This window comes from Pueribacillus sp. YX66 (assembly GCF_041725775.1).
GTDB lineage: Bacteria > Bacillota > Bacilli > Bacillales > UBA6769 > Pueribacillus.
Genome location: NZ_JBEUEL010000002.1, coordinates 115148 through 172818 on the forward strand (window position 1 = coordinate 115148; position 57671 = coordinate 172818).

Genomic DNA, 57671 nt, shown 5'->3' on the forward strand with positions numbered 1-57671 from the left:
CAAACTATTTTTCATAATTCCTTTAAAAAGCATTGCAGTCGCTTGCGCTCCTGTCTGAAATTCTTCTAAATTCGGACGATCAACCGCCGTATAGACGATTAACTCTGGATCATCTTTTGGAGCAAATCCGATGAAAGAATAGATGTTTTTCCCCCAGCCTTTCATATAACCTCCGTTAGGCGAAGGAATTTGGGCCGTTCCAGTTTTGCCCGCAATTTGATACCCTTCTATCGCAAATGGTTGTCCCGTCCCATCTTCAACAACGGTTTCTAGTAAATCTAACACTTTTTTTGCAGTTTCTTGAGAGATCGGTGTACCCGCTGTTTTTGGTTTTACTTCTTTCACTGTTTCATTAGTTTCAGAGTCAACAATTTTTTGAGTAATATGAGGCTGCATCATTACTCCATTATTAGCAATTGCAGTTGCAGCTTGAATTTGCTGGATAGGCGTGACAGCTGTTCCTTGCCCAAATGATGTCGTTACCTTTTCTATTTCTGCTTCGTATTGAATGGCACTATTCACTTCGTCTGGTAAGTCAATACCTGTTTTTTTATCAAACCCAAATTTTACTAAATATTGATATAAACGATCTAGTCCGATTTTATCTCGTGCTAAAATCGAAAATCCAACGTTTGACGAACGACGCACCCCTTCATCGAACGTTATACTTCCCCAACCTTGACCATTGTTATGATCTGAAATCGTATCACTATATACTTTATAACGTCCCGATTTAAATTGTTCATTTCCATTATAGACACCTTCTTCTATTGCGGCCGCTAATGTGAAAATCTTCATCGTTGAGCCGGGTTCATATCGAGATGAGATCGCATCGTTCGAAAAATTAGTTACATCTCGTTTATTCGGGTTAAAACCAGGTCTGTTACCCATCGCTAAAACTTCGCCAGTTTTTGGATCAACAACGATTGCAATCGCCCGTTCAGGCTTATATTTTTTAACAACTTTATCTAACGACTGCTCAACAAAAAGCTGGATATTTTCATCAATCGTTAAATAAACATCTTTTCCATGTTGTGGCTTTTCAACTTTTTCATCCGGAATTGGCAATTTAACACCCGTACGATCACGTTTAAATGTTACTTCACCGTTTCTTTCCGTTAATTCGTCATTTAATTTTTGTTCTAAACCCATTATCCCAACTTGGGATTTATCATCGACATTTTCATTTGTAAATCCAATCACATGTGATGCAAATGCTTGATTAGGATAGTAACGTTTTGATTGACGGACAAATCCAATCCCATCAAGTCCTAACTCTTCAATCTTATTTTTCTTCGCTTGAGTAAGTTTGCGTCCATGTGAACCAAACTCAACTTGAAAGCGTCCTTCCTGATTTAATTTATTTTCAATTTCTTCTTTTTGCAGTCCAAGAATTGGCGCAAGCAGTTCAGCCGTTTTTTCTGGATCTTTTACATGATTTGGATAGGATTCATCGACAATGGCATATATCGTGTATGACGGTATGTCTTGAGCAAGCACATTCCCTTTTCGATCATAAATGGAACCTCGTTTAGCTTCAATAATTTTTGTATCTGTCCATACTTTCTCAGCTAAAACATTTATTTCAGTTCCGTTAACTTTTTTCGACACTTCAATATATAAAAATCGAGAGAATAATAAAATAAAGAGCAGCAAAAACAGGAATAGTATCGTCGCTGCTCCACGGTTTATATTCGGGTTTTTCAATCGCTTCATTGCCATTCACACTCGCGTATCAAGTTACTCTGTAATGACTTTCACATTCTTTTCATCTAATGACAAACCTAACTTTTCTTTAGCGATAGTCATAATTCGATCGGGATCACTCAATTCTGTCACTTGGAGTTGAAGGTCTTCATTTATACGGACTCTGTTTTCAACTTCAGCTTGCAATACATGTACATCACGGTTTAATGATTGAATTGTTGCATAATTTGAGATGACAAAAATGGAAGCAAGGAAAAATACGATAGCTAATACAGTTAGCAATACGACTTCCCCTTTCGTTATTCTACCTTTTTCCACAATCACTGTCGACGATCGGTTTATTCGCTGTTGTGCTTGTTCTTGTTTTTCACGTAATTGATATGCAACATTTCCCATTTTAACTCCTCCTATCTATCTACTATATTGACGTTTCTACGAGCGAAATGAATGTAACATATTCAATTTATTTTTTCTGCCACTCTCAATTTTGCAGAACGAGATCTTCGATTGTTTTCAATCTCTTCTTCTGACGGTTCAATTGGCTTTCTCGTAATGATTTTCAAAGCAGGGGTTGCAAATTTTGGAACAACAGGTAATCCGCGTGGCAATTCCGGTCCTTCACTCGCTTCTTTAAATACTGTTTTACAAATTCGATCTTCCAACGAGTGAAAAGTAATGACCGCTACCCTTCCAGAAATAACTAACAACTCTATGCTAGCTTTTAAAGCTGTCTCAAATGCGGTTAATTCATCATTGACTGCAATTCGTATCGCTTGAAACACTCTTTTCGCTGGATGTCCACCTTTCCTTCTTGCTGGAGCGGGAATGGCATCTTTTATAATGTCGACTAACTCCCCAGTCGTTTCAAGTTTTTTTCGCTGTCGAGTTTGTTCAATTTTCCTTGCAATTTGCTTTGAAAATCTTTCTTCACCGTATTGAAAAAAGATTGAAACAAGTTTTTCATACGACCATTCATTTACCACCTCATATGCTGTTAATGACGAGCGCCTGTCCATCCTCATATCAAGCGGGGCGTCTTGCTGATAACTAAATCCCCGTTCAACTTCATCTAATTGCGGAGAAGAAACTCCTAAATCAAATAAAATACCATTCACTTTATTTACTTGTCGACTAGACAATTGTTTAGTTAAATTTATAAAATTTTCATGGATAAACGTAAAATTAGTAAAGTTAGAAAAATGCTCTTGTGCAAAGCGGGCTGCTTCCGTATCTTGATCGAAAGCGTATAAATGTCCTTCAGGAGATAATTTTTCCAAAATTTTCAAGCTGTGACCGCCTCTTCCAAACGTACAGTCAACGTAAATCCCTTCAGGATGAATATTTAGTTTTTCAACGGCTTCATTTGCTAATACGGTCTCATGCTTCTTTCCCATGTCTACTCCCACTTTTAGAAGTTAATCTCAAGTTTTTTGTACGATCACATTTCAAAATCAATTAGGCTTTCAGCAATTTCTCCAAATGAATCTTCTGAATCAGAATAATACTTTTCCCATAAAGCCGTACTCCATATTTCGATACGGTTTGAAACCCCGATTATCGTACATTCTTTTTCTAACTGTGCGTACTTTCGTAGTGTTGGAGCAATATTGACACGACCTTGCTTATCTAACTGGCATTCAGTCGCTCCAGAGAAAAAAAATCTAGTAAACGCTCTTGCATCTTTTTTCGTAAACGGTAATGATTTCAATTTGTTTTCTAACACTTTCCATTCTTCAAGAGGGTATCCAAATATGCACTGATCTAATCCGCGAGTCAGCACAAACGTAGAACCAAGTTCATCACGAAACTTTGCTGGAACGATCATTCTGCCCTTTTCGTCAATGTTATGTTCATATTCCCCCATGAACATGGCTCATTTCCCCCACTTTCTAAATCTAATCTACCACATCCCTCCACAATGTACCACCTTTTTTTAGAAATTCCGTAACAAAATAAAAAATCCTGCCAAAAAGGCAAGATTTTTTTCATTTTATTTTAGATGCGTAGTCAAAAAAAGAAGCGAGCGAAGCGTTCGAATAAAAACATTACTTCTCTGAGCTTCTAAACTCCTATAAAAACAAGATGTAATGCTTTGACTCATTAACTTGATGTTCAATTATCAACTGATCGATAAACTCAATTCCATACCGATTGATATAATAAAAAACATTCCACATTCTTTCTTGTAAACCTCCGTTAGGAACTAAGGTCGCCTCAATTTTCTTAAAAAGACCTATCTCATATGAATGGCGATGCTCATACATCTGCTCGATTCTTCGTTCCATATAATCGAGTTGTTCCATAATCAGTAGCCGATTTTTTTCTGATATTTGACCTAAATTATGATCCAATGACCAAGCAAATTTTCGAAGATTTGCATGTGCTAAATCAATCAAATGTTTCGTTTCTTGTACGATCGATTCAGCATGGTCTCCCTTTTGCTTTTCGAACCATTCATTCCGATACTTACTCACACCAGATGAAAGAATTGTTTGAAGTGGAAGCTGTAAATTTTGCATCCATTTATTCACATTTCTCTCGACAATTGTAACGTGCATCCGCGGCACGATCGGAGGCATTTTTTTATTAAAAAGTGTAAATAGCGGTTTTAGCTGTGCCCAATATGTAATTTCACCCGGTCCCGCAACAAAAGCTAACGTCGGAAATAAAAATTCTTGCATTAATGGCCGTGTGACAACATTGTTACTCAATTGTTCAGGATGTTGCTCACAAATTATTTCTAATTCTTCTTTCGTCAATTTGACGTCGATGTCTTTCAATGTATAAACATCATCATTTACATGATAGAGTAGTTGTCTTTCATCATTAACGTGATAAAATAAATGCGCGCACCTAGGCTCCGACTCCACTCCAGCAGGGTATCCATCTTTTACGATGTTGTTTCGTTGCTCTTGAAATGCATGCCGCAATTTTTCGTTCTGTTGGATAAGTTCCTTAAAAAAAGGTGATTCAATTTTCCTAATGTTTTCGTTAGCGGAATCGACGAAAACAAGACCATATTTTTCAAAAAATGCTGCCATAATACGAATGAAGAACTCTGTTACATTGTTCGAACCTTCTAATTTTTCAGCAATAAATTGAAGAACTGCTTCGGAATGTTCCGTCTCTCCAAACAAAGCAAATACATTCTCAATCCACGCTTTCATTTCACGATGATTGATTTCAATGTTTGTAACTGGTCGTTTACTATTATTCGGTCCAGAATACTTTTCTTTTACAAGTTGATGATCTTTTAAAAGCCATATATGATTAATTTCTTCGTAATCGTGATCTTCACCAGCAACCCAAAACACAGGAACAATCGGTGATTGTAACTTTTTTTCAAGCTGTTTTGCATGCACAATTGTTGAAATCGCTTTATAAATCGTATACAAAGGACCTGTTAAAAATCCTGCTTGTTGTCCTGTTATTACAACTGTACTATCTTTTTCTCGTAGCTTTTTAATGTTTTCAAACACTTTCGGATGCGTTGAAAACAGCTCATTAAACTGAAGCAAATGTTCGACGAGCGCTTCACGCGGAAAGTGCCGATCACTAAGCTCGTGTTTCCGATTTATGTAAGTTTGTAAATCTTTATAATCGTATTCAAAATAAGCTTGTGCTTTTTTCTCTCCTAATAAATAATCAGTGACAAGTTTATTTGATTTTGGAAGAGTACATTCGTCAATTACCATTTTGTCGTCCTTCCTTTTTGTCTAATTGTTCATAGGCTTTAATACTGTTAAATATAAATATTGTATAAGGTACATTGATACCTTGCTCTTTTGCACGTTCAATAATATAGCCACTTATGGCATCAATTTCAGTTCTCCGTTTCGCTTGAATATCCCGTAACATAGATGATTGATTTTTAGCTGTTTGTTTACAAATTGTTACGACATAATCCCATAACTTTTGTTCTTCTAATTCTAAAACTCGTACCGTCTCATGAAACAAGTTCCGCATAAGCTTAAAAAGATAATCGTTTGTTAATAGTGTACCATTCGTGACTTGAAATATTGCAGTTAAAGGGTTTATGACTGCATTTGCGACTAATTTATAAGCGAGCATCTCATACCAATCCGTTTGAAACTCGATTGGAAAATATGGTGTACCCCATGATTGTATAAACGCGCATAAAGAATGATTTCCTTTTTCAGTATAGTAAGCAATTTTTGTTTTCCCTAATCCTGTATGAATCACTTTATTTTCATTTATTTTCGTAGCTCCGTGCTCAACGATTCCGAGTATGATTTGACAATGATGTAATTCTTTCAAATGTGAAAGGTGTCCCATTCCATTTTGAATGAATATAAAAGTTTTTCCATCACTATTCTGTTTTAAAAACGGTAAAACGGTTGCAAGTTGATATTGTTTTACAGTGACTATAATGATAGGATCTATTATCTTTTCCTCTAACGTCAACTTATTTGCTCGAACACGGACATGTCTATCGTTTCCATCATACGTTAAATAGACCCCTTCTTCTTCTAGTTTTTTTGCTTGCGTTTTCGTCCGTGTATATAATGTTACTTCGACTCCGGCATGTTTTAAATGTGCTGCAATTAACAATCCAATTGCGCCCGCTCCGATGATAGAAACTGCCACAATACTATCCCTCATTTATTATTATCAAAAAGGAGAAACACTTTTGTCATCCTTCATTAACTAAGATCAATATCAATCCTATAACTGCATAGATTTCAACAACGTTCATTATATTGTAACATACAAAATTATTTTTGCTTAAAAATGTGCACAAACAAAAAGCCCCTAACCTTGACGACAGTTAAGAGCTCCACTAGCAACTAAATATTTTCTTTCTTTTCATCTTTCTGAAACGAAACAACTTTACTAGCTCTTTCAATAATTTCAAACATCGTTGTATAGTCTTTCTTTAACATTTCATTTTCTTGTTGTAATTCCGTCAATTGTTTTTCATACTCTTTTTTTAACTGGTCCAATTGTTTCTGCAAATTTTCATTTTGGGCTTTCAGTTGTGCAATCGTCTGATCGCTACCTGACAACGTTTTCAAAAACTGGATTACATCATTGATTGTCATGTTCTCTTGTTCATTGTTATCCTTTTTTGTTTCACTCGTATGTCGCAATCTCCGTTCTTGCTTCGCTAATGTAATTGCTTTCTCATATCTTTTACGAATTAATGAATTCCAGCGAAAGCCACAAGCAGCTGGTGTTCTCGACAGTTTTACACCGACATCCTTAAATGCCGCTAATTGTGTACTACCTTGACGTATATGCTTTAAAACTGTTTCAGCTAAAAATAAATCTTCTTCTTCTGACCATGCATCTTGGCGCTGTCCAGCCATTCTATCTACTCCTTTCACAAACTTTGCATTCTAATGAAATCATATGCACATACTAGAGAAGATAGAATACAAAAACTATTTATTCAAAAATTTTTGAACAGCGTCATGATGTTCATCTGACTCCCATAGTTTTGCACAAGTCTTGATTTCCTTTTCGATGTTGCCAAGTACTTTTGATCTGTGAAGTCGCTGAAGCCACATTTGTTTATAAGCTGAAAGAACGTCGTTACTTTGATTTAAGTAAGGTGTCAATATTTTCTCACATTGTTCTTTCAAATCACCTTCTTCGATAAGGAAATGAATAAATCCTTCTTCAAATCCTTTTTCACTCGAAATAAGTTGTGAAGATAGTAAATAATGTAATGCGAGAGTAGGTGTAATTCGTTCATACAACATCGTTCCCCCGCCCCATCCTGTTGTAATTCCAAGCGTACCTTGAACAAATCCAAATTTTACGCCTCGTTTAGCTATGCGAAAATCACAAGCAGTGGCTAACTCACAACCGCCACCGACTGCTGCACCGTTCAAAAGAGCAACTGTCGGTTTTTTAAATAAAAACAGTTGCTTTAAGACACTTCCCATTTTAGAAAGCATCGCATACGCTTCTTGTTCGGAATGCAATGAATGGAATAACGTTAAATCTCCCCCAGAACAAAATGCCCTTTCACCGCTACCAGTAATCACTAACAATTGGTCATTCGTATTTTCGATTTCTGTTAAAACCGTACTGAGTTCATCCATCATGTCATAGTTGACAGCATTTCTTATTTCGGGACGGTTCAATGTAATCCATGAAATTCCTTTCCGTCGTTCCCAAACTAATGTTTTCAAACCTTTATCCCTCCAAATTTCTTACACACAAAAAAACATCCCCTTACTTGTCTGACGTTATGAACGAAACAATCTTTTATGAACGTAAGCACGACGTATCAAACGCCACTATCTCTCACTTGTCGATTTCATTCCGCTACATCGCTAATGTTGTTTAGGTGAAACACACAACGTTTGTACATTGTTCGATATGTTCCTAAGCGTTGAAATGATGCCTTATAACTAATTGTGACAAATAAAGAAAAAGCAGAGAGCAAAAAACTCTCTACTTTTAGTCAGACATAATCTCTTCACCTTTATAAGTGCCGCATGATTTACAAACACGATGAGACAATTTATATTCACCACAATTTGGGCATGTTACCATACCAGGAACTTTAAGCTTTATGTGTGAACGTCGCATATTTCTTTTCTTTTTTGATGTACGTCGTTTAGGTACCGCCATGCTTCCCACCTCCTTTAAAACAATGCTAACGGTCGTCTTTGTCTTTCTTAAAAAATTCGGCTAACTTTTCCATCCTCGGATCTATTTTATCCTTTTTCTCTTGACCAGTTACAATACCCCAACCTTCACCAGACGATTTTACTTTTGCTTCTGGATGTACGACTTTCATCGGTATCGAAAGTAAAATCGCTTCTTTTATCATTGGCATGAGATCAATCAGTTGACCTTCAATTTCATGAATTATTTCATTTTCTTCTTCATCAATTCGTACATCTTGATTAATTTGAAAAGATTCAATCGTATCGATTGAAAAGGGATAATCAACATCTTCTAACGTTAACGAACATGGAAGTACCATTTGACCTGAAATATTTAAATGAAATGAAATAAGCGAGTCAGACACAAATACATCACCTTTAACTCGTACAGGTGAAATATTTCGAATTTGGCGATCTCTTTGCTTTAAATCATCGACTCGCACAGATTCATCAAATGAGAGCGTTTCATTTCCAAGTCGCTTTAGTTCTTCTACTGCCCATTTCATGACGATCACCTCGAAACAACAAGTGTAATTATAACGATCATTTAAATCCTTGTCAATCTATTTTCTTTACAGTCTTTCCGACGAATTTAACTTCTAGTATAATTTAATGAAAAGTGATGGTCTCTAATGAGAGAGGAATTGATAAACATGAAATCAGTCGGAATTATCGTAGAATATAACCCCTTTCACAACGGACATGCTTATCATGTCCAACAAGCAAAAACAATAAGCAATGCCGATATTGTCATTGCAGTTATGAGTGGGTATTTCCTTCAACGTGGTGAACCAGCACTTGTAAGTAAGTGGGCAAGAACAAACATGGCACTTAGAGCAGGTGTTGATATTGTTATTGAACTTCCATATGCATTCGCAACGCAAAAAGCCGAAGTATTTGCGAATGGCGCCATTTCACTACTTCATGCGCTCGGTGTCGACTCCCTCTGTTTCGGAAGCGAGGAAGGCAATATTACTCCTTTCCATGAACTTGTAAATTTTTACAAAAAAAATGAAGGTGTCCTCGATGTTGCGATAAAAAAAGAAATAAAAAAAGGAGTGAGCTATCCAAAAGCAGCAGCAAGTGCATTTCATGTTTTAAAAGAAGAAGGCTTACTCGACTTAAGCTTACCAAACAACATATTAGGCTTCCATTATGTGAAAGCGATTAAAGAGAAGCAAGCCGAGATTGAAGCTTTTACAGTCGCCCGTACAAAATCTGGTTATCATGATCCAGCACCGAAAGATCGTTCAATTGCTAGTGCAACGAGTATTCGCAATGAACTGAAAAGCACGAATCATTTAAAGGCCATTCAATCATTTGTGCCTAACACAACCCTAGCGATTTTAGAAAAAGAATATGCAAGCCATGGCCAATTTGTTAGTTGGGAAAAACTCTTTCCTTTTTTAAAGTACCGACTTCTTACCGCGCCATTAGACGAGTTGCAAATGATTTATGAAATCGAAGAGGGAATTGAGTCTAGGCTCGTGTCACGAGTAAAGGATGCGCAGTCATTTCAAAAATTTATAGAAAGCGTTAAAACGAAACGGTTTACTTGGACTCGGCTCCAACGAATGTGTACTCACATTTTAACTAATGCGAAAAAATGTGAAATGGCTGAAGCACTTGAAACGAAAGAAGCCGACTATATCCGCCTACTTGGAATGTCGCTGAACGGACAATTGTATTTGAATCAAATGAAAAAAAACATCTCGCTACCATTCATATCGAAGTATTCAAAGCATCATCAAGATTTATTAAAACTTGATGTCGTTGCTGCGCACACTTATGGACTCGCGTTTCCACCCCCGGTTCGAGAGCAATTTATAAAAGCTGAATATACGATGCATCCTATCATTCAATCACCTTTTCGGTTGTAACGATTGTAAGTAGTCAATCGCTTCATGAACTGTATTCACTGGAATTACTTCCATCTTTGTATTAATATCAGCTGCAGCATGTTTCGCATCTTCATAGTTTCCGCCCGCGACTGGAGCGAAAAAGACTTCAGCACCCGCATTGTCTGCAGCTACGAGTTTTTGTTCAATTCCTCCGATAGCTCCAACCGTTCCATCTTCAAAAATTTCTCCTGTTCCTGCGATTTTATAGCCTTTTGTTAAATCCTCTGTCGTTAGTTGATTATAAATTTCAAGCGTAAACATTAACCCTGCGGAAGGACCTCCAATATTGTGCGTATCAAAGTGAACGTCTCGCTTTGTTGCGACAGATTTTTTTGTAACCGGACCGACAATTCCGATCCCATATTGCTTTTCTCCTTTTTCAGAATACGTGTCTGGAAATTGTTGAACACTCACATCTATTGATAATGATTTTCCATCTCTTTCAATTTCGAAACGAACAGTGTCACCCTCCTTTTTTTCTTTTAAATAATCTACTAACTGTTCAGCTTCAGTTATGATGTTTCCGTCAGCTTGTGTAATCACATCGCCAACTTTCATCTGTTTAGCTGCAGGCATATTTTCAATGAATCCCGCTACTATAACCCCTTCATTTTTAACCTCGACCTGTTCATTCGCCAACTGAAAAGCGACGAGCGTTGCCATTTGTTGTGAACTCTCCATTATTTTTAACTGACGATGATCGTAATCACGATCACTTTCCCAATCTCTTCTAATTTGCTTTTCCGAAAATATAAATTGATACTTATTGAAATGAGCAGCAATATATTGAATGACGTTTGCCTTTCCCATCCTTATCGTTGTTAACATTAAATCACCTTCATCTTCATAACCTCCTTCAATCTTAATCATATCATCTAGCGATTCAGCATCACCTGGATATGTAACGTAATATGGTAACTTAATCAAAACGAATAAGACAAAGATTAGAAAAAAAGTAAATACGCTATATAATTTCCGTTTTACTGAACGTTGCTCTCTCACTTTCATATTCACTTTTACTCCTTCCAACTTGCAATTCTCTTTTTTATCGTAGCAAGTTGTTTCTCTGTTTCTCTTTTTCCTATTTCTATTAGCTCTTCAGCCGCATCAAACGAGCGTAAACTATAATTATTCACATTGGGACGAATAATGACATCTGTTGTATTTAACTCATGAAAACGAACCATTTCATGTTGCATAATATCAATACTTTGTAAAATAACATCAATCACTGAATTCATTTGTGGCTTTGTTTTTAAAGTAGAAACATCAGCAGCAATTATAATGTCAGCGCCCATCTCTTTCACGACTGAAGCTGGAACACGATCTACAACACCTCCATCGACGTACAATCTTCCATTATGTTCTTCTGGAACGAAAATACCTGGAATACTAATACTTGCTCTAATTGCATCTGCAATTACTCCTTCTCGAAACAATACTTTCTCACCATTTAGTAAATCCGTTGCTACGATTGTTAATGGAATTTTAAGTTCCTCTATCCTCTTCCCTTTCGTTAAAAGATAAAGAAGTTCTTTAATTCTTTTGCCACTGATGAAACCCATTTTCGGAACAGTAAAATCTAAATAAAACTTTTCATGAAATAAGTAAGCAAATTGCTCCAATGTTGCACCATCATGACCCATACAATACAGTGCTCCAACTAATGAACCGATACTACTTCCAGCTACAAAATCAATCGGAATGTTATGCTTTTCCAACACTTGAAGTACACCGATATGAGCTAGTCCGCGGGCACCTCCCGCACCTAATGCAATCCCCACTTTCGGCTGCATCGTTCCACCTCTTCAAATTGGTCTAAAAAAAGTTGTGAACACGTATAGTTTAACGAATGGACAAACTAAAACACAAAATGTATTGCGTGGTGATGAAAAACTTAATGGCATCTAAATTAACAACAGTTTTATACGCGTTAACAGTTACGTTTATCGGTCTAAGTATTATTATATCGCCTAAAGATTCAGTAGAGGCAGCATTAAACGGGTTAAAAATATGGGGAAGTAACGTTTTCCCTTCACTTTTTCCATTTTTCGTCGTTTCTGAGATTATGATAGCCCTTGGCGTAGTTAATTTTATTGGAGTATTGCTTGAACCATTAATGCGTCCGTTATTTCGTGTTCCTGGTGTTGGAGGTTTCGTGTTTGCAATGGGAGTCGCATCAGGCTTTCCAGCCGGGGCAAAGTTTACATCCCGGTTACGACAAGAAAAACAATTAACTTCTATTGAAGCAGAAAGACTAGTAACGTTTACGAACTCCTCAAATCCTTTATTCATGGGTGGAGCCATTGCAGTTGGCTTTTTTCACAATGCAACATTAGCTGTTTTAATTATGGCGAGCCACTATTTAGGTAATTTACTTGTCGGTCTCACTATGCGTTTTCACGGTAAACGAAATGAAATCGTTTTTACCAAATCTTCGATTCAATCGATTTCACTGAAGCAAGCTTTTTCAGAAATGCATCAAAAAAGAATTAACAATAAGCGAACACTCGGTAAGATTTTAGGTGATGCAGTAAATTCAGCAACCCAAACACTGTTAATGGTCGGTGGATTTATCATTCTTTTTTCAGTGTTAAACAATGTACTCAGTTTAATTAACGTAACACAAACCATAGCGCTTACGTTAGGATTTATCATTACAATTTTTTCAATTTCAGCAGAATTAAGCGGTCCTTTTTTTTCTGGTTTGTTAGAGATTACAAACGGAGCACAACTTATAAGTGATACGAAAGAAAGCTCTCTTTTCCATCAAATGATCGTCGTCAGTTTTATTTTAGGTTTTAATGGTTTTTCAATTCAAGCTCAAGTAGCAAGCTTTCTAGCTGAAGCGCAAATTCGATTCTGGCCTTATTTTGTTGCGAGAATCCTTCATGGGCTTTATGCAGCAATCTTTACAATTTTATTATGGAAACCTTTAAACAATAAATATTCTTATACTGACGTGCCGACAACAACACCTCAGAATAGTGTAACAACAACTGATTTTTTTATGAATGTTTGGTCAATTTTAAATGTTTATGGGACATCAATTACGGTCAGTATGCTTTTGCTCTTCATTATATTAAAGGTGCGAAAAACCTTCATCTGACCAATCACTTATATCTATTAATCGAAAAAAATCAGGCAATGGAATGTTTTTCCTTGCCTGTTTTTATCATATCATGAGCTTATTTCACGAAAATTTCTGCTTTAATGCTTCTTCAACTACTGGCGGAACGAGACCTGAAATGTTACCTTTGTACTTCGCAACTTCTTTTACAATACTGGAGCTTAAAAAAGAGTATTCGTTATTGGTCATAATAAAAAATGTTTCAATGCTATCATCTAACTTACGGTTCATCGAAGCAATTTGCATTTCGTACTCGAAATCCGAAACGGCGCGCAATCCTCGTAAAATAACATTTGCATTAACTTTTTTCATATAATCGATCAATAAACCATCAAATGAGTCAATCGTTACATTGTTTAAATCTTTCGTCGATTCTTTTAACATTTCTAGACGTTCTTCAACTGTAAATAGCGGTTGCTTATTTATATTGTTTAAAACACCGACTATGACTTTGTCAAAGACTGCTGAACCTCTTTTGATGATATCAATGTGTCCTAATGTAACCGGATCAAAGCTTCCCGAACAAACCGCAATGGTTTCCATAACAATTCCCCCTTTACTCCTCCTCGTAAAAATAAATCGAAATGACTGTACTTCCATACCCTTCAGACTTTCGCTTTCTTACATCACATATAATGTCAGGTAATTCTAATTCTCGCGAATGTTCAACAATGATTTGTCCGTTGTTATGTAATAAATTAAATAATAAGAGTGTTTCTATCTCTTCTATAACTGTCTTCTTATTGTAAGGCGGATCTAAAAAAATATACGAAAATTGAATATCCCTTTTTTTAAGTGCTTTCAATGCGTTTTTTGCTTCATTGCGATACACTTCAGCATATTCACTATATTTTGACCTTTCTAAATTCCATTTAATTGTTTGGATCGCTTTACGATCACGGTCGACAAAGATTACTTTTGAAAGCCCTCTGCTTAGAGCTTCAATCCCGAGCGCCCCGCTACCAGCATATAAGTCCAAGCCTAAACCACCTTGAAAATAAGGTCCTATCATATTAAAAATGGCTTCCTTAATTTTATCAGTAGTCGGTCTCGTTGAACTACCCGGAACCGGCTTTAGTATAATTCCTTTTCGATCACCAGCAATAATCCGCACAGCCTACACTCCAGATGTAAAAATGTTGAACATTGTTGAAAATTAAGAATAAGTTTACAAACTCATCCTATCACAAATTGGACATAATTATAAATAAAAAATACTTGATATGTATACATTTTTTTGAATTAGCTCATACTATTTGTAACAACATCGTATAACTGATGTTGTGCCAACATCGGAAAAGCTTACTTTTCCCCATAAGCTTAATCCGATTTCTCCTCTCCCATTGCCTCAATGGATAGAGGCTCCTGCAGAATTATCCTGCAGGGATTTTTTATTTTGTTAAAAAATATAAACCCAGTATTTCTGGGTTTTAAAAGCCAATTTTTAATTCATATTCTTTTTCTTTATCATTTCTTACCTTTTCATACTCTGTCTTTAAATAAGGTCGAAAAGAAGGTTGAACTAATTTTACAAATGAAAATGAATTTAATTTTTCAACTGTCTGTTCCAAATCTTCTTTTGAACAATACAATATTACGTATTTCATTTTTCTTGACACATAAATTACGTGTCCAAATCGACGTAAATTTCGGGTATGTTTTAATGAATATAGCCAAACTGAGAGACCGACACGTTCATTAATCATTGTATTCTCCTATATCGTTTAAACATTTCATTATCGACAACCACAAGAACCACCTACACCACACCCACCTTGACAACTTCGATTATCAAAAAATGGGTTCCCAGTCGGAACTTTAATATGCGGAGAAACTGCGTCAGCAATAATCCGACTCACTTCATTTAACAGTTGCTCAAGCCCTGCTTCTGCTTTTTTGAACTGTGCGATTGATTCATGTAAATCGAGTTTTCGTTTTAGCTCACGCATCTCTTTCGAAACGTTATGAAAATCAGGATGATATTTTCCAAAACGCTGTACTTCTTCATATTTTTCTTTCATCTGGATAAATTGAGCAATCAATAGCTGAGCATCGACATCTTCGTTTAATGCTTTTTTTGTTCGTTTATAATTTATCGCAATTTCAGATTGCGCAATGTACGTTGCTAACAATTCGGAATTTTCGATCACTTCTAATAAATTACTCGTCGCAATCAAATAGTAACACCTCCGTCTGACTCCATTATATATAAAATAATCTGCGATTACAAAAATGGAAACAAGTCATGTGACATTACTTGACACATGACTTATCAACCATTTAATGTATATGAACAGGGAAGCTTTTCGAATAACGATACGGGGTATTATCATTATAAACAAACTTTAATGTTATTTTATGTTTTCCTTTCGGTAAGTCTTTTAATATAAACGCTGCGCGATTCACATCTTTTATTTTTTTGCCGTTTAAATAAACGTGAATGTGACCTTCTCCTTCGATTCGTTCTCCGTTGTCCTTAAATGAAAAACCCGGAACGATACACTCCACAAATACATCTCTTCCTTTAACGGTATGATTTATTTTAATTGCACTTATGTTTGTTTGTGCAGCATTGTCAATTTGAAATTTTTCGTCTACTGATATTGAAGAAAAAGTTAGCATAACACTGACTGTTAGTAATAAAAAAAATTGTTGCAAGCTCTTGCCTCCTTTCTTCTTTCATTATTGTCTGCTCTTACATTATTTTTATCCAAACAAAAAACCCAGCATCACTGGGTTAGCGTTAAAATTTTTGATTTTCATTGTAATATTGATGATAATAAGGAGCTCGACTCGGGTAATGATTAGGGCGGATTTGTCGTTTTTCCGGTTGAACATCACGGACAAACTCTTGAATTGTACTTACTAATCCTTTCATTTCAACGATATTTTTTTGAACTTCATCTAAATTTATATTTTTTAATTTTGAAAAAACCCCTGCAATTCCTTTAACATTTTCTTCTTCATTTAACTTTGTATATTGACTCCATCGCTCATCTTCATCTCCTAATACATACCATTCCTCATATAATTCTTTCCATGTTCGTCTTCCATCTTTTACCTCATCTATAAGTCCTGGGTGGCTTTTTACAAACGCTTTAAACTCTTCAATTTTTCGTGACATCGTTCGCTCACTTCCTTAAGAATGATTTCTGTTACTACTATTTTACCTTTGTGCCTAATTTTGGTGAGCCTATTTTATTTTGTAATGAAATTTTGGGTATAATGTTTTTCGTAAACACCAACACCTAAATCAGTAAATTTCTCATGCAACATCGTTTCACGGTGACCTTCACTATTTAACCACCCCATCACAGCTGCAATCCCGTCAGGATATTCAGCAGCAATATTTTCGCCTGCAAGGAAATATGTCACGTTTTCAGTTTTTAAACGATTTTCTAAATCTCCTTTCGTCGGTGAATGATGATCGAAATATTGGTTATCTTTCATATCTTTACTATGCTTGAATGCGGCCGTTGCAACATTATCATTCCATTGCAGTGATGACTTTCCATATCTTTTCCGAAGTACATTTGTAATCTCAAAAATTTGTTTCACATTTGCGTTTTCAATTTCTTTTTGTTGTTTTTCGTTCGGTTTGTTTATTTCCTCTAATGAACCACGATAAACGATACGATAGGGCCGTTGGGCCAACAATGTCTTTTTATCAAGCAGACGAATCGCCACAAGTTGATTTAAAAAACGATCAAAATAAAGTTGCGCAAACGCTTCTTCTGATAATTGAACGAGTGGACGTTCCTGTATATCGGTAGCAGTTAAATCAAAACGATAGTCACTATCACCAACATGCATCACAACGGAGTTTTTCAACGGCAGCTGTTCCATAATTTCATCGTATGACATACCAATTGAAATCGGTTCATTCATAATTGACTGGCCTAATATAAACATCGTTACAATTTTATTGTCGATATGCCCCACCTGAATATACGTCTCAGGTTGATGATTATAGATAAGCCATTCATAATGATAATTAGACGGATATTTATCAGTTGGATTTCCAAAATGTTCGACTACTTCATTCACATCTTTTCCAATCAGTTGAACAATATCAATCTGTTTGGAATCGACGTTTTCACTAAACTCAATAGGTTTGTTTGGAATGGGTTTTTTATGCTGATTAACATATTGGCATCCCCCTAAAAAAAATATTAAAAAAAGTATCAATATAGCGCGCTTTACCAATCTTGACGACCCCTTCCTTTAATAATATTGTTCGTAACAATGGAATGAAAATCCTTTTTATTTGTTCATTAATTCTTCACGTAACAATTGTACTCATGTTTTCTTTACACTAAAAGTGAGTTATACTAACAAAGGGAGACGTCATTATTTCTTGTAAAAGGAGAGAATTAAATGATTTTTGAAAATACGAATTTGGAAGGGAAAACAATCCAATTTTCGGTGCTTGAACATGTTGCTAGTTCATTAGGATTAGTTCGCGTTGAACAATGGGACTATGCTCGTGCTACATACGATTACAAATTTGAGAATATGATGACTGGCGACGTTTACTACTTACGCATACCAGCAGTAGCGATTGAAGGTATGGTTGAACAAGCGAATGCTATCATGAAAATTGGGAAGCCTTATGTCGGAAAACATTACTATCCTCATGGCGTAGAATATGATGAGGAATTTCCAGATGACATCATTAAAACATGTAATGAAAAGTTAAGTCAATTATCTGAGAAACTTGAAGGTGCTACAGCGTAACGCATGGAAGTAACCATGCGTTTTTTTTGCATTTTTATTCACGTTTATCATACTATAGTGTTGGAACTTTGCTTTAAATAGAAAGGGGTTAGAAGTGAACAAACAAAGGTTGCGGAAGCTTTTAATAATAAGCCTTATTACGATTATTACACTCGTATTCATCATTTGGATACTACCAGTTTCGGTACCGATTATTTTAGCGTTTATTACCGCTCTCTGTCTTGGTCCTGCAATTCGGTTATTTCAATCCAAAATAAAAATAAATCGGCTTTTTTCTGTCATTATCGTTTTTATTATTTTCTTATGTTCTATTGGTATTGGTGGATACTATCTCACTTCTAAAATTATTTCAGAAGGCATTCAATTTATCGAAAATTCTCCCCAATATGTAAATGATATAAAGGTAATATGGGATCAAACAGAAGAAAATATCACTTCAGGACTTGATGCCTTTCCACCTGAATTTGTTAATGAAGTCAATAAGCAAATTGATACGTTTTTTGAGAACACTAGAAGAAAGCTAACAGAGCTTGATTATTTTGGTTATCTTACAGCATTCGTAACAAAAATTCCAAATTTTTTCGTTAGCTTTTTAGTCTATTTAATTTCTTTATTTTTATTTATGCTTGAGATGCCTCGTCTTAAAACAAAAGCTTTCTTATTTTTAACTGACAAAACTGCAGAAAAAGTGAATTTTTTAACTTCAAGACTATCATATGTTTTTATTGGCTTTTTAAAAGGACAATTATTCGTTAGTATTATAATATTTATCGCAACATTAGTCGGTTTATATATTATCGTGCCTGATGTTGCCCTTGTCATGTCAGTCGTGATTTGGATTATTGACTTAATACCAATTATTGGATCTGTCGTTATTTTAGCACCATGGTCGATTTACAAGTTTATTATCGGCGATACCATTGTCGGTACACAGCTTGCGATTCTAGCCGTCATTTTATTAGGTATACGAAGGATTGTAGAGCCTAAAGTGATGGGGAACCAAATCGGCTTATCTGCACTTCCGACACTGATCTCAATGTATATCGGTTTAAAACTGTTAGGTATCGTCGGACTATTAGTTGGTCCTCTCGTCGTCATTCTTTTCACTTCTGCTCGAGAAGCGGGCATCATTAAACTAAACTTTAAAATTTAATATGAAAAAAAGCCCCAACAATAATGTCGGGGTTTTCGTGTCTTCAATTTCCTAAAATCGCCTTAATTAAACTTGTCGTTTCGTTATTGGGATAAATAACGTATAGTAAAAGGTATACAGCAACACCAGTTATTGCAGTAAAAAACCAAATGTTAGCCGTCCACGGACCAATTTTTTTATGTTTCGAAAATTTTTTACGAAAACCTAAAATTAACGTCACAATTCCAAAGACCCCACCGGCAGTCGCTAAAATAATGTGAAAGATTAAGAACATCGTGTATAGAGGTTTTAATTGTTCTGGACCTGCAAAAGCGACATTTCCAATAAAAATCGTTCTGGACATGTATATAATAAAAAATAATAAAGCTGATATAGATGCAGCTATCATCACTCGTTCATGCTGTTTCCGTTTCTTTTGTTTTATTAATTTCCAGCCAATCGCAATTAAAATCGCACTTAACACAATAAGTGAAGTACTAATAAATGGTAAGAATGTTAGCATACGGTACTTCTCCTTCCATTACAACGAATACGATTCAACGAATTCATACTGAATTTCAAAAGCTAGATATAAATCTAATCATTGAATATACGAAAAACAAATGGCTGCAAAAAAATGCAGCCATTAATCTTTACTATTACCAGATGAGAGCCGCTAATGAAACGATACACAAAAGAGCGACTACAAAGCCAGTCCATATAGCAATCGTTGGAAACTCGTGATTTTTTTGACCCATATGCATAAACACATAAAGTTGGAATACAAATTGGATTCCAGCCATAACGAGTACGAATAAAACTTTAAACGGAGCTGAAATGAAATCACTAGCGACGGTTGCAAATGCAATAATAGTTAATACAATCATCATCGCGAACGATACAAGTTGCAATTTCATTTCTGATTTGTATTCAACTTGTTCTTCCAACGTTAATTTTGAATTTGCTGATTCATTATTTTGTTCAACCATATTAAATCACTCCCAACAAGTATACGAGTGAGAAGATAAAGACCCATACGACATCAATATAGTGCCAGTAAAGTGATGCCAAATAAAACTTCGGTGCATTATACGTATCAAGAGGACGTCTAAAGTTACGAACGACAAGTGCTGTAATCCAACCACATCCAAATAATACGTGAGCTCCGTGTGTACCTAACAACGTGTAAAATGCAGATGCAAATGCACTTTTTGTAAATTGATGACCAGCCATTGTGTACTCGTAAAACTCATAGATTTCTAAACCTAAAAAGGATAGACCGAGAATGACAGTGACGATAAACCAACGTAGCATCGCTTTCATATCTTTTCTTCTCATTGCCATAATAGCCATAACAGAAGTCATGCTACTAACTAGTAAAATAATCGTCATTAAGAATACAAGTGGTAGTGAGAAAAGTTCTTGGGCTGTTGGGCCCCCGGCATTAGAATTCCGGAGACCCAAATATGTTCCAAACAATGTTGCAAATAAAGCTGTTTCTCCACCTAAGAAAAACCACAAGCCTAAAAATTTATTTCTACCTTCAAGAGTTGCTTTCTCAGGATATTGAGGTAAGGCAGAACTTTGCTCTGTACTCATTATGCTTTACCTCCCTTATCAACAACAGGAGCCAACTCTTCTTTTTTAATGTAATAGCCATGGTCGTCAATGACTGAACGTAATAGCATACAGAAGAAGAAGCCTGCAATTCCTGCAATTGCCACGATTAACTGATCATATATGAATCCAAATGATGCAATGAAAAACGATAGTGACATGACAAACGGTAAAATTGAACCGTTCGGCATATGAACGTCAGCTAATGGTTCTGCTGGGGTCATCTTATTATTACCATTCATTTTTTCAATCCAAAGTGCATCTAAACCTTTGACGAGTGGAAGTTGTGCAAAATTATACACTGGTGTTGGAATTGGAATAGCCCAATCAAGTGTACGTCCATCCCACGGATCATATGCTGCAACTTCTTTTTTCGCTGTTGTCATAATGATATTAATTAACAATACGATGGTTCCGACACCCATTAGGAATGCACCGATTGAACTTACGAGGTTACCAGCTTCAAGCTGTTGACCTTCTAAGAATGTAAACACACGGCGTGGCATTCCCATCAATCCTAAGAAGTGTTGCGGGAAGAATGTTAAGTGGAATCCAATAAAGAAAGTCCAGAAATGCAACTTTCCTAATGTTTCATTTAACATCTTACCGAACATTCTTGGCCACCAGAAGTACAATCCAGCAAAAATACCGAATACACTACCTCCAACGATAACGTAGTGGAAGTGAGCAACAACGAAATACGTGTCGTGATATTGATAGTCTGCTGGTGCTACAGACAACATAACTCCTGTCATTCCGCCGATTAAAAACGATGGAATAAACGCAACAGCCCAAAGGTTAGCAGTAGGGAAGCGAATTTGTCCGCCCCACATCGTAAAGAGCCAGTTAAATATTTTAACACCAGTCGGAATTGCGATCGTCATTGTTGCTACTGCGAAGATCGAGTTTGCAACAGGACCTAAACCAGTTGTAAACATATGGTGAGCCCAAACCATAAACCCTAAAAACGCAATGAGTGCCGTCGCAAAGACCATCGCACTGTATCCAAATAAACGTTTACGTGAAAATGTTGGAATCACTTCAGATAAGATTCCAAATGCTGGCAAAATGAGAATGTACACTTCTGGGTGTCCAAAAATCCAGAAAATGTGCTCCCAAATAATAACGTTACCACCGGCATCAGCTACGAAGAAATTTGAGCCGAAGAAACGGTCAAACATTAACAAGAAAAATCCAATTGTTAATGGTGGGAATGCAAACAAAATAAGTGCTGAAGTAACGAATGATGCCCAAGTAAACATTGGCATACGCATAAACGACATACCTGGGGCACGCATATTAATAATCGTTACGAGGAAGTTAATTCCGCCCATTAACGTACCAAATCCGGCAATCTGCAATCCCAGTACGTAGAAATCCATTCCACTTGTACCAGAAAAGTCTGTTGATAATGGAGCGTAAGCTGTCCAACCAGCATCAGGTGCTCCACCTAAAAACCAACTCATATTTAATAGTAAACCGCCAAAGATGAACAACCATAATCCGAGTGCATTCATAAATGGAAACGCAACATCTCGCGCACCAATTTGCAATGGAACAATTGCGTTCATGAGTCCTAAGAAAATCGGCATCGCCGCTAGGAAAATCATTGTTGTCCCGTGCATTGTAATTAGCTCATTAAACGTTTGAGCAGATACAAAATTAAGTTCAGGATGCATTAATTGAATTCGGATTAATACCGATTCAATTCCTCCAAGAAGGAAGAATAAAAATCCTGCGAGAAAATACATAATCCCGATTTTTTTATGGTCAACAGTTGTAAGCCAATCCCAAATGCCACTCCTCTGCTTCTGACCAAGGGCAACTTGTTCTGTATGTGTAGCCAACTAGTAAAACCTCCTTATTGATTAACTTTTAACTCTTTTAAATACTCTACAAGAGCATTAATTTCGTCATCACTTAGTTGATCTTTGAAACCTGGCATGTTGTTTGCAGGCTTTAATGCTTGCGGGTCTTTAATCCAGTCTGCAATATTTTCATCTGTCATATCCAAGAAACCAGCTAACGTTTCACGATCACCAAAGCTCGTTAAATTCGGACCGATGTTTCCACCTTCTTCACCAACTGCGTGACAAGATACACAGCTCTGTGTAAAGATATCTTCTCCAACTTGAGTCACTTCACTTTGTGGATTAGATTCTGCTGTTTTCATCTTATTCGCCCATACATCAAATTCATCTTTCTCTAAAGCAATAACTCTGAAGTCCATTAATGCGTGCGAAGGTCCACATAATTCAGCACATTTTCCTTTATAAACGCCTGGCTCCTTTGCTTCAATCCACATTGCATTCGTCAAGCCAGGGTTCGTGTCCATTTTACCTGATAATGCAGGAATCCAGAATGAGTGAATCACATCTTTAGAAGTAAGTTCGAAATACACTTTTTCTCCAACTGGAATATATAAATCTTGTGCAGTATTAAATTCTAAATCTGGATAGTTAAAGTCCCACCAGTATTGATAGGCTGTGACTTGAACTTTTAATGTATCATCGCCTTCTTGCGGTTCTTCAGCTGCAAGCGTAAATGTCGCTAAAACAGTTGGAATAGCAAGAATTAATAATAGAAGAATTGGAATTGCCGTCCAAATCACTTCTAATGTTGTATTCCCTTCTACTTGCTCAGGAATAATATCTTCATCGCCACGACGTTTTCTATACTTCAAAATAACGTACGTAAAAATAATAGCGACAACGAAAAACACGCCTAGCATAATGTAGATGCTCAGCATCATCATATCAAATGTAATTTCTGCTCCTGTTCCTTTTGGTCGAAGAGCGGATAGGTTTTCTTCCCCACAGCCGGTGAGCAGTACTAACAGTAGTCCGAATATGGCTACAGGAAAAAACCGCATCACTTTCTTCATGTTTTTACCCCACTTTCTCAATCGTTGTTAACAGCAACTTGTATGTAATGACCTGCACAAGTTGTGCAGATACGCTACATCAAATCGTTACTAAAAAGGTTAGAATGACGAAAATCATTAAGTAGTTTAACGAATAGACGAACATTTGCTTCGCCCATTTCACGTCATCTTTCATTCTAAATCCTTTAAAACTTAAAATGAGCCAACCTATTCCGAGTGTCGCTACGACAATTGTATAGACAACTCCAAAATTATATAAAATTAATGAAACTGGTATTAGTGCTGCTACGTATAATACCATTTGCCGTTTTGTAACAGCAAAGCCGGCTACAACTGGAAGCATTGGTATTCCAGCTGCACGGTAATCTTCATACCTCATCATGCTAATCGCAAAGAAATGAGGCATTTGCCATAAAAACATGATAAAAAACAGCGTCCAGGCAACTGGATGCAATTCTGGTTGAATCGTTGCCCAACCAATAAGAGGAGGTAACGCACCAGAAACTGCACCAACAGCAGTATTAAATGACGTTGTTCTTTTCGTCCACATTGAATAAAGTACAACATAAAAAACTAATCCAATAATACCTAACACGGCGGCAGTAACACTTGCAAATAAAAGCATTGAAACACCGACAACAGAAAAGGTAAAACCGACCCATAGTACTTGGTTTGGAGGTATCCTGCCATCTACAGACGGCCGTTCTTGTGTACGCGGCATTAATTTATCAATATCGCGGTCGATGTAATTATTCAATGAAGTTCCGCCAGCAATAACGAGTGTTGTACCTAGAAGGGCTAATAGCACATGTACCCAATTTCCAAGTAATGAAAACCCTGAAAACTTTGCAGCAAGCCAAACACCTAAAAATGTCGTCATAAAGTTAGAAGTGACGATACCAGTTTTCGTTAATGTAATAAAATCTTTCCACGTACCTGTTTTTGGTTCTGATAAAGGACCTGGCTCCATTACCTTGCTTACGGAAAATGATTTTGCCCTATCCATAAATCACACCTCCTTTATCGGCTTACAAGATGTAACAAATAAGTTCGCATTATATATTATCTTAGATTTTTAAAAACATATCAATGCTACACAGCGTTTTATCATAGATCTTTCACAATTGTTTCTTACTTTGTTCACAAATATTAATCGTTTATATGATAAAATTGAAATTGGTTTTCTTGAAATCAACCATCATTATAAACGAATATACTTCGTTTGTATAGTAAAGTGAGTGCAAGACAAAACGGTCTATTTAGTTTTGCAATTAAGGATATTACGCATATCGATACGTTTGTATCTTATTTTTTATGCTAGCCTATACTTAAAGAAGGTGCCAATTGTGAATAAATTGTTAAAAATATACTCTGTCGCAACAACGATCGGCATGTTTTTAATTCTACTAATGGGAGCGATTGTGACTACGACTGATTCGGGTGATGGTTGCGGTAATTCGTGGCCATTGTGCTATGGTAAATTGTTACCCCCACAACCTGAATTAGAAACAATTATTGAATATAGTCACCGTATCGTTTCCGGATTTCTCGGTATTATGGTTATTATTTTGGCAATTTGGGCATGGAAGAAACTGAATCATATAAGGGAAACAAAATTATTAGCTTTTCTTTCCGTGTTTTTAATTGTCTTTCAAGGTTTGTTAGGTGCAGCTGCAGTCATTTGGGGGCAATCTTCTGCTGTTCTCGCTCTGCACTTCGGAATCTCTCTCCTATCCTTAGCCACTGTATTTTTACTCACTGTACTTGTATTCGAAAATGATCGGTTCGGAAAAGAGTATGTCGTTGCTATGGGTGTTAAGTTTCGAACTAACCTGTATACTTTTTTTGGCTTCTTATATATTGTCATTTACAGTGGCGCTTTCGTTCGCCATACAAAATCTAGTCTCGCCTGCTCTAGTTGGCCGATGTGTAGCGCAGATGAATGGTTCCCAAGTTTAAATTCGTTGGAAGGTGTTCATTTTGTTCACCGGATTCTTGCATTCTTACTCGTGATTTGGCTACTATACTTACTTATTAGAACGAAACAAATTACAAAGCAAAATTCAGCGTTTAGAGTAGTCCATAAAGCATTCATTTATGCGTTTTTATTCGTTTTATTACAAGTGACAAGCGGTGCTCTCGTCGTGTTTACAAAGTTGAATTTGTTTATCGCGCTTGCACATGGATTTTTCATTTCCTGTTTGTTTGTCATAATTTCTTACGTGTTACTTCTTGCATCTCGACAAAAACTTATTAAATAATGCCAGAGCTAATGAAAAAGGCGAGTGTTGCAATTAATGACAACACTCGCCTTTCTTTTTGTTTATTTTTTTATTTCAATTAAAAGATCTCCTGTTTGAATTGCCTCACCATTGGTTACATGTACATCAACGATTGTTCCGTCAAATGGTGCTTGGACCGTTGTTTCCATTTTCATTGCTTCCGTAATCATAAGGTGATCGCCTTTTTTCACTTTCTCACCTTTCTTAACGAGAACCTCGATGACAGTTCCTGGCATCGTTGCGCCAACATGGTTCGGATTATCGCGATCTGCTTTCGGCTTCGCTGCCAATGTTGTTTTAACGCTCAAATCTTTAACAACTACTTCGCGTGGTTGTCCATTAAGTTCAAAATAAATGACTCTCGTTCCGTCTACTTGTGGTTGACCAATTGACACTAGTTTTACAATTAACGTTTTTCCTTGCTCAATTTCAACTTTAATTTCTTCACCAAGTCTCATGCCGTAGAAGAACGTTGGTGTATCTAGGACCGATAAGTCACCGAATTCCTCAGCTAATTTTTCATAATCCATAAATACTTTCGGATATAATGCGTAGGCGATGACATCTTGTTTCGTTACTTGACGGTTGAGCTTTCCGATTAAAGTTTCTCTTAATTCATGGAAATTGATTGGTTCAAGTAGCTCACCAGGACGTTGTGTAATTGCTTGACGCCCTTTTAAAATGATTTTTTGAAGTTCCTTCGGAAAACCTTGATAAGGCTGACCTAAATAGCCTTGGAAAAACTCAATCACCGAATCAGGAAAATCAAGCGTTTCACCTTTTTCATAAATATCATCTTCGCTCAAATTGTTTTGTACCATAAAGAGAGCCATATCACCAACAACTTTTGATGATGGTGTTACTTTAACAACATCACCAAACATATCATTCACACGGCGATACATCCTTTTCACTTCGTCCCACTTTTCACTAAGACCGACTGCTTTTGCTTGTTGTTGTAAGTTACTATATTGTCCACCGGGCATTTCATGCTCATATACTTCCGTATGTGGTGCATTCATGCCACTTTCAAAGCCTTTATAATATTCGCGCGTATCTTCCCAATAATGAGCAAGCTCGTCTAATGCTTTGTTGTCTACTTTTGGTGCTCTTTCCGTACCTTTCAACGCATAATAAAGTGAATTTGCACTCGGCTGAGATGTGAGTCCTGCCATTGAACTTAACGCAACATCAACGATGTCCACTCCTGCTTCAATCGCTTTCGCATACGTGAAAATTCCATTTCCGCTCGTGTCATGAGTGTGCAAATGAATTGGCAAATCAACAGTATCCTTCAGAGCAGAAATTAGTTCATATGCAGCTTGCGGTTTTAACAATCCCGCCATATCTTTGATGCCTAAAATATGTGCGCCAGCTTGTTCAAGCTCTTTCGCCATATTTTTGTAATAATTTAAGTCATATTTTGTTCGTGTCGGATCAAGAATATCACCTGTATAACAGATCGATGCTTCCGCGATTTTTCCTGATTCACGCACTGAATCTATTGCTAATGTCATCCCTTCAATCCAATTGAGGCTATCGAAAATACGAAATACGTCTATGCCTGCATCTGCAGAATGTTGAACAAACTCGCGAATTAAGTTATCAGGGTAATTTTTGTATCCGACAGCATTTGATGCTCTTAAAAGCATTTGAAAGAGCACATTTGGCACTTTCTTTCGCAATTTATTCAATCGTTCCCACGGATCTTCGTTTAAAAATCGCATTGCTACGTCAAACGTTGCTCCACCCCACATTTCGAGTGAAAACAAGTCGGGCAGTAAATGAGCAGTTGGCTCAGCAATTTTTAATAAATCGTTCGTTCTAACACGTGTGGCTAATAATGATTGATGAGCATCACGGAATGTAGTATCAGTTAACAGTACTTCATTTTGTGCTTTCACCCAATCGACAAGACCTTCTGGCCCTTTATTATCTAAAATTTGTTTCGTTCCCGAAGGAATTTGTGAAGATTTTTTAACTTTAGGGATTCTTCGATCCGGAAATGCAGGCTTTTTCTTTTTTTCGAGCCCTGGAAAACCATTGATTGTCGTTGTCCCAATGTATTTCAGCATCTTCGTTCCACGATCTAATCGTTTCGGAAAAACAAACAACTCTGGCGATGAATCGATAAACGAAGTGTCATAATCACCAGTCAGAAACTTATCATGTTTCACTACGTTTTCCAGAAATGCAATATTCGTCTTAATTCCACGAATTCGAAACTCTTTTAGATTTCGAATCATTTTTGTTGCTGCTTTTTCAAATGTTAAAGCCCAAGTCGACACTTTTACTAATAGTGAATCATAATAAGGTGTAATGACTGCACCTTGAAAACCATTACCCGCATCGAGGCGTACACCAAAACCGCCACCTGAACGATAGGCCATAATTTTTCCTGTATCTGGCATAAAGTTATTCGCCGGATCTTCGGTCGTTACACGTGATTGAATCGCATAACCGTTCGTCGTAATTTCTGGTTGTTTTGGAATTCCGATTACATCACTATGTAACTCATGACCATCAGCAATTAAGATCTGAGATTGAACAATGTCAACACCCGTTATTAATTCTGTAATCGTATGCTCAACTTGAACTCTTGGATTCACTTCAATAAAATAAAACTTTTCATCGGGGGTAACTAAAAATTCAACGGTGCCAGCGTTTAAATAATCAACACTCTTTGATAGTTGAACCGCCGCTTGACAGATGTCTTCTCTCAATTTATCAGGTAATGAAACACTTGGCGCAACTTCAACAACTTTTTGATGTCGTCTTTGGATAGAACAATCGCGTTCGTATAAGTGAACAGTATTACCATAAGTATCTGCCAAAATTTGAACCTCAATATGTTTTGGACGCTCAATATATTTTTCGACATACATTTCGTCACCACCAAAAGCTGCTTTCGCTTCCGACTTCGCACGACTGTATGCATCTTCAAGGGCTTGTTCGCTTCTAACGATCCTCATGCCTCGACCACCACCGCCGAGTGATGCTTTAATAATAATTGGATAACCATGAGTATTAGCAAATCCACGGATTTCTTCAATATCTTTAACAGGACCATCAGAACCCGGAATTACAGGAATTCCCGCTTTAATCGCTTCATTTCTTGCACGCACTTTGTCCCCAAACATGATAAGATGCTCAGGTTTCGGCCCAATAAAAATAATTCCTTCTTCTTGACAACGTTGTGCGAATTGCGTATTTTCTGAAAGAAAACCGTATCCTGGATGAATCGCATCTACGTCATTCGCTTTTGCAATTTCAATAATTCCTTCTATGTCTAAATAAGCATCGATTGGTTTCTTGCCTTCACCGACAAGGTAGGCTTCATCCGCTTTATAGCGATGAAAAGAACCGGTATCTTCATTTGAATAGATCGCCACAGTGCGTAAGCCTAATTCTGTACAAGCGCGAAATATTCGAATGGCAATTTCCCCTCTGTTTGCAACCAACACTTTGTTAATTTTCTGTTCCCTATCCATACTATTTCCTCCCTATCTACCAAATTATATATATAAACCTTACCTTCCTAATATTGAAATATTTATTTAATCAGAAGGCCGGACGGTTTCTCGCTTCATATTTAGAAACGCTGAAATATTAACAAGAATTCCCATTGAAAACATAACTAAAACTAGAAAAGAACCTCCATAGCTTATAAACGGAAGTGGCGCTCCCGTGATTGGCAATAAGCCTGAAATCGCCCCAAGATTTACAAATGCTTGTATAGCAACAAGCGAGGAAATTCCAATCGCTAATAAACTACCAAATGTGTCTTTGCATCTGATGCCAATCATAAATCCCTTAAATACGATATATGCAAACAAACCGATAACGAAAATAGTTCCGAATACACCAAGTTCTTCAACAACAACCGCCATAATAAAATCTGTATACGGCTCCGGTAAAAACCCATATTTTTGAATACTATTTCCTAGTCCTCTTCCGAGTATACCACCAGAGGCCATCGCTATGTATGAATTAATAAGGTGGTACCCTGAATCTTCAGGATCCGAGAATGGGTCGTAAGCACCCGTTATTCTCGATAATTGTTCTTCTGACAGAAATACCGAAAGTGAAGTTGCAATGAGAGACACGGCAATAATACAAAGACCAATTAGAGAAAAAAGATGTTTTCCTTTCATCCCTGAGCATATGATCATTACACCTGAAATCCCTAAAATAATAATCGCTGTGCCTAAGTCTGGTTGTTTGGCAACTAAAAAAAAGAACAAACTAATAACGATTAATGGCGGTATAACAGCCTTTCTGAAATCTTCGATGTACCCTTGCTTACGTGAAAATATTGCCGCTAAGTATATGATCAAACCAATTTTTGCAATTTCCGACGGTTGGATTGTAAAGCCACCAATCGAGATCCACCGCTGTCCAAAATTATAAACTGAGCCGACAAGAAGTACGGCGATAAGCAATATTAATGAAATGACCATAATCGGCTTCATTAGCCGTTCATAAATTTTATAAGGCATAAGCATCGCAAACAGAAATGCTATCGTTCCAATAGCTAACCATTGCAACTGTTTGAAAAAAAAGTAATGAGTGGGTCGAGGTGGATCAAATTCCATGACTGTTACAATCATGCTTGAACTATAGATCATGATGACTCCAAAGGCAACTAATAATACCATTGCAACCACTATGCTATAATCATAATTTTTAAAGAGTTTTTTTAGCATGTATATCCAACCTTTTTCCAATCGAAACGATTCGATAGGATTTATTTTAGCATATTTTCACGAGTGTGTAGAGTTATTAAGTGCTTTATAATATAAAAAAACTCAAACTACTTTAATATAGTTTGAGTGTTTATGCTTCTTTTATCGATGCTTCATGTAAAACAGTTAATTGTTTTTCTAGGCTTTCCATTAGTTCTTTTCCATCTATTTCATCAACTAAACCTAATCGGATTGCAAAATCAATTTCCCTTGATAAGCCAAACATTTGCGTATCGAGAACTTCCTCGTAAAGAGGACATTGAGGCATTGTTAAATTTTCCATCTGTACCTCGATTAGTTTTAGGATCTTATTGGCATCAGCCTTTAACAGTTCATAGGCTTTTTCTCGATGTCCTGCAATTGTCTTTAGCGACAAAATGATCCCTCCGATCTTAAGATCTCATACTTGTTTTTATCATAGCGATTCTAATATAAAAAAGCAAGTAAGGACGTTTCTCCCATAGCATACGTCGCGATTAAAAAATATTTAATTGTAATTGATTTGAAAGAGACTGTAATAGTCTTACTCCTGCAATGCTATTCCCTTTTTCGTTTAAAGCAGGTCCGTAAACACCGATTCCCATTTTTTCTGGAATTGAGCTAAGTACCGCACCAGATACACCACTTTTAGCTGGAATTCCAACTTTGATCGCGAATTCACCCGATTCGTTATACATACCACACGTAACCATAAATGTCGTTACAATTCGCGTAATGTCTTTTGAGAGAATGATTTCACCGTTGTATGGATTGATTCCATCATTCGCTAGCACATAGCCAATGTGAGCGAGATCAATACAATTCAACTCAATGGCACACTGGTTCGTATAAAGATTAAGCAACTCTTCAATGTCTCCGTCAATGACTTTATGCTCTTTCAAAAAATAGCATAGCGAACGGTTTAAATTTGCTGTCTCGAACTCTGACTTTGCAACATACTCGTTCACTGTTATTCGGTCATTGTTTGCCATTTTCCGAACTAACTGTAAGATTCTTTCAAGTTTTTCTTCATTGTTCATTCCTTGAATTAAATGAGTGACCGTTAGCGCTCCTGCGTTAATCATTGGGTTAAGTGGTTTTGATGGTGTTTGATTTTCTAGCTTTGCTATCGAATTAAAGGGGTCACCAGTTGGCTCCATCCCAACTTTTTCAAACACTTTCGTTCTTCCAAGATCATCAATTGCAAGTGCTAACGTTATAATCTTACTAACACTTTGGAGCGTAAATCGTTTTGAAACATCTCCTGCTGATACACACCCTTCTTTCGTATAGAGAGCCACCGATAAATCCGTTTGCTCTGCTTTTGCTAATGCAGGGATGTAATGTGGAACAGTTCCTTTACGACTAAACGGTCGAGCTTTTTCAACGAATTCTTGCAGCGTATCACTTGGTATACATTGCACGAAAAACACTCCTATCTCTTTCAACTATTATATCCATTCATATCCAATAAATGATAAAATATAAACTAAAAATAAGAGGAGTGGGATTTATGAGCGATATTATACAGTTTTCTGGTGACATTGAATATAAAATTACACTTGATCCGAGTGTCTGGATTTTTGATGATCGAAAAATTGAACTGGACAAGGCGTTTGATATAATGGGTGATCGTAAACTCGACGATTTAGAAAGTTATACGAAAAAAATTTCTAAACAATGGGATAAAGAACGTTCACAAGGAGCAAGTTTTCCACCTGTAAACAGAAGTGTTCAACGGATGGATAAAGATAAAGTTCTAACCGAAACTTATGTCATGCCGATTCAACCATTTATTAACAATGCTGAACCAGCGGAACACGTTGAAACAGTTTCTATCGTGCAAAAAGATGGGACAACTATCTCCATTGCATTATCGAAAATAAAAGATGCTTTTCTTTGTTTCTCTAAAAACGGTAAACCTTTAACTAAAGATGGACCTGTCCACCTTTATTTCCGTGATGGCAGTAATCGAAACAAACCGATAAAAAACATTACTGAGTTTGTGTTCAAATAATCATGACAAAACAATAAAGCCGATTTGCATAAACTTTATCCTAGTTACAAACGATAATCGTAAACAAAACAAACGCTTGAAAGGATGTTTACTTTGAAAAAGCTTATCGTTCTGTTTACGGTTTTTGTATTCGGGCTTATCAGTTGCCAAAGTAACAATGGACAAAATGCACAAGAAAACAACGTTGTTGACATTCATTATACAAATAACAAACATCCAGACGATATCGCTGAACACTTAGTCAATATCGCGAGTTCGGTTCCTGATGTTAATGATGCAACGGCACTCGTCATTGGAAGGTATGCAATTGTCGGAATCGATGTGAATAAAGATCTCGATCGTTCAAAGGTAGGCACAATTAAATACACAGTTGGAGAAGCATTGAAAGATGACCCTTACGGAGCCTACTCCATTGTTACAGCTGATACAGACATAACGGAAAGAATAAATCAAATGCAGCAAGATATGCAGGAAGGACGTCCTGTCACAGGTATAATGGAAGAATTAGCCGAAATTGTTAATCGGCTTATGCCAGAAACACCTGGGAAATTATTTGAAGAAAATAAAAGCCAACCTGAAAAGGATCATAATCAACAATTGAATGAACGAGAGGAAAAAACGTTGAGAAAAGAGCAAGATAAACAAGATTTAGATCGATGAATTCATTGAGTCCTCATGCTATACTAGACATGAGGTGTAACTATGAGAGTAAAATGTATACTTTGTGATAAAATTGAAACGATCCGTGATGAAACACCACTTGCTAAACGATTGCGAAATCGCCCCATTCATACGTTTATGTGCGATACATGTCATACGCGGATTACAAAAAAAACAGAAAAACATTTAGCAAGTGATGCATTTAAACTTTACCGCAAACCGAAAAGAAACTTATTTTAAAAACGAGCGATCCAAGAAGTCGTATTTCAGACGTTTGGATCGTCTTTTTTTATGTACCACTGCAACAATTATCATGCTTTAATTGCTAAAATCTCTCAATTAGCCCCAGACTGTACAAATGTAAATTGCCTATTGAATTTTCCGACTTTTTGCGGCGTTAAACGAGCTGATCCGTATGTTGAACCTACCGCACAAAATAACTTCGAATTGAAATTTCAGATGACGTTGACACAGACACAATTGGCAATCGTGTTTCACCGTCGAACGGACTGTAAATGTTGTTGAACTATTCGGTTCCTTGTACACAGGTAAAGGATCGCCTAATGCTCGTCTCGAAAGCAATGGAGATTCGTACTTCGATATTACAATTGGTAACGTGTACTAGTATGACCAGAACACATGGACAAAAACTGGAAACTTAAGAAATGAAGATGGCAAACAAGGTTCAGCGATCCTCACAGGTCTAGGCTCACCATCTGTGGATGACGTGTAGAAAAAACCGTTGAATGCGAATTTACAAGAGTCAGCTCATCCACAAATTCCAAAAGACTGGAAAGGTTCTGCTGGATCAGGTAGTAACGGTTCAGGTGATGATGATGGCGGAACAGGCAAAACAGAAACATCAATAGGTAGTGATACGGATTGCAAGGTAAATCTGCCCAAGGTGGCAAGCGACCAAAAACTGTAAGCGTTCTAAGAGAATTAAGTTAAAAAATACAAAACCAGGTGAAGAAAACCTGGTTTGTTTGAAAGGAATTTTTAAGCAGTCTTTCTTCATTTCGAAGACTGTTCTTTTTTTTTCGTCTGATGCAATCGAATCCGATAAATAATGAGTACAATTGCCGCAACGATGAGACCTTCTGCAATCGGAATAAACATTGCTAAAAACGTTAATATAACACTTCCTACCAATAACGCAATGTATACAATGAGCATTTTTAACAATGGAAGTTTACGTGCAAATCCTAATTGAAATACGATCACCGTTAAAATGACGACGATAATATAGAGTAAGAAAAAACCCATTTCAGGATTATCGGCTATTCCTACCATTTCTGCAATCCGAGTTAGACCTTCAGGCTTAGCATTTAAAATCTCCTCTGAATCCATAATTTTAATCCCTCTTCCCTAGTTCCTGTTTTTCTTCCTTTTGTCATGCTTCTCTCTTTCATTTTTATTTAAAATCTTTTTTCGCAAACGAATCGATTTCGGTGTCACTTCACAATACTCGTCATCGCTTAAATATTCAAGGCACTGTTCTAACGTCATGATTCTCGGTTTTTTCATCGTAACTGTATGATCTTTCGTAGCGGAACGCATATTCGTCATCTGTTTCATTTTTACGATATTTACTGTCAGATCGTTTTCCCGATTATGCTCGCCGATAATCATGCCTTCATACACTTCCGTACCCGGTTCAACAAAAATTGTGCCACGATCCTCTAGTTGAATGATACTATATTGCGTTGCTTTCCCAGCTTCTTGAGAAACGAGAGCCCCTTGACGTCTTCCGCCAATATTTCCACTTACGAGCGGTTGGTAACTGTCAAAAGAACGATTAATGATCCCATACCCTCTTGTTTGTGTCATAAATTCAGTTGTATATCCAATAAGACCACGAGCAGGTACAAGAAACTCAATTCGCACTTGACCAGCTCCACTGTTCACCATATCGACCATTTCTCCTTTTCGTTCGCCAAGTGCCTCCATAATCGTACCTGTATATTCTTCCGGTACATCAATTTGTACTCTTTCCACGGGTTCACATTGGACACCATCTATTTCCCGGATAATCACTTGTGGTTTAGACACTTGTAATTCATAGCCTTCTCGACGCATGTTTTCAATTAAAATTGATAAATGCAGTTCTCCACGCCCTGACACTATCCACATATCTGGTGACGACGTATTTTCAACTCGAAGGCTAACGTCTGTTTCCAATTCTGCAAGTAATCTTTCTTCAATTTTCCTGCTCGTAATATACTTTCCTTCGCGACCGGCAAACGGGCTATCGTTCACTAGAAAAGTCATTTGCAATGTCGGTTCATCAATTCGTAACGGAGGCAGCGGCTCTTGATAATCAATTGGACATACCGTCTCACCAACATTGATTTCTTCCATTCCTGACACCGCAATCAAATCTCCTGCTTTCGCTTTATTGATTTCGATTCTTCGTAACCCTTGAAATCCGAATAATTTCGTAACACGTAATTGTTTTGTCGTCCCATCTAACTTCATTAACGCAACTTGCTGGCCAACCGATATCGAGCCCCGAAACACTCGTCCTATTCCTATTCTGCCTAAATAATCATTATAATCAAGCATTGTCACTTGAAATTGTAACGGTTTGTCACTATTATCAATCGGAGCTGGAATCGTTTCAACGATCGTTTCAAATAAAACTTCCATTGAATCCGTTTCCTTATCTAGTTCAAGGCTCGCTGTTCCATTTAAACCTGAGGCATAAATGACGGGAAACTCGAGTTGATCTTCGTTTGCACCAAGCTCAATGAATAAATCAAGTACTTCATCAATCACCTCTGCTGGGCGTGTATAAGGGCGATCAATTTTATTCACAACGACGATTGGCGTTAAATTTTGCTCGAGTGCTTTTTTAAGAACGAATCTCGTTTGGGGCATGCAACCTTCATATGCATCAACGACGAGTAAAACACCGTCAACCATTTTCATAATTCGTTCAACTTCACCGCCAAAGTCCGCATGACCGGGGGTGTCCATAATATTAATTTTAATGTCTTTATATTGAATCGCTGTATTTTTTGCTAAAATCGTTATGCCTCGCTCACGTTCTAAATCATTCGAATCCATCACCCGCTCTTCAACTTCCTCATGTTCTCGGAACGTCCCAGACTGTTTTAACAATTGATCAACTAACGTCGTTTTCCCGTGATCAACGTGGGCAATAATCGCGATATTACGTATATCTTTTCTAAATTGACTCATTACATTTCTCCATTCCTTCTAATTCAGATGCTAAATAACTAATTAATTATAGCATATTGAGGCGACACGCTTACACATATATGATACACTTCTTATTGTTGTCATTATCATTTTTTTGGAGGCTTACGATGTTAAATCAAAATCTTTTTTTCCTCATCCTTTCAATCATTGTTGTCATATTTATTTTATTAGTCGGGATATTTTTAGCTGAGCAAATGTTAATTTATGCCTTATTTGCTTTTCTTCTAGCGCTCGTAGTGATGGGCTTCGGTTTTTATATAAAAAGAAAATGGAATTCACAATAGCGATGTGAAATCCATTTTTTTACTTTAATTTCGGTAAGATAAATGTATCCAATATTTTTTCATGAACAGATGGGTTCGCTGCGAAAATTGTATTTTGTTTTAACAATTCAATTTCTTCGCCGTCAATCTTTGTTAGCACGCCACCAACTTCATCAATTAGTAACTTTCCTGCAGCGAAATCCCAAGGAGACAATCGTAACGATATGTATCCATCTAACCGCCCAGATGCTACATATGCAATTTCAATCGCCGCTGAACCATACGAACGAATGCCTCTCACTTCATTCACTAACGGAGTCAGAACGGAAGGGTCAATTTTACGATTTTTAATCAGCCACGATGCATTAATTCCGATCAATGATTGTGATAACGGCTTTTTTTCCAATTTCGATAACGGTCTATCATTTAAGTAAGCGCCTTCTCCACTTCTACAATGGTACATTTCATCAGACATGACGTCGTAGATAATACCTATTTGCCCAATACCGTCTTCATATATAGCAAGTGATATTGCAAAATGTCGCTGCTGATTAACAAAATTAGTCGTGCCATCAATCGGATCGATAATCCAAATGACACCTTCTGTCGTGATTTCCTTATCTCCAAATCCTTCTTCACCTAAAACTCGATGACCCACATATTTTGTATGTATTTTATTTATAAAAAATTGTTCAACTTGTTTGTCAACATTCGTAACTAAATCTGAAAAATTTGTTTTATATTGTATGTTAAGCTCTGTAATAAAAGATTGTTTAATGATGTCACCGGCTTCTTTTACCCATAAATGTGCATCGTTAAACAATACCTCTCTCTTTGATTGCTGCATATAATGGATAGCCCCTTTAACCTTTTTTCTAATCGCACTTCCATTATGACATAGATAACAAAAAAATGTACAAATTAAAGAAAACTTGCCGATAGGCAAGCTTGTTACGCGCATACAGAGCTGTTAGACTTAGTTTCGTGTCCCAAGTGTAAAACGCTCTGCTTCCTATGCTTCCAATCGGATTAACTCCTGACGCAACTGTTCAAGTTTTCGTTTTGAGTGTTGGATCTGAATGAGATCTTTACTTTCTAATGCATCGTATAACGTCGCTAGCTCATAATTAATCTCCATTTTTAAAACAGGCAGACGTTCTTCTCCATCATTTTTCAGTAATGTTTGGATAACTTGCTTCATTGTCATAACACCTCTACATCATTTTGTATTGTGACACTTTCCGTGCTATTGTTATGGAAAATGAGTTTTTCTCCCCTTCCTTCTTATTACTATCATTCCACTATTTGCTACATTTCAAACCATTAAGAAAAAGAGGTGTTCACATTGTCATTATATAGTTTTTCACCTGAAGATTTTAACGTATTTCAAATTGAAGGACTCGAAAATCGAATGGAAGCGATTCAAACAAAAATCCAACCTAAATTTCAAGTGATTGGCGAAGAACTGACGACATACCTGTCGGCAAAGCTGAATATGGAAATGTTTTTACATATTGCAAAACATGCTCGTCGTACGAAAAATCCGCCAAATGATACTTGGCTAGCCATTGCAAATAATAAGCGTGGATATAAAAAGCATCCGCATTTTCAAGTCGGACTATTTGATGATCGTGTGTTTATTTGGCTCGCATTTATTTATGAATTGCCTAACAAACAGCAAATTGCAAAAACTTTTATGCAACATATTGATTCGCTTAAATCCATACCAAATAATTTTGTCATTTCTCAAGATCATATGAAAAAAGCTGCATATCATTTCAATGAAGTCGATTTAAACGATATACTAGACAGGTTTTATTATGTTAAAAAAGCAGAGCTACTCATCGGGCGACATATTCAAAGAACAGATCCGATTCTTCAAAATAGTTTAGCCTTTTTAAAGATGACGAAGACGACCTTTGATGCGCTACTACCTTTGTATCACTTAGCCATTGAACAATAAAAAATGGAAACCAATAATAAACATGAATTGCTACATCTTAGGGTAATTTAAACATGTGTACACAGTTCAATGGAAGGAGTGTGTGATTATGCAACAGCAACAGCAGCAGCAACAACAACAAAAAGGAATTTGGTTACCATTAATTGCATCTGTTGGTGTAGGCGCTGCAACATTTTATAGCATGAGAAATGGAAAAGGGATGGGGCAAACGATTCAACAAATGATCCCTTTCGTTGCAGGTATGAAAAATAATAATTCATCACAAAAATCCAACGAACAAACGAGTACACAGAACAACCAAATGCTTCAATAAATAAATCCCCCGTTCGGGGGATTTATTATTTTAATCGGCTATAGATGGATTCAGCCTCAGATATGATACGATCAATTAAAACAGATACAGGTGGAGAATCGTAAATTCTTCCAACCACTTGTCCAGCCCAAGCAAAGCCTTCTTCATCATTACCGTCATGGATATAACGTTTATTCGCTTCACCACTGATAAATTCTTTTAACGCTTCATATGTAGGTGTTTGTTGTTCAAGCTCTAATATTTTATCCGTCCATGTATTTTTTAACGCTCGTGCCGGAGCACCTATTTTACGTTTAATGATAACTGTATCTGTTTCTTCTGCATCGATGATGTTCTGTTTATACCGTTCACTCGCATGAACACATTCTTCGGTAGCAATAAAGCGAGTGCCCATTTCTATCCCTTCCGCACCTAAAGATAGAGCCGCCAATAAACCACGACCATCCCCAATTCCACCCGATGCAATCACAGGAATTGATACAGCATCAACAACTTGAGGAATAAGTACAAGTGACCCAACATCATCCCTGCCTAAATGTCCACCCCCTTCTTGTCCAACGACCATAACGGCATCTGCACCTAGCTCCTCAGCTTTTATTGCTTGTCGCTTCGAAGCAACTAAAACCAGTTTCTTTATATCTGTACCTTGCAAATGTTCAAAAAAAGCTGTCGGATTTCCTCCTGTGACAGATACAACTGGAACATTTTCTTCAATTGCAACGTCGAGCATATGCTTATACTCTCTTCCATGCTGACCAATTGCATAATTAACTCCAAAAGGCTTAGATGTTTTCGCTCTCACTTTTACGATTTCATCACGCAATTGTGATCGTGACGACAAGCTCATTGCAGTAATTTGACCTAACCCTCCCGCATTCGAAACGGCTGAGGCTAATTCAGAATAGGCTAGATAAGCTAATCCCCCTTGAATGATCGGATATCGAATTCCTAACATTTTAGATACACGTGTCTCCCAGTTCATCCGCTACCCTTCTTTCTTAATTTTGTTTCTATTCTTACAATAGCAGTTTTAAACGAGCAGATAAAGAACGAACAAAATAAAAGAAAAACAAAACGTACTCACACATAAACTAACAAACACGAAACGCTTCGACCTTCCAATGACAAAACTAATGACTGAAGCTAAATAAATAAAAATAACGAGTAAACATAGTTTAGCCGTCATCCGATCTTCTGGCGAAAAGATAATAACCGCTAAATATAGTAACCATATGATTGCATGTATGAATACACTCATAACAATCCGCTGCACGACATACCACCTCATACAACTATATGCATAAGGTCGTCCATTTTGAACATTTTTATAAGTTTTAATAAATAGAGTTGTGACAGAGCTAAAAAAACCGTAAGTACTTCATAGACTTACGGTTTTCTCACCTATTTTACTATATGAATGGGTGTTCCTAAAGCTACCTCTGCAGCTTCCATCGTGATTTCTCCTAACGTTGGGTGAGCGTGAATCGTTAGTGCAATGTCTTCTGCTGTCATCCCGCCTTCAATTGCAAGACCAAGCTCAGCAATTAAATCAGATGCGTTGACACCAGCAATTTGCGCTCCTAGGACGAGTCCATCTTCTTTGCGAGTGACAAGCTTTACGAAGCCGTCGGTTGCGTTAACTGACAATGCTCTTCCGTTAGCAGCATACGGGAATCTAGCACCGATAACTTCAAAACCAGCTTCTTTCGCTTCTTTTTCCGTATAACCAACAGAAGCAAGCTCTGGTTCTGAAAAAACGACTGCTGGAATGGCTAAATAATCGACTTGAGAAGGCTGACCACTAATCGCCTCGGCTGCAACTTTTCCTTCATAAGATGCTTTATGAGCGAGAGCTGGTCCAGCGACAACATCACCGATTGCATAAATTCCATCAACCGATGTTTTACATTGACTGTCAACTTTAATAAGTCCTCGATCTGTTAATTGAACACCAATCTGTTCAAGACCTAATTCATCTGTATTTGGGCGTCTGCCAACTGTAACAAGTACGTAATCTGCTTCAATGGATTGTGTTTCACCGTTTACTTCTGCAGTGACGATGACACTACCATCCTTTTCTTCTACCCCTTGAGCTTTCGCCTCTGTATAGATTTGAGCACCTTTTTTCTTAAGCTGTTTTTCTACGAGTGTACTCATCTGTTTTTCGAAACCGGATAAAATTTGTTTTTCACCCTCTAAAATGACAACTTCTGATCCGAAATTGGCAAATGTCGTTCCAAGTTCAATTCCGATGTAACCTCCACCAACAATAATAAGTTTTTTCGGTATTTCTTCTAAAGCGAGCGCTCCTGTTGATGAAAGTACGCGGTCGCTCCATTTAAAACTCGGAAGTTCGATCGGTCTTGAACCTGTAGCAATGATACAATTTTTAAAATTGTACGTTTGCGTCGTATACTCATCTTTCGTGACTCGGACTGTTTTTTCATCAGAAAAATATGCTTCGCCGTGAACAACGTCGATTTTATTGCCTTTCATTAAACTTGCAATACCGCCAGTTAATTTTTGTACGACTGAACCTTTCCAATCTTGTACCTTTTTAAAATCAATTTTCGGATTTTCAATCGTAATTCCGTAATCATCTAAGTGGTTCAGTTCATCATATTTTTGACTTGCGCTAATTAATGCTTTAGAAGGGATACAGCCAACATTTAAACAAACCCCACCTAACGTTTCCGCCTTCTCAACGATCGTTACTTTTTGTCCAAGCTGTGCCGCTCGAATCGCAGCGACATAACCACCCGGTCCCGAACCAATCACCAGTGTGTCAATTTCTTCTGCAAAGTCTCCTACTACCATTTCCGTTACGCCTCCATTACTAATAATTGTGGATCATTCAGTAATCGTTTAATATGATTTAACGCTTGTTGAGCCATTACACCATCGACGAGTCGATGATCATAACTTAAGGATAACGCAAGAACGGGTGAAACGACAACTTCTCCGCTTTCAACGACCGCTTTATCTTCTATTCGACCGACCCCTAAAATTGCCACATCTGGATGATTGATAATAGGAGTAAACCATTGTCCGCCAGCTGAACCAAGATTTGAAATCGTACTACTACTTCCACGCATTTCTCCACTCATCAGCTTACCCTCTCTCGCTTTAATTGCTAATTCGCTAATTTCTTTTGCAATCATGAGCATTGATTTACGATCCGCATCTTTAATTACAGGCACGACGAGACCGTTCGGTGTATCGGCAGCAATCCCTATATTGTAATAATGCTTATAAACGATTTCTTCGTTCTCATCATCAATCGATGCGTTAAGTACTGGATACTCACGAAGTGCTGATACGAGAGCTTTCACAACGTACGGTAAAAACGTTAATTTAACTCCTTTTTCGGCTGCCATCTCTTTATATTGATTCCGATGATTAACTAAATCAGTTACAACAACTTCATCATGGTGTGTAACGTGTGGGGCCGTTTGTTTCGAATGAACCATTGCCTTTGCGATTGTTCTCCTGATGCCGCGTAATTTCTCTCTCGTTTCAGCTTGCTGAACTTCAACTTCAGTTCCTATCCGCTTCGTATCTTCAGCCGTATCGGTTTTTGCTTCTGCTCGTTGCTTACGATCACCGCTTAAAAATGCATCGATATCTGCTTTAAGAATTCGACCGTTTTTACCTGAGCCTGTTACTTGAGAAATATCAACTGAATGTTCCCGTGCATATTTGCGAACTGAAGGCATTGCGATAACTCTTGGCTTTTTCACTCGATCGTCTTCAAGTTCAGCCTGAGATTCAACCTGTTTATTCAGTTTAATTCTTTCTAATTCTCGTTCCTGCTTTTCTTCATCAGCACTGCTATCTTCAGCCTCGGTCTCATGACCTTCTGCTTCAAACGTAATAATGATGTCACCGACAACAGCTACTTCACCTTCGTCGACTTTAATTTCTAATACTCTTCCTTCAACTGGACTCGGAATTTCAACAACTGCTTTATCATTTTGAACTTCAACAATCGGGGCGTCTTCTTTCACTTCGTCACCCGGTTTTACAAACCATTTTACAATTTCACCTTCGTAAATACCTTCACCGATATCAGGTAATTTAAACTGAAATGCCAATGAATTCGCCTCCTGTTTTTTTTCTAACGTTATATGCTTAAAAGTGGATGACCTTTTTCACTGCTTCGATAATGTCTTTATAATTCGGCAACCATACATCTTCTGCTGCAGAAAAAGGATAGACTGTATCTGGTGCGGTCACCCGTAGTACAGGGGCTTCCAAACTTAAAATCGCTCGATCATTAATTTCAGCAACGACATTGGCCGCTACACCTGCTTGTTTTTGTGCTTCTTGAACGACAATCGCACGATTTGTTTTTTCAACAGATTGGACGATCGTATCAACATCAAGTGGGCTAACCGTTCGCAAATCAATAACCTCAGCTTGAATCCCCTCTTTTTCAAGTTCATCGGCTGCTTTTAATGAAGAGTGGACCATTGCACCGTATGCAATAATCGAAATGTCCTTACCTTCTCTTTTAATATCCGCTTTTCCAATCTCTATTGTATATTCTTCCTCTGGAACCTCTTCTCTAAACGAGCGATACAATTTCATATGTTCAAGAAATATGACAGGGTCATTATCACGAATAGCCGAAATGAGTAATCCTTTTGCATCATAGGGCGTAGACGGGATAATCACTTTTAAGCCAGGTTGCTGTGCCATTAAACCTTCTAAGCTATCAGCATGCATTTCCGGTGTTTTTACACCACCGCCAAAAGGTGAGCGAATCGTAATCGGAGAAGTGCGTGTTCCACCTGTTCGATATCGCATCCTAGCCATTTGTCCAGAAATCGCATCCATCGTTTCATAGACAAATCCGAAAAATTGAATTTCAGGGACAGGACGATATCCTTGTAATGCAAGTCCGACCGCCAATCCATTAATCGCAGACTCCGCCAATGGAGTATCAAAAACACGGTCTTTGCCAAATTCTTTTTGCAACCCTTCGGTAGCTCTAAACACACCACCGTTTACCCCTACGTCCTCACCGAACACTAACACATTTTCATCATTTCTAAGTTCTGTCCTAAGAGCGTCGGTAATCGCTTGAATCATTGTCATTTGTGCCATCTTTATTTCGACTCCTTCGCTTTATATTCTTCCATTTGCTCCTCGATATTTTTTGGCATGTCTTCAAACATAAATCCTAGTAAATCCGTTACTTTTTGTTTTGGAGCATTGTCCGCTTTTTGAATCGCCTCTCTAATTTCCTTTTGAGCTTGTTCAATTGTTTGCTCTTCATCTTCTTCTGTCCATAAATTTTTCGCCTGTAAATATGTTCTAAAGCGTACGATTGGATCTTTCTTTTCCCATTCGTTATCCAGATCGTCAGAACGATAACGAGTTGGGTCATCTCCGGCCATCGTATGTGGTCCGTAACGATATGTTAATGTCTCAATTAATGTTGGTCCTTCTCCATTTAATGCACGTTCTCGTGCTTTTTTCGTCACGACATAAACAGCTAATGGATCCATGCCATCAACTTGTATACCTGGAATTCCGGCAGCCACTGCTTTTTGAGCAAGTGTTTTCGCCTTTGTTTGCAACTCAACAGGCGTAGAAATTGCGAAACGGTTATTTTGAATAAAAAAGATCGCTGGGGTGTTATATGCACCCGCAAAGTTAATTCCTTCATAGAAATCACCTTGCGATGACCCCCCGTCACCTGTATACGTAACTGCAACTGCCTTTTTGTTTCGCATTTTCAATCCAAGCGCGACACCTGTTGCTTGAATAATTTGTGCTCCGATTATAATTTGTGGTGGAAGAATATTTAAGTCTTCAGGAAGCTGATTGCCTTCGAAATGTCCTTTCGAAAATAAAAAAGCTTTATATAGAGGGAGTCCATGCCAAATAATTTGTGGGACATCCCGATAGCCTGGTAAAATAAAATCTTCTTTTTCAAGTGCAAAATGACTTGCTAATTGCGAGGCCTCTTGACCAGCAGTTGGCGCATAAAAACCTAATCTTCCTTGTCGATTTAAAGAGATTGAACGTTGATCAAGTACTCGTGTGTATACCATTCTTTTCATTAATTCTCGTAATTGTTCATCTGTTAAATCCGGTTCCTCTGCTTTATTGACAATCTCACCATTTTCATTCAAAATTTGAAACGTTTGGAATTCCTTTTCAATCTTTGCTAGTGATTCGAATCCCATCAATACCACCTCTTCCTTTTTTTAAAAGTTAAACTGAGAAACTTATCCATCTTCTAGGTTAACCAAAAGCAATCGTTCCAATGACCGAAAACATTGACAACTAGACGGTTATATAACAGGAACAAAAAAACAAAGACTGTACTATATTAAAATGTGAATTGACTATAACAGATCCATTTAAATTTAGTGTATATGATAACCTTAACATTTTCAACATTTAAACACGATTAAGTTTCCATTTTTGCTCAACGCTTTCAACGACCTGTATTATATAACATTTCAACTCTGTTATAGAATAATTGTTATCTATCATGTCGCAATCAACTTTCAAGCATAACAATATGGTAAAATGATCAAAAGCACACATTTGCTTTTTTAGGAGTGATAAAGAATGCTGACAATGAAAAATATTATTAGAGATGGAAACCCAGTTCTTCGCAAAAAAGCTGAGCCTGTTCAACTACCTGCCTCTGCAGAAGAAAAAGAGACGTTACAAAAAATGTTGCAGTTTTTACACAACAGTCAAGATGAACAAATAGCTGAAAAATATAATTTACGACCAGGAGTCGGACTTGCCGCTCCCCAAATTGGATTAAGTAAAAGAATGATAACCGTCTTATTGACTGATCAAGATAAATTATATGAATATGCGTTATTTAATCCAAAAATTATTAGTCATTCCGTTGAGTTAACGTACTTGGAAGGTGGAGAAGGTTGTTTATCTGTTGATGAAGACATACCCGGAAACGTTCCGCGATATGCACGTGTCCAAGTAAAAGGAATAGATCTTGAAGGTAAGGAGATAAGGCTTCGTTTAAAAGGCTTGCCTGCGATCGTTTTTCAACATGAGATTGACCATCTTGATGGCATCCTATTTTATGATCGAATTGATAAGGAAAATCCTTTCAGAACGTATGGAAATCCTATTGTACGTTAACGATTCCGTTTTTGATACTTAAAATAAAAAAAGTAGATACTAAAAAGAAGAGTAATGTAATTAAAGAAAGCATGAAAAAGATTCCATTTTCATTTATACTAAGAAAAAGTAAAAGTATTGGAGTAGTTTAACATTATGAAATTTATTAAAAATCATCAAACAGCAGTATTTGCATTAGGAGGACTTGGTGAAATTGGTAAAAACACATACGGTGTCCAATTTCAAGACGAAATTATTTTGATTGATGCAGGAATTAAATTTCCTGAAGACGAGCTATTAGGGATCGACTACGTCATTCCAGATTACACGTATTTAGAAAAAAATAGTGATAAAATTAAAGGGCTCTTTATCACCCATGGACATGAAGACCATATCGGTGGAATTCCTTTTCTACTAAAACAAATGAATGTACCAATATACGGCGGGAAGCTTGCTATCGGATTAATCCGTAATAAACTTGAAGAACACGGCTTACTTAGAAGAGCGAAGCTACATGAAATTCAAGAAGATGACATTATTAAATTTCGCAAAACGTCTGTCAGCTTCTTCCGAACGACACATAGCATTCCGGATTCTTACGGAATCGTTGTTAAAACACCGCAAGGAAATATCGTTCATACAGGTGACTTTAAATTTGATTTTACACCTGTAGGTGAACCTGCCAATTTAACAAAAATGGCGGAAATCGGAAAAGAAGGCGTACTTTGCTTACTTTCGGATAGCACAAACAGTGAAATTCCTGAATTTACAATGTCTGAACGAGTTGTCGGTGAAACGATCCAAAATATTTTCAGAAAAGTATCAGGAAGAATTATTTTTGCAACGTTCGCTTCGAATATCCATCGGCTACAGCAAGTTGTAGAAGCTGCCGTTCAAAGCAATCGAAAAGTGGCCGTATTTGGAAGAAGCATGGAATCAGCCTTAGAAATTGGTCAAAGTCTCGGTTATATTCAAGCTCCGAAAGATACGTTCATTGAAGCGCAACAAATTAACCGTCTGCCAGATAATGAAGTGACCATTCTTTGTACAGGTAGCCAAGGAGAACCGATGGCTGCATTGTCACGAATTGCAAACGGCACACATCGTCAAATTCATATTATTCCTGGAGACACTGTCGTTTTCTCGTCTTCACCAATTCCTGGTAATACGGTTAGTGTTGGGAAAATTATTAATCGCCTTTATCGTGCAGGTGCGGAAGTTATCCATCATAAGCTGAGTGATATTCACACATCTGGTCACGGAGGTCAACAAGAACAAAAACTTATGATTCGCCTAATAAAGCCGAAGTTTTTCGTTCCGATTCATGGCGAATATCGAATGCTTAAATCACATACGAAATTAGCAGCTGATTGTGGCATTCCTGAAGAAAATTCGTTTATTATGGATAATGGCGATGTTTTGGCATTAGAAGAAAATAAAGCAATCATTGCTGGCAAAATCCCTTCCGGCTCCATTTATGTTGATGGAAGCGGGATTGGTGATATTGGGAACATTGTGTTACGAGACAGAAAAATTCTTTCCGAGGAAGGTCTCGTCGTCGTGGTTGTCAGCATTAATATGAAAGAATATAAAATTCTTTCAGGTCCTGACATTATCTCAAGAGGATTTGTCTACATGCGTGAATCCGGAGATCTAATTAAAGAAGCTCAAGATCTATTAAAAAATCATCTTCAGCAGGTGATGGGAAAACAAACGAGCCAATGGTCGGAAATTAAAAATGAAATTACGGAAACGTTAGCACCTTTTTTATATGAAAAAACAAAAAGACGACCAATGATTTTACCGATTATTATGGAAATATAATGATAAAACCACACAATTTGCATTGAACTGCGCCCTGTCATCAAGTACACGGTGATAATGAATGCTACAGCCTGGTGCCGATATTCTAAAGGTGCTAGGCTGTTTATCTGTCTACTATGTTGGGAGCATATCATATCACAATTGTGTGGTCGTTTTCACTTAAAAATTGAAAATGAACGCTAGTCGATTAGAAAGAATGACATGACGTCAGCTTGGCATTTTTGCATCTTATTCATTATTCAGTAGCTTCTTTTCTAAGCGATTAATGTCTTGATAAGCGCCAATAACGACTAATATATCATCTTTACAGATCTTTTCGTCAGCCTGTGGTGAGACAATAATGGATTCCCCACGTTTAATCGCAACGATGTTAACACCATATATTGCACGAATATCTAACTCAATTAAAGTTTTACCATCTATTTTTGAACTTGCAATTAATTCAACGATGCTGTATTCATCTGAAAGCTCCAAGTAATCTAGAACATTGTTTGAAACTAAGCTCGTGACAATACGAATACCCATATCTCGTTCAGGATGAACAACTTGGTCTGCCCCTATTTTATTTAAAACTTTTTCATGATGGTCGTTTTGGGCTTTTACAGTGATTCGTTTTACACCTAACTCTTTCAAAATTAACGTTGTTAATATGCTCGCTTGAATATTATCACCAATCGCAACAATGACGTGCTCAAAATTTCGAATTCCCAAATTTTTCATCACCGTCTCATCGGTTGTATCTGCAATGACAGCATGAGTAGCAATTTCAGAAAACTCATTAATTTTTTCCTCATCAATATCAATGGCAAGAACATCCATCCCTTGCAACGCTAACTCTTTACAAATGCTGCCTCCAAATCGACCAAGACCTATAACTGCAAATTCTTTTTTCACGACAATTCCCCCGATACAATAAAACGATTGACGTGATCATATCATATTATATTCGTTATGCGAAGAAAAAAATAAAAAGCTCAAAGATGAATGTTTGTAACATCTTTGAGCCTCGAATGAAAGACTCCAACATTAGTAAGACAATTTGCAAAACAGATTTTTCTCGTAAACATCGCTATCTAGCATCGTTTTTATATCATAATCGGATTATATTTGAATGCGGCTTTCGACTTCCTGGCACACCTCTTCCGCTGATAATCCGCTTGCATTCAAAATTGACCCTTTTGAAACAACATTTTGAATGCCCATTATATTTTCGTCTTGGCCTGTAATTACACAAACATCGCAATTTTTTGCATCTGATTGTTCCTTTAAAGTCACGACGTGATATCCTTTGTCACGCAATGCTTCAGAAACATTCGTTAACGTTTGTTCTACACCGACTTTTGCCAATCAAAACCCCTCTTTCTTGTCATTTTTTGCAATCAGTTATAGTGCGTGTTCAGACGCAAGTAAGGCGACTCCATGAGTACATCTTTTTCTGCCTTACACCGAGGAAGCTACTTGATACGGATCGCAAGTCTATTCTTGTGCATCGCACGATGTTCTAACCTTACACAAATATTAAATTGTACCGGTACATGAAACGAAATAACGTGATTATTTGCACCTTTTTGAACACCCTCTTATAAAGATTACAATACCCCTTTATTTCAATTTTTATACTCTATGTTGACAAGTTCTAAAAATGCTTCCACTTGTTTTAAGCGTGTATAAGATTCATGTGTAATAATCCACGTATCACGGCTGACTTCCTCAGATTGTTTAGACTGTAAAGGAATTTTATAGATGTTGTCATTTTCAGTTAAACTAATTGAAGGTAAGATCGCATAGCCAATTCCATTTAAAGCCATCTGTTTACATGTTTCAATATGATCAACGATAATCGTTTTCTCAGGCGGAGAAATAAAATGTTCATGCCACCATGCTTGGATTTCACGATAATATGTTGAATCACTTTTAAATTGAATAAACGGTTTTTCTGAATTTTTTAATTGTGAAATTGATTGAATTTCAGTATCAACGAGGATAAGATCATCTTGAAACAATAACTTTTTTATCCCACGCCAATCTGGGTTTCCACGAATTATTCCAATATGGTAATGCTCTTCCTCAAATTGATGTAAAATTTCACTACTCCATCCAGTAGTTAACGAAATTTTGACGTTCGGATAATTGCGAACATATCGCTTTAAAACGTTAGGTAGCCAATATTGTCCAATGATCGAAGCGACAGCAAGCTTTAATGTACCTGAAACTTCAGCTTGCATAAGCGAAATTTCATCGAGCACTTTTTCTTTTTCAGCTAACGTCTTGTTTACGTATTCAATTATTTTTTCTCCTGCTGGTGTTAGCACTAAACCGCGCTTTGAGCGTAAAAAAATTTCAGTCCCCCATTGTCGTTCAATTGTACGAAGTCTTTGACTTAATGCCGGTTGCGTTACATACAATCGTTCAGCAGCTTTACGCATATTCAACTCTTCTGCTAAAACAGATAACATTTCATATTCTGTCATATTTTTTAGCACTCCATCTTTAAAATCTAAATGACCTTCTCACTTTTTGGAAGCATTATAATAAATAAAAAAGTGACACATGCAATCACGAACAAGCAGATATATACATAATGTAGTCCATAAGCTAGCCCATCTTGTAATAAAAATAATGTTTCTTCTGACAAAGTACTCTTTTCAGCATCATTTAATAACACGTTTGCGACATCGTTAGATAATAATTTATCAACAGATTTTCCTTGTTTATAAAAATAATGGCTCATTTTACTATTTAAAATACCGCCTAATAATGCAGCACCGACAGCATTTCCTAACATGCGCATAAACATATTATTCGCAGTCGCAATGCCACGCATCTCCCAATTCACATGACTTTGAATTGCAACGATAAACGTCGTGCTCGTCAATCCCATACCTATTCCTATAAAAAAAGAAGCCGCTCCTGCCCATATCGGACCTAATGCAGGTGTTAGAAAAACAAATAAGATAGCGCCAACAAGAAGTGAAACTCCGCCAACAATTGCAAGCAAACGGAACCCGACTTTCACGATCATTCTTCCCGCAATAGTCGAAGCAATCGGCCAGCCAATTGACATTGTCGTTAATGTAAACCCTGCTATGATTGGGGTTTGCCCCATTACACCTTGTACAAATGTTGGTAAAAAGCTGGATACGCCCATGACAATCATACCTGATGTTAACGTTGCCAAATTCGGAGAAACCATCGCTCGTTGCCGCCATAATCTTAAAGGCAGCATAGGCTCTTCGAACAGGTGTTCTTGATAAAGGAAGAAAAGGAAAAAAAATAGAGCGATAGCCGATAAACTAACGATTTCAATAGAAAACCATTCCCACACACTTCCACCTTGGATTAAAACAACCATAAACGCTAAAATTGCAATTAATAATAGAATTGAACCTAAATAATCAATCTTCTGTTGTTTCTTTTCACGTTCTTCATGCAAAAAAAATACAATCCCGATGATCGCAAACAAACCGATCGGAATGTTAATCCAAAAAATCCAAGACCAACTTACATACTGAACTAAAACACCTCCGAGTAACGGTCCTAAAATGGCAGAAATCCCCCAAACACTTGATAAATAGCCTTGAACTTTACCCCTTTCCTCAAGTGTGTACATATCACCTACAATCGTTGTTGCAATTGGGGTTACAGCACCAGCGCCAAAACCTTGAATCAGTCGAAACATGATTAGCACCACCATTGAAGTAGCCAATCCGCATAAAAGTGAGCCAATTAAAAAGATGGTAACACCAAATACAAAAATAGGTTTTCTGCCAAACAAATCTGCTAGCTTTCCGTAAATTAAGATTGTGACAGCTTGCATTATTAAATAAGCAGAAAAAACCCAACTATACAGAGAAAAACCGCCTAATTCAGAAACAATACCTGGCATGGCTGTAGCGACAATTGTCCCTTCAATCGCTGACATAAACGTTGAAATTACGATCGCTGCTAACACGATAGGTTTATTTGTTTTTAGTTTCCTTTCACTTTCGACCAAATTCATGTTGACACCACTTTCACATTTGCGATTAGAAATAAGAAAATCTGTCCCACCTAAGTTGGACGGACAGATTCTCGATTCATTTCATGAATATAACGATTCATTTGTTTTAACAGAGCTCGTCGAGTGAAAATCCCAGTAAATATTCCTTCATCATTCACAACACATAGAAATGTATGGTCGATTGAAAGTTTTAATCCTTTTAGTAAACTTTCATTCTCATGAATACTTGGTACTTCACGATTCATTACATCTTCGACAACTTTGTTTTCGAGTCTTTCCATTTCAATTCTTTCGATTCCTAAAATTGAATCTAAAATGAGTGACATGCTTATAAGTCCTTTTAGTTTAAAGTCAGTATCTACTACTGGTATTGCAGAATAACCGGACTTAATTAATACGAGCATCGCATGTTCTAGAGGGTTGTTCATATGAACATGGGCAACTTTTTCAGATGGAATCATTAACTCCAAAATTTTTTTTTCATTAAAATCATGCATTGCATTACACCCCTTCGGAAGTTTTTATAACGAGTTGATCCCGACTAAGAAGGGTTCAAATTAAGTGTATCATAAATTTTATAAGCCAACTACTCATACCGATGTTCCGTGAATGTATCAGAAAACAGCTGATTTTGACGATCAGGTTTATTTTGTAATGTAAATGAGAATAAAGTAAATAAAATGATGGAAAGTAGGTGAGTTTTTCTTTGTTAGGAACCTTGATAGAGAAAAAGAGAAATGAAATGGTTGCATCCGCTTTAAAGTATGGTCTAAACGCAAAGAAAACGCTCCATCTCAGCCAACAGTTAGATCGATTACTGAATGTGCATGACTCTGAAAGAATCATGAATGAAAAAAGACATCTTAATCATGTAAACGCTTTCTATTCATCTTCTATCTTACGTTAGTTTTATACAGATGTAAAGAGATTAGGAATATTAAGAAAAATACGAACTTTAAAAGACGTGTATCCCATTAATGAGATACACGTCCTTTTTTACAAGCCGCATTTAAGCTGAGCTCCACAGCTTGTACACGTATTACATCCACCAATATCTTCTACTTCACCTACACGGCAAACAGGACAAGTGTTTCCAATTTCAGATCCAATTGTCACTTCTGTACTTTTTAACGGAGCAATTGTGTCAACGAGAACAACTTTATTTGAAGTCTCTGTAGTTCCGTCTTCTTCTTCGAATGTATTTTCCTCTGCAGTCAAAGACAAGACTTGAGCATCCCGACTACCATCAACATAAACGGTTCCGCCTTTCGCTCCACCACGATAGAGGCGCTCATAGACTGCTTCAACTTGTTCGACCGTATAGCCTTTCGGAGCATTTACCGTTTTACTAATCGAGCTATCAATCCATCGTTGAATCACACATTGTGTATCGGCATGCGCTTCTGGTGTTAACTCCATCGCTGAAATGAACCACTCTGGTAAATGATCTGGATCCGCATCAGGATTGTTGTGTAAATATTCCTCAACAATTCCAGCTTTTACTTCAATAAACTTCCCTAAGCGACCACTTCGGAAGTAGGAGAATGAAAAGTATGGCTCTAATCCAGTTGACACCCCGACCATCGTTCCTGTTGAACCTGTTGGAGCCACCGTTAATAAATGCGAATTCCGAATGCCATGTTCAACAATGCTAGAACGGATATCTTCGGGCATCGTCTGCATATATCCAGTTTCAGTAAATGCCTGTCTCAACTTCTTCGTTTCTTCCTCTGTTTCACCAACTAAAAATGGAAAACTTCCTTTTTCCTTTGCAAGTTCAACAGATGTTCGATATGCCGTTGTTGCGATCGTTTCAAAAATTTCGTCCGTTAATTGATTTCCTTCCTTCGATCCATATACAGTTTCACAATAAATGAGCAGATCATGCAAACCCATGACACCTAAACCGATTCGTCTTTCTCCTAACGCTTGACGTTTATTTTCCTCAAGAAAGTAAGGTGTCGCATCAATGACATTATCTTGCATTCGTACGCCAACCTCGACTGTACGCTTCAATTTATCAAAGTCAATGGTTTTATTTTCTTTATCCGCCATTTGTGCTAAATTTACAGCTGCTAAATTACAGACAGAATATGGAGCAAGTGGCTGTTCACCACACGGATTAGTCGCGACAACCTTTTGACCATATGCAGTTGCATTCGTCTTGTCGTTTGCATTATCGATAAAAAATATACCTGGCTCGGCTGAATATGTCGCACAAATGTTAATTAAGTTCCAAAGCTCTTTAGCTTTAATTTTACGGTAAACGCGTACAGGGAAACCTCTCTTCTCCCATTCACGAACATCCCCGCACTTATGCCATTCTTCATTATAAATAGCCATTTGTTCTTCATTATAATGCTCTACATCAGGAAAGCGCAGTTCATATTCACCATCAGTTTCCACCGCTTCCATAAATTCTTTCGTTAAACAGACAGATATGTTAGCCCCAGTTAAAAACTCTGGATGATGGACAGAATATGTTCCACCCGTCTTTAGCTTTTCTTCCGCTTCTTGAATGATTCGAGCGTTAAAACCACCTTGTCCTGGAATGTTTTTATAATTCACAATCCCTTGATACATCGCTTCTTCTGTTTCTGAAAGCGGGGTAAATTTTAATTTTTCATGTGCTAATTGTTTAATTTGTTCATCATTTGTAGTTTCAATTAAAAAACGAAGAATTCTCGGGTTTTGCATTTTTGAAATAATAAATTCAATAATATCCGGATGCCAGTCGGCGAGCATTATCATTTGTGCACCGCGTCTTGAACCGCCTTGTTCAACGAGGTGGGTTAACTTTGCGATATCGTCTAACCATGAAACTGAACCAGACGATTTACCGTTAACTCCTTTCGCCAATGTATTTCTCGGTCTTAATGTTGAGCCGTTCGTTCCGACTCCCCCACCACGACTCATAATCTCCATTACTTGTTTGCGATGGTCAGAAATTCCTTCACGTGAATCTGGAACATATGGCATGACGTAGCAATTAAAATACGTTACGTCTGTGTTAGAACCAGCACCATAAATAACTCGTCCTGCCGGGATAAAATTCAGAGAAACAAGTTCATGATAAAACTTTTCTGTCCATTCTTTCCGTTTTTCTTCTGTTTTTTCAACGGATGCTAGCCCTGTTGCATTCCGTTTTGCAATTTGCTCATAAAAAATTTCGAGCGGCTTATCAATAATATCTAACGAACGGCGAACGAGGCCCGTCTTCATTTCCTCAGGATCATCTAAATTGTTACGGTATTCTTCATCAATACAGACTAGAGCTGTGTTTTCTATCCAATCGATTTCTTCAATAAAACCAAGTCCTCTCGCCGGAAAGGTCGGGTCTTCTTTTACTGTTAAAACAACAAAGTCTCCTACTTTTAATGTTGTTTTTTCAGTGTCTTTAAACGCATATCGATCAAGCATAACGAGGCGCGAAACGCCTTTATATGTAATTTTCATTTCTTCAGTAATTTCATGAACTTGCGGAAATAGCTGAATATCCTCATTCAGTCGTTTAATGTCTATTGTTTTCTCCTTTGTAAGTGTAATTGCCATAATTATCCTCCTCTGAATTTAATCCCAATTTACCTATATATATTTGTTAGTATTTGTCGAATCATGATGAACACAACAAAGTGTGTTGAATTCATCATATCATAGAGGAATTTATAATGGCAATAAAAATATCAATATATAGTATAAATCACTCTCCAACCACACTACATATTGATGAAAGATCGAAAGAAATTCAAAATGTCAAATAAGTAAATCACTGAATAATGCAGAAAAAAGAAGGAAAGAAAACATATTTACAGCATATTGTGTAATTTTTAACAAATACATCTGTTGTCTTTTTTTATTTTGCAAAATTCCACTCATCATTGGCGTAACGTTCTTTTTGAATTCGTTTGATTTCGCTTAATTGCGCTTCCGACAATTTGAATGGTTGCAATTTTATATTTAATCCCTTTTCAAAACCCATTTGAAAAGCATCAATCGCCTCATCGTACGTCATCGAACGTCCAAGAAGCTCGTTCACCGTCACTGCTTTGTTTTTAAAGTTTGCCTGCATTTTGTTGCGAATGTCTTCTGATTGAAAATTAAACAAGTCGAACATTTTGTTTTCATCTATGTCAAATAAAATGACACCATGTTGCAAAATTACACCCTTCTGACGTGTTTGTGCACTGCCTGCAATTTTTTTTCCTTCAACAACAAGTTCATACCAAGATGGTGCGTCGAAACAAACAGCAGACTTTGGATTTTTTAAATTTAACTTGTCCTCTTCGCTCTCTGGAATTGAAAAATATGCATCTAAGTCAAGTTCACGGAATCCTTGAAGTATGCCTTCGGAAATAACGCGATACGCTTCAGTCACTGTGTTCGGCATGTTCGGATGTTGTTCCGAAACGATAACACTGTAAGTTAATTCATGTTCATGTAGCACTGCCCTTCCACCAGTCGGGCGTCTTACGAAACCTAATCCGTACTTTTCCACCGCTTCTAAATTAATTTCTTTACGTGCCTTTTGAAAATATCCAATTGATAATGTCGCAGGATTCCAGCCATAAAAACGAATGACAGGTGGCATATCTCCTTCACTTTGCCAATGTAACAATGCTTCATCACAAGCCATATTAAACGATGGTGAACAGTGTCCAGAGTTTAAAAAAAGCCATGTCTCCTTCATCGTATCTCATTCCTTTACTTTGTTTATATAATTGTTCCGGCAATTTTTATATCTATTCTTAATCATAACAGGATGACACCAGCTGTTACAATTAACTGCGACAAACAATTGAATTTATTTGAATAACAGATATAATTTTACCTAGAGTAGATAAGTTAGATTTGCGAATGGGAGCGTGGCTTTTTTGACGTTATTATGGATCACAATTTTAATGGTTCTAGGTTACCTTGGATATGTGGGTATTTCTAGATGGATGCAAAATCGTTATTTAAAGAAACTTTCACAAGATGAGTTTATAAAAGGATATCGAAAAGCGCAGCTTATCGATGTTCGAGAGGAAAAAGAATTCGATAACGGCCATATTTTAGGTGCTAGAAACATTCCTGCTTCACAACTTCGAATGCGTTTCTCAGAAATTCGGAAAGATAAACCAGTCTATCTATATTGTGAAGGCAGCGTCCGAAGCAGACAAGCAGCCCGGTTTCTAAAACGTAAAGGATATAATCAGCTTCATTATTTAGACGGTGGCTTTCGAAAATGGACTGGCAAAGTTAAGTCAAAGTGACTTCGCTATGAGGTCACTTTTTTATTTTCTTTAGGATGTTTTATAAGAAATTGTTTTTAACGATATCGACAAACTGTGTAATAAGTACTACTTCGCTTCAGAAATACACTTCGCTTTCAGCGGGAATGATGAATCGAGGATGTAATGTACCGGGTTTACTCTCAATACAGCATACTCGACGTAGCATTGTTTGAGTCCTGTCGCAACGTCTGGAAATGTGATTACTCTTCCCACCTTACAGATTTACACTAATACATCCTGTACGGTGTAGTTACGTTCACAA

The 57671-nt window shown here is 37.1% G+C and carries 62 protein-coding genes (1 of these 62 cut by a window edge); 16 read left to right on the top strand and 46 right to left on the bottom strand.

The window, feature by feature from the left end:
* The 10 genes from ABU914_RS01605 to ABU914_RS01650 form a co-directional block, all read right to left on the bottom strand.
* Positions 1-1716, bottom strand: the 5' portion of a protein-coding gene (locus ABU914_RS01605) for a penicillin-binding transpeptidase domain-containing protein (protein ID WP_379668008.1). Its footprint begins 426 nt before the window's first position; 1716 of the gene's 2142 nt are visible here — the first part of the coding sequence; its start codon is at positions 1714-1716; its stop codon lies beyond the left edge, outside the window.
* Positions 1717-1740: 24 nt separating this feature from the next.
* Positions 1741-2103 (bottom strand): cell division protein FtsL, encoded by a 363-nt coding sequence (ftsL, locus tag ABU914_RS01610; protein ID WP_379668009.1) that lies wholly within the window; start codon positions 2101-2103, stop codon positions 1741-1743.
* Between the two features lie 62 nt (positions 2104-2165).
* The gene (rsmH, locus tag ABU914_RS01615; RefSeq protein WP_379668010.1) at positions 2166-3101 is read right to left on the bottom strand and encodes a 16S rRNA (cytosine(1402)-N(4))-methyltransferase RsmH; all 936 of its coding nucleotides are present in this window, start codon (positions 3099-3101) and stop codon (positions 2166-2168) included.
* 44 nt (positions 3102-3145) lie between these two features.
* Positions 3146-3577 carry a division/cell wall cluster transcriptional repressor MraZ gene (gene mraZ / locus ABU914_RS01620; protein ID WP_379668011.1) on the bottom strand — a complete coding sequence of 144 codons (432 nt, stop codon included), beginning with the start codon at positions 3575-3577 and terminating at the stop codon, positions 3146-3148.
* A 199-nt stretch (positions 3578-3776) separates the two neighbouring features.
* Entirely contained in the window at positions 3777-5402 is a 1626-nt protein-coding gene (gene bshC, locus ABU914_RS01625) for a bacillithiol biosynthesis cysteine-adding enzyme BshC (protein WP_379668012.1), read from the bottom strand.
* Positions 5392-6315: a 2-dehydropantoate 2-reductase gene (locus ABU914_RS01630; protein ID WP_379668013.1), complete on the bottom strand. Its 924-nt coding sequence runs from the start codon at positions 6313-6315 to the stop codon at positions 5392-5394. The genes bshC and ABU914_RS01630 overlap by 11 nt, the downstream gene beginning before the upstream one ends.
* Positions 6316-6515: 200 nt before the next feature.
* The gene (locus ABU914_RS01635; RefSeq protein WP_379668014.1) at positions 6516-7037 is read right to left on the bottom strand and encodes an RsfA family transcriptional regulator; all 522 of its coding nucleotides are present in this window, start codon (positions 7035-7037) and stop codon (positions 6516-6518) included.
* 75 nt (positions 7038-7112) lie between these two features.
* On the bottom strand, positions 7113-7868 hold the full coding sequence (locus tag ABU914_RS01640; RefSeq protein ID WP_379668015.1) for an enoyl-CoA hydratase/isomerase family protein: 756 nt from the start codon (positions 7866-7868) through the stop codon (positions 7113-7115).
* 271 nt (positions 7869-8139) lie between these two features.
* Positions 8140-8313 (bottom strand): 50S ribosomal protein L32, encoded by a 174-nt coding sequence (gene rpmF, locus ABU914_RS01645; protein WP_379668016.1) that lies wholly within the window; start codon positions 8311-8313, stop codon positions 8140-8142.
* 25 nt (positions 8314-8338) lie between these two features.
* Positions 8339-8857 carry a YceD family protein gene (locus tag ABU914_RS01650; protein ID WP_379668017.1) on the bottom strand — a complete coding sequence of 173 codons (519 nt, stop codon included), beginning with the start codon at positions 8855-8857 and terminating at the stop codon, positions 8339-8341.
* Between the two features lie 147 nt (positions 8858-9004).
* Here ABU914_RS01650 and ABU914_RS01655 point away from each other — a divergent pair, with 147 nt between their 5' ends.
* The gene (locus ABU914_RS01655; protein WP_379668018.1) at positions 9005-10231 is read left to right on the top strand and encodes a nucleotidyltransferase; all 1227 of its coding nucleotides are present in this window, start codon (positions 9005-9007) and stop codon (positions 10229-10231) included.
* Here the strand turns inward: ABU914_RS01655 and ABU914_RS01660 are convergent.
* The gene (locus tag ABU914_RS01660) at positions 10214-11260 is read right to left on the bottom strand and encodes a SepM family pheromone-processing serine protease (protein WP_379668100.1); all 1047 of its coding nucleotides are present in this window, start codon (positions 11258-11260) and stop codon (positions 10214-10216) included. The genes ABU914_RS01655 and ABU914_RS01660 overlap by 18 nt on opposite strands.
* Positions 11261-11268: 8 nt before the next feature.
* Complete coding sequence (locus ABU914_RS01665; RefSeq protein ID WP_379668019.1) at positions 11269-12048, bottom strand: patatin-like phospholipase family protein; 780 nt, start codon at positions 12046-12048, stop codon at positions 11269-11271.
* A gap of 104 nt (positions 12049-12152) precedes the next feature.
* On the opposite strand from ABU914_RS01665, the gene ylbJ reads away from it, so the two are divergent.
* Positions 12153-13361: a sporulation integral membrane protein YlbJ gene (gene ylbJ / locus ABU914_RS01670; RefSeq protein WP_379668020.1), complete on the top strand. Its 1209-nt coding sequence runs from the start codon at positions 12153-12155 to the stop codon at positions 13359-13361.
* 84 nt (positions 13362-13445) lie between these two features.
* On the opposite strand, the gene coaD is transcribed toward ylbJ, so the two are convergent.
* The 7 genes from coaD to ABU914_RS01705 form a co-directional block, all read right to left on the bottom strand.
* Complete coding sequence (gene coaD / locus ABU914_RS01675) at positions 13446-13925, bottom strand: pantetheine-phosphate adenylyltransferase (RefSeq protein ID WP_379668021.1); 480 nt, start codon at positions 13923-13925, stop codon at positions 13446-13448.
* Between the two features lie 13 nt (positions 13926-13938).
* Positions 13939-14496: a 16S rRNA (guanine(966)-N(2))-methyltransferase RsmD gene (rsmD, locus tag ABU914_RS01680; protein ID WP_379668022.1), complete on the bottom strand. Its 558-nt coding sequence runs from the start codon at positions 14494-14496 to the stop codon at positions 13939-13941.
* Between the two features lie 316 nt (positions 14497-14812).
* Positions 14813-15088, bottom strand: coding sequence for a YlbG family protein (locus ABU914_RS01685; protein WP_379668023.1), 276 nt, complete (start codon positions 15086-15088; stop codon positions 14813-14815).
* Between the two features lie 30 nt (positions 15089-15118).
* Entirely contained in the window at positions 15119-15559 is a 441-nt protein-coding gene (locus tag ABU914_RS01690; RefSeq protein WP_379668024.1) for a YlbF/YmcA family competence regulator, read from the bottom strand.
* Between the two features lie 103 nt (positions 15560-15662).
* Positions 15663-16040: a hypothetical protein gene (locus tag ABU914_RS01695; RefSeq protein ID WP_379668025.1), complete on the bottom strand. Its 378-nt coding sequence runs from the start codon at positions 16038-16040 to the stop codon at positions 15663-15665.
* An 85-nt stretch (positions 16041-16125) separates the two neighbouring features.
* Entirely contained in the window at positions 16126-16506 is a 381-nt protein-coding gene (ylbD, locus tag ABU914_RS01700; RefSeq protein ID WP_379668026.1) for a spore coat protein YlbD, read from the bottom strand.
* 74 nt (positions 16507-16580) lie between these two features.
* Positions 16581-17588, bottom strand: a complete 1008-nt coding sequence (locus tag ABU914_RS01705) for a CAP domain-containing protein (RefSeq protein WP_379668027.1) — start codon at positions 17586-17588, stop codon at positions 16581-16583.
* A 171-nt stretch (positions 17589-17759) separates the two neighbouring features.
* Between ABU914_RS01705 and ABU914_RS01710 the strand changes: the two genes are divergently transcribed.
* Together ABU914_RS01710 and ytvI are read left to right on the top strand one after the other, a co-directional pair.
* Positions 17760-18119, top strand: coding sequence for a YugN family protein (locus ABU914_RS01710; protein WP_379668028.1), 360 nt, complete (start codon positions 17760-17762; stop codon positions 18117-18119).
* Positions 18120-18213: 94 nt separating this feature from the next.
* Positions 18214-19272, top strand: a complete 1059-nt coding sequence (ytvI, locus tag ABU914_RS01715; RefSeq protein ID WP_379668029.1) for a sporulation integral membrane protein YtvI — start codon at positions 18214-18216, stop codon at positions 19270-19272.
* 43 nt (positions 19273-19315) lie between these two features.
* Here the strand turns inward: ytvI and ABU914_RS01720 are convergent, their stop codons facing one another.
* From ABU914_RS01720 to cyoE, 6 genes are all read right to left on the bottom strand, one after another.
* Positions 19316-19774, bottom strand: a complete 459-nt coding sequence (locus tag ABU914_RS01720; RefSeq protein WP_379668030.1) for a DUF420 domain-containing protein — start codon at positions 19772-19774, stop codon at positions 19316-19318.
* Between the two features lie 136 nt (positions 19775-19910).
* Complete coding sequence (locus ABU914_RS01725; protein WP_379668031.1) at positions 19911-20240, bottom strand: cytochrome C oxidase subunit IV family protein; 330 nt, start codon at positions 20238-20240, stop codon at positions 19911-19913.
* Position 20241: 1 nt separating this feature from the next.
* The gene (locus ABU914_RS01730; RefSeq protein ID WP_379668032.1) at positions 20242-20850 is read right to left on the bottom strand and encodes a cytochrome (ubi)quinol oxidase subunit III; all 609 of its coding nucleotides are present in this window, start codon (positions 20848-20850) and stop codon (positions 20242-20244) included.
* A complete protein-coding gene (gene ctaD, locus ABU914_RS01735; RefSeq protein ID WP_379668033.1) occupies positions 20850-22715 on the bottom strand; it encodes a cytochrome c oxidase subunit I in 1866 nt (621 codons plus the stop codon). Before ctaD ends, ABU914_RS01730 begins: the two co-directional genes overlap by 1 nt.
* 14 nt (positions 22716-22729) lie before the next feature.
* On the bottom strand, positions 22730-23752 hold the full coding sequence (gene coxB / locus ABU914_RS01740) for a cytochrome c oxidase subunit II (RefSeq protein ID WP_379668034.1): 1023 nt from the start codon (positions 23750-23752) through the stop codon (positions 22730-22732).
* Positions 23753-23831: 79 nt separating this feature from the next.
* On the bottom strand, positions 23832-24722 hold the full coding sequence (gene cyoE, locus ABU914_RS01745) for a heme o synthase (RefSeq protein WP_379668101.1): 891 nt from the start codon (positions 24720-24722) through the stop codon (positions 23832-23834).
* A 376-nt stretch (positions 24723-25098) separates the two neighbouring features.
* Here cyoE and ABU914_RS01750 point away from each other — a divergent pair, with 376 nt between their 5' ends.
* Entirely contained in the window at positions 25099-26013 is a 915-nt protein-coding gene (locus tag ABU914_RS01750) for a COX15/CtaA family protein (RefSeq protein ID WP_379668035.1), read from the top strand.
* A gap of 62 nt (positions 26014-26075) precedes the next feature.
* Here the strand turns inward: ABU914_RS01750 and pyc are convergent, their stop codons facing one another.
* The 4 genes from pyc to glsA form a co-directional block, all read right to left on the bottom strand.
* The gene (gene pyc, locus ABU914_RS01755; protein WP_379668036.1) at positions 26076-29525 is read right to left on the bottom strand and encodes a pyruvate carboxylase; all 3450 of its coding nucleotides are present in this window, start codon (positions 29523-29525) and stop codon (positions 26076-26078) included.
* Between the two features lie 66 nt (positions 29526-29591).
* Positions 29592-30740, bottom strand: a complete 1149-nt coding sequence (gene ftsW, locus ABU914_RS01760) for a putative lipid II flippase FtsW (RefSeq protein WP_379668037.1) — start codon at positions 30738-30740, stop codon at positions 29592-29594.
* 130 nt (positions 30741-30870) lie between these two features.
* Positions 30871-31155, bottom strand: coding sequence for an Fpa/YlaN family protein (locus ABU914_RS01765; RefSeq protein ID WP_379668038.1), 285 nt, complete (start codon positions 31153-31155; stop codon positions 30871-30873).
* A gap of 100 nt (positions 31156-31255) precedes the next feature.
* The gene (glsA, locus tag ABU914_RS01770) at positions 31256-32182 is read right to left on the bottom strand and encodes a glutaminase A (RefSeq protein WP_379668039.1); all 927 of its coding nucleotides are present in this window, start codon (positions 32180-32182) and stop codon (positions 31256-31258) included.
* Between the two features lie 89 nt (positions 32183-32271).
* Here glsA and ABU914_RS01775 point away from each other — a divergent pair, with 89 nt between their 5' ends.
* The 4 genes from ABU914_RS01775 to ABU914_RS01790 all read left to right on the top strand — a co-directional run bounded on the left by ABU914_RS01775 (position 32272) and on the right by ABU914_RS01790 (position 34363).
* On the top strand, positions 32272-32775 hold the full coding sequence (locus tag ABU914_RS01775) for a peptidyl-prolyl cis-trans isomerase (protein ID WP_379668040.1): 504 nt from the start codon (positions 32272-32274) through the stop codon (positions 32773-32775).
* A gap of 93 nt (positions 32776-32868) precedes the next feature.
* Entirely contained in the window at positions 32869-33435 is a 567-nt protein-coding gene (locus ABU914_RS01780) for a YhcN/YlaJ family sporulation lipoprotein (RefSeq protein ID WP_379668041.1), read from the top strand.
* 42 nt (positions 33436-33477) lie between these two features.
* Positions 33478-33675 (top strand): YlaI family protein, encoded by a 198-nt coding sequence (locus ABU914_RS01785; RefSeq protein WP_379668042.1) that lies wholly within the window; start codon positions 33478-33480, stop codon positions 33673-33675.
* 502 nt (positions 33676-34177) lie between these two features.
* Complete coding sequence (locus ABU914_RS01790; RefSeq protein ID WP_379668043.1) at positions 34178-34363, top strand: hypothetical protein; 186 nt, start codon at positions 34178-34180, stop codon at positions 34361-34363.
* A gap of 86 nt (positions 34364-34449) precedes the next feature.
* On the opposite strand, the gene ABU914_RS01795 is transcribed toward ABU914_RS01790, so the two are convergent.
* Positions 34450-34785, bottom strand: coding sequence for a YlaH-like family protein (locus ABU914_RS01795; RefSeq protein ID WP_379668044.1), 336 nt, complete (start codon positions 34783-34785; stop codon positions 34450-34452).
* Positions 34786-34803: 18 nt separating this feature from the next.
* Complete coding sequence (typA, locus tag ABU914_RS01800; protein ID WP_379668045.1) at positions 34804-36639, bottom strand: translational GTPase TypA; 1836 nt, start codon at positions 36637-36639, stop codon at positions 34804-34806.
* Positions 36640-36767: 128 nt separating this feature from the next.
* Between typA and ABU914_RS01805 the strand changes: the two genes are divergently transcribed.
* A complete protein-coding gene (locus ABU914_RS01805) occupies positions 36768-36944 on the top strand; it encodes a DUF5325 family protein (RefSeq protein WP_379668046.1) in 177 nt (58 codons plus the stop codon).
* Positions 36945-36963: 19 nt separating this feature from the next.
* Here the strand turns inward: ABU914_RS01805 and ABU914_RS01810 are convergent, their stop codons facing one another.
* Together ABU914_RS01810 and ABU914_RS01815 are read right to left on the bottom strand one after the other, a co-directional pair.
* Positions 36964-37770: an inositol monophosphatase family protein gene (locus ABU914_RS01810; RefSeq protein WP_379668047.1), complete on the bottom strand. Its 807-nt coding sequence runs from the start codon at positions 37768-37770 to the stop codon at positions 36964-36966.
* Between the two features lie 165 nt (positions 37771-37935).
* On the bottom strand, positions 37936-38124 hold the full coding sequence (locus ABU914_RS01815; protein ID WP_379668048.1) for a hypothetical protein: 189 nt from the start codon (positions 38122-38124) through the stop codon (positions 37936-37938).
* A 144-nt stretch (positions 38125-38268) separates the two neighbouring features.
* Here ABU914_RS01815 and ABU914_RS01820 point away from each other — a divergent pair, with 144 nt between their 5' ends.
* Together ABU914_RS01820 and ABU914_RS01825 are read left to right on the top strand one after the other, a co-directional pair.
* Entirely contained in the window at positions 38269-38886 is a 618-nt protein-coding gene (locus ABU914_RS01820; RefSeq protein WP_379668049.1) for a YktB family protein, read from the top strand.
* Positions 38887-38974: 88 nt separating this feature from the next.
* Positions 38975-39199, top strand: a complete 225-nt coding sequence (locus ABU914_RS01825; RefSeq protein ID WP_379668050.1) for a hypothetical protein — start codon at positions 38975-38977, stop codon at positions 39197-39199.
* A gap of 25 nt (positions 39200-39224) precedes the next feature.
* Here ABU914_RS01825 and ABU914_RS01830 read toward each other — a convergent pair whose 3' ends face one another.
* From ABU914_RS01830 to pdhA, 6 genes are all read right to left on the bottom strand, one after another.
* A complete protein-coding gene (locus ABU914_RS01830) occupies positions 39225-40181 on the bottom strand; it encodes an NAD(P)H-dependent flavin oxidoreductase (RefSeq protein WP_379668051.1) in 957 nt (318 codons plus the stop codon).
* Positions 40182-40229: 48 nt separating this feature from the next.
* Positions 40230-40472 carry a hypothetical protein gene (locus ABU914_RS01835; RefSeq protein WP_379668052.1) on the bottom strand — a complete coding sequence of 81 codons (243 nt, stop codon included), beginning with the start codon at positions 40470-40472 and terminating at the stop codon, positions 40230-40232.
* A gap of 128 nt (positions 40473-40600) precedes the next feature.
* On the bottom strand, positions 40601-42016 hold the full coding sequence (gene lpdA, locus ABU914_RS01840; RefSeq protein WP_379668053.1) for a dihydrolipoyl dehydrogenase: 1416 nt from the start codon (positions 42014-42016) through the stop codon (positions 40601-40603).
* 5 nt (positions 42017-42021) lie between these two features.
* A complete protein-coding gene (locus ABU914_RS01845; RefSeq protein WP_379668054.1) occupies positions 42022-43293 on the bottom strand; it encodes a dihydrolipoamide acetyltransferase family protein in 1272 nt (423 codons plus the stop codon).
* A gap of 37 nt (positions 43294-43330) precedes the next feature.
* Entirely contained in the window at positions 43331-44308 is a 978-nt protein-coding gene (locus ABU914_RS01850) for an alpha-ketoacid dehydrogenase subunit beta (protein ID WP_379668055.1), read from the bottom strand.
* A gap of 2 nt (positions 44309-44310) precedes the next feature.
* The gene (gene pdhA, locus ABU914_RS01855) at positions 44311-45396 is read right to left on the bottom strand and encodes a pyruvate dehydrogenase (acetyl-transferring) E1 component subunit alpha (protein ID WP_379668056.1); all 1086 of its coding nucleotides are present in this window, start codon (positions 45394-45396) and stop codon (positions 44311-44313) included.
* A gap of 391 nt (positions 45397-45787) precedes the next feature.
* Here pdhA and def point away from each other — a divergent pair, with 391 nt between their 5' ends.
* Together def and rnjA are read left to right on the top strand one after the other, a co-directional pair.
* Positions 45788-46333 (top strand): peptide deformylase, encoded by a 546-nt coding sequence (gene def / locus ABU914_RS01860; protein WP_379668057.1) that lies wholly within the window; start codon positions 45788-45790, stop codon positions 46331-46333.
* A 135-nt stretch (positions 46334-46468) separates the two neighbouring features.
* On the top strand, positions 46469-48136 hold the full coding sequence (gene rnjA / locus ABU914_RS01865; protein ID WP_379668058.1) for a ribonuclease J1: 1668 nt from the start codon (positions 46469-46471) through the stop codon (positions 48134-48136).
* Positions 48137-48364: 228 nt separating this feature from the next.
* Here rnjA and ABU914_RS01870 read toward each other — a convergent pair whose 3' ends face one another.
* The 5 genes from ABU914_RS01870 to cbpB form a co-directional block, all read right to left on the bottom strand.
* Complete coding sequence (locus ABU914_RS01870) at positions 48365-49030, bottom strand: potassium channel family protein (RefSeq protein WP_379668059.1); 666 nt, start codon at positions 49028-49030, stop codon at positions 48365-48367.
* 207 nt (positions 49031-49237) lie between these two features.
* The gene (locus ABU914_RS01875; RefSeq protein ID WP_379668060.1) at positions 49238-49483 is read right to left on the bottom strand and encodes a YkuS family protein; all 246 of its coding nucleotides are present in this window, start codon (positions 49481-49483) and stop codon (positions 49238-49240) included.
* A 260-nt stretch (positions 49484-49743) separates the two neighbouring features.
* Positions 49744-50607, bottom strand: a complete 864-nt coding sequence (locus ABU914_RS01880) for a transcriptional regulator CcpC (protein ID WP_379668061.1) — start codon at positions 50605-50607, stop codon at positions 49744-49746.
* A gap of 26 nt (positions 50608-50633) precedes the next feature.
* Complete coding sequence (locus tag ABU914_RS01885; RefSeq protein ID WP_379668062.1) at positions 50634-52136, bottom strand: MDR family MFS transporter; 1503 nt, start codon at positions 52134-52136, stop codon at positions 50634-50636.
* A gap of 50 nt (positions 52137-52186) precedes the next feature.
* Entirely contained in the window at positions 52187-52633 is a 447-nt protein-coding gene (cbpB, locus tag ABU914_RS01890; protein ID WP_379668063.1) for a cyclic-di-AMP-binding protein CbpB, read from the bottom strand.
* A 197-nt stretch (positions 52634-52830) separates the two neighbouring features.
* Between cbpB and ABU914_RS01895 the strand changes: the two genes are divergently transcribed.
* Positions 52831-53043, top strand: a complete 213-nt coding sequence (locus tag ABU914_RS01895) for a Spo0E family sporulation regulatory protein-aspartic acid phosphatase (RefSeq protein WP_379668064.1) — start codon at positions 52831-52833, stop codon at positions 53041-53043.
* An 89-nt stretch (positions 53044-53132) separates the two neighbouring features.
* On the opposite strand, the gene ABU914_RS01900 is transcribed toward ABU914_RS01895, so the two are convergent.
* Both ABU914_RS01900 and ABU914_RS01905 read right to left on the bottom strand, forming a co-directional pair.
* Positions 53133-55688, bottom strand: coding sequence for a vitamin B12-dependent ribonucleotide reductase (locus ABU914_RS01900; RefSeq protein ID WP_379668065.1), 2556 nt, complete (start codon positions 55686-55688; stop codon positions 53133-53135).
* A gap of 301 nt (positions 55689-55989) precedes the next feature.
* Positions 55990-56823, bottom strand: a complete 834-nt coding sequence (locus ABU914_RS01905; RefSeq protein WP_379668066.1) for a lipoate--protein ligase family protein — start codon at positions 56821-56823, stop codon at positions 55990-55992.
* Between the two features lie 184 nt (positions 56824-57007).
* On the opposite strand from ABU914_RS01905, the gene ABU914_RS01910 reads away from it, so the two are divergent.
* Positions 57008-57388 carry a rhodanese-like domain-containing protein gene (locus ABU914_RS01910; RefSeq protein ID WP_379668067.1) on the top strand — a complete coding sequence of 127 codons (381 nt, stop codon included), beginning with the start codon at positions 57008-57010 and terminating at the stop codon, positions 57386-57388.
* Positions 57389-57671: the final 283 nt, after the last annotated feature.

Coding starts and splice junctions, on each gene's coding strand:
- rsmH (WP_379668010.1), bottom strand. CDS start 3,101: ATGGGAAAGAAGCATGAGACCGTATTAGCAAATGAAGCCGTTGAAAAA.
- ABU914_RS01795 (WP_379668044.1), bottom strand. CDS start 34,785: ATGGATTCAGAGGAGATTTTAAATGCTAAGCCTGAAGGTCTAACTCGG.
- ABU914_RS01635 (WP_379668014.1), bottom strand. CDS start 7,037: ATGGCTGGACAGCGCCAAGATGCATGGTCAGAAGAAGAAGATTTATTT.
- rpmF (WP_379668016.1), bottom strand. CDS start 8,313: ATGGCGGTACCTAAACGACGTACATCAAAAAAGAAAAGAAATATGCGA.
- ABU914_RS01810 (WP_379668047.1), bottom strand. CDS start 37,770: ATGCAGCAATCAAAGAGAGAGGTATTGTTTAACGATGCACATTTATGG.
- ABU914_RS01710 (WP_379668028.1), top strand. CDS start 17,760: ATGATTTTTGAAAATACGAATTTGGAAGGGAAAACAATCCAATTTTCG.
- ABU914_RS01660 (WP_379668100.1), bottom strand. CDS start 11,260: ATGAAAGTGAGAGAGCAACGTTCAGTAAAACGGAAATTATATAGCGTA.
- cbpB (WP_379668063.1), bottom strand. CDS start 52,633: ATGCATGATTTTAATGAAAAAAAAATTTTGGAGTTAATGATTCCATCT.
- pyc (WP_379668036.1), bottom strand. CDS start 29,525: ATGGATAGGGAACAGAAAATTAACAAAGTGTTGGTTGCAAACAGAGGG.
- ABU914_RS01685 (WP_379668023.1), bottom strand. CDS start 15,088: ATGATTAATGAACGTGTCGGTCTCTCAGTTTGGCTATATTCATTAAAA.
- def (WP_379668057.1), top strand. CDS start 45,788: ATGCTGACAATGAAAAATATTATTAGAGATGGAAACCCAGTTCTTCGC.
- cyoE (WP_379668101.1), bottom strand. CDS start 24,722: ATGGAGCCAGGTCCTTTATCAGAACCAAAAACAGGTACGTGGAAAGAT.
- ABU914_RS01785 (WP_379668042.1), top strand. CDS start 33,478: ATGAGAGTAAAATGTATACTTTGTGATAAAATTGAAACGATCCGTGAT.
- lpdA (WP_379668053.1), bottom strand. CDS start 42,016: ATGGTAGTAGGAGACTTTGCAGAAGAAATTGACACACTGGTGATTGGT.
- ftsW (WP_379668037.1), bottom strand. CDS start 30,740: ATGCTAAAAAAACTCTTTAAAAATTATGATTATAGCATAGTGGTTGCA.
- ABU914_RS01665 (WP_379668019.1), bottom strand. CDS start 12,048: ATGCAGCCGAAAGTGGGGATTGCATTAGGTGCGGGAGGTGCCCGCGGA.
- ABU914_RS01825 (WP_379668050.1), top strand. CDS start 38,975: ATGCAACAGCAACAGCAGCAGCAACAACAACAAAAAGGAATTTGGTTA.
- ABU914_RS01885 (WP_379668062.1), bottom strand. CDS start 52,136: ATGAATTTGGTCGAAAGTGAAAGGAAACTAAAAACAAATAAACCTATC.
- ABU914_RS01730 (WP_379668032.1), bottom strand. CDS start 20,850: ATGAGTACAGAGCAAAGTTCTGCCTTACCTCAATATCCTGAGAAAGCA.
- ABU914_RS01815 (WP_379668048.1), bottom strand. CDS start 38,124: ATGAAGCAAGTTATCCAAACATTACTGAAAAATGATGGAGAAGAACGT.
- rnjA (WP_379668058.1), top strand. CDS start 46,469: ATGAAATTTATTAAAAATCATCAAACAGCAGTATTTGCATTAGGAGGA.
- ABU914_RS01830 (WP_379668051.1), bottom strand. CDS start 40,181: ATGAACTGGGAGACACGTGTATCTAAAATGTTAGGAATTCGATATCCG.
- ylbD (WP_379668026.1), bottom strand. CDS start 16,506: ATGTCACGAAAAATTGAAGAGTTTAAAGCGTTTGTAAAAAGCCACCCA.
- ABU914_RS01900 (WP_379668065.1), bottom strand. CDS start 55,688: ATGGCAATTACACTTACAAAGGAGAAAACAATAGACATTAAACGACTG.
- coaD (WP_379668021.1), bottom strand. CDS start 13,925: ATGGAAACCATTGCGGTTTGTTCGGGAAGCTTTGATCCGGTTACATTA.
- coxB (WP_379668034.1), bottom strand. CDS start 23,752: ATGAAGAAAGTGATGCGGTTTTTTCCTGTAGCCATATTCGGACTACTG.
- typA (WP_379668045.1), bottom strand. CDS start 36,639: ATGAGTCAATTTAGAAAAGATATACGTAATATCGCGATTATTGCCCAC.
- ABU914_RS01725 (WP_379668031.1), bottom strand. CDS start 20,240: ATGGTTGAACAAAATAATGAATCAGCAAATTCAAAATTAACGTTGGAA.
- bshC (WP_379668012.1), bottom strand. CDS start 5,402: ATGGTAATTGACGAATGTACTCTTCCAAAATCAAATAAACTTGTCACT.
- ABU914_RS01775 (WP_379668040.1), top strand. CDS start 32,272: ATGAGCGATATTATACAGTTTTCTGGTGACATTGAATATAAAATTACA.
- ABU914_RS01880 (WP_379668061.1), bottom strand. CDS start 50,607: ATGACAGAATATGAAATGTTATCTGTTTTAGCAGAAGAGTTGAATATG.
- ftsL (WP_379668009.1), bottom strand. CDS start 2,103: ATGGGAAATGTTGCATATCAATTACGTGAAAAACAAGAACAAGCACAA.
- ABU914_RS01805 (WP_379668046.1), top strand. CDS start 36,768: ATGTTAAATCAAAATCTTTTTTTCCTCATCCTTTCAATCATTGTTGTC.
- pdhA (WP_379668056.1), bottom strand. CDS start 45,396: ATGGGATTCGAATCACTAGCAAAGATTGAAAAGGAATTCCAAACGTTT.
- ABU914_RS01655 (WP_379668018.1), top strand. CDS start 9,005: ATGAAATCAGTCGGAATTATCGTAGAATATAACCCCTTTCACAACGGA.
- ABU914_RS01905 (WP_379668066.1), bottom strand. CDS start 56,823: ATGAAGGAGACATGGCTTTTTTTAAACTCTGGACACTGTTCACCATCG.
- ylbJ (WP_379668020.1), top strand. CDS start 12,153: ATGGCATCTAAATTAACAACAGTTTTATACGCGTTAACAGTTACGTTT.
- mraZ (WP_379668011.1), bottom strand. CDS start 3,577: ATGTTCATGGGGGAATATGAACATAACATTGACGAAAAGGGCAGAATG.
- ABU914_RS01720 (WP_379668030.1), bottom strand. CDS start 19,774: ATGCTAACATTCTTACCATTTATTAGTACTTCACTTATTGTGTTAAGT.
- ABU914_RS01850 (WP_379668055.1), bottom strand. CDS start 44,308: ATGGCACAAATGACAATGATTCAAGCGATTACCGACGCTCTTAGGACA.
- ABU914_RS01650 (WP_379668017.1), bottom strand. CDS start 8,857: ATGAAATGGGCAGTAGAAGAACTAAAGCGACTTGGAAATGAAACGCTC.